Annotated in this window: 53 protein-coding genes (1 of these 53 running past the window's edge); 35 read left to right on the forward strand and 18 right to left on the reverse strand. The window is 34.5% G+C overall.

All coding sequences use genetic code 11. From position 1 onward, the window contains the following. The 14 genes from N3C60_09675 to nifJ form a co-directional block, all read left to right on the forward strand. Window positions 1-927: nucleoside recognition family protein (locus N3C60_09675; GenBank protein MCX8085176.1), on the forward strand; the 927-nt coding region annotated here is incomplete at its 5' end. Continuing rightward, window positions 920-1,429, forward strand: coding sequence for a hypothetical protein (locus N3C60_09680; GenBank protein MCX8085177.1), 510 nt, complete (start codon window positions 920-922; stop codon window positions 1,427-1,429). The genes N3C60_09675 and N3C60_09680, both read left to right, overlap by 8 nt. A 79-nt stretch (window positions 1,430-1,508) precedes the next feature. Next, a complete protein-coding gene (locus N3C60_09685; protein MCX8085178.1) occupies window positions 1,509-2,813 on the forward strand; it encodes a phenylacetate--CoA ligase in 1,305 nt (434 codons plus the stop codon). Window positions 2,814-2,821: 8 nt separating this feature from the next. Then, window positions 2,822-3,253: an ACT domain-containing protein gene (locus N3C60_09690; GenBank protein MCX8085179.1), complete on the forward strand. Its 432-nt coding sequence runs from the start codon at window positions 2,822-2,824 to the stop codon at window positions 3,251-3,253. Between the two features lie 9 nt (window positions 3,254-3,262). After that, complete coding sequence (locus tag N3C60_09695; GenBank protein MCX8085180.1) at window positions 3,263-4,378, forward strand: ABC transporter substrate-binding protein; 1,116 nt, start codon at window positions 3,263-3,265, stop codon at window positions 4,376-4,378. 19 nt (window positions 4,379-4,397) lie between these two features. Next, the gene (locus tag N3C60_09700) at window positions 4,398-5,522 is read left to right on the forward strand and encodes an ABC transporter substrate-binding protein (protein ID MCX8085181.1); all 1,125 of its coding nucleotides are present in this window, start codon (window positions 4,398-4,400) and stop codon (window positions 5,520-5,522) included. Continuing rightward, a complete protein-coding gene (locus N3C60_09705) occupies window positions 5,522-6,385 on the forward strand; it encodes a branched-chain amino acid ABC transporter permease (protein ID MCX8085182.1) in 864 nt (287 codons plus the stop codon). Before N3C60_09700 ends, N3C60_09705 begins: the two co-directional genes overlap by 1 nt. Then, window positions 6,382-7,326 carry a branched-chain amino acid ABC transporter permease gene (locus N3C60_09710; protein ID MCX8085183.1) on the forward strand — a complete coding sequence of 315 codons (945 nt, stop codon included), beginning with the start codon at window positions 6,382-6,384 and terminating at the stop codon, window positions 7,324-7,326. The genes N3C60_09705 and N3C60_09710 overlap by 4 nt, the downstream gene beginning before the upstream one ends. Continuing rightward, window positions 7,310-8,059, forward strand: coding sequence for an ABC transporter ATP-binding protein (locus N3C60_09715; protein MCX8085184.1), 750 nt, complete (start codon window positions 7,310-7,312; stop codon window positions 8,057-8,059). Before N3C60_09710 ends, N3C60_09715 begins: the two co-directional genes overlap by 17 nt. Next, the gene (locus N3C60_09720) at window positions 8,052-8,774 is read left to right on the forward strand and encodes an ABC transporter ATP-binding protein (protein MCX8085185.1); all 723 of its coding nucleotides are present in this window, start codon (window positions 8,052-8,054) and stop codon (window positions 8,772-8,774) included. The genes N3C60_09715 and N3C60_09720 overlap by 8 nt, the downstream gene beginning before the upstream one ends. A 1-nt stretch (window position 8,775) precedes the next feature. After that, window positions 8,776-10,077: a phenylacetate--CoA ligase gene (locus N3C60_09725; protein ID MCX8085186.1), complete on the forward strand. Its 1,302-nt coding sequence runs from the start codon at window positions 8,776-8,778 to the stop codon at window positions 10,075-10,077. Beyond that, window positions 10,070-10,651: an HD domain-containing protein gene (locus N3C60_09730; protein MCX8085187.1), complete on the forward strand. Its 582-nt coding sequence runs from the start codon at window positions 10,070-10,072 to the stop codon at window positions 10,649-10,651. The genes N3C60_09725 and N3C60_09730 overlap by 8 nt, the downstream gene beginning before the upstream one ends. Continuing rightward, window positions 10,620-11,147, forward strand: a complete 528-nt coding sequence (locus tag N3C60_09735) for a hypothetical protein (GenBank protein MCX8085188.1) — start codon at window positions 10,620-10,622, stop codon at window positions 11,145-11,147. Before N3C60_09730 ends, N3C60_09735 begins: the two co-directional genes overlap by 32 nt. A 112-nt stretch (window positions 11,148-11,259) precedes the next feature. Next, window positions 11,260-14,817, forward strand: a complete 3,558-nt coding sequence (nifJ, locus tag N3C60_09740; GenBank protein ID MCX8085189.1) for a pyruvate:ferredoxin (flavodoxin) oxidoreductase — start codon at window positions 11,260-11,262, stop codon at window positions 14,815-14,817. A gap of 25 nt (window positions 14,818-14,842) precedes the next feature. On the opposite strand, the gene N3C60_09745 is transcribed toward nifJ, so the two are convergent. From N3C60_09745 to N3C60_09765, 5 genes are all read right to left on the reverse strand, one after another. Beyond that, entirely contained in the window at window positions 14,843-16,561 is a 1,719-nt protein-coding gene (locus N3C60_09745; GenBank protein MCX8085190.1) for a proline--tRNA ligase, read from the reverse strand. A gap of 83 nt (window positions 16,562-16,644) precedes the next feature. Continuing rightward, window positions 16,645-19,017 carry a DUF4388 domain-containing protein gene (locus N3C60_09750; GenBank protein MCX8085191.1) on the reverse strand — a complete coding sequence of 791 codons (2,373 nt, stop codon included), beginning with the start codon at window positions 19,015-19,017 and terminating at the stop codon, window positions 16,645-16,647. Further along, complete coding sequence (locus N3C60_09755; protein MCX8085192.1) at window positions 19,007-19,774, reverse strand: inositol monophosphatase; 768 nt, start codon at window positions 19,772-19,774, stop codon at window positions 19,007-19,009. The genes N3C60_09750 and N3C60_09755 overlap by 11 nt, the downstream gene beginning before the upstream one ends. Window positions 19,775-19,815: 41 nt before the next feature. Continuing rightward, on the reverse strand, window positions 19,816-20,856 hold the full coding sequence (gene zapE / locus N3C60_09760) for a cell division protein ZapE (GenBank protein MCX8085193.1): 1,041 nt from the start codon (window positions 20,854-20,856) through the stop codon (window positions 19,816-19,818). 103 nt (window positions 20,857-20,959) lie between these two features. Then, window positions 20,960-22,285, reverse strand: coding sequence for a citrate (Si)-synthase (locus tag N3C60_09765; GenBank protein ID MCX8085194.1), 1,326 nt, complete (start codon window positions 22,283-22,285; stop codon window positions 20,960-20,962). 276 nt (window positions 22,286-22,561) lie between these two features. On the opposite strand from N3C60_09765, the gene N3C60_09770 reads away from it, so the two are divergent. The 21 genes from N3C60_09770 to N3C60_09870 all read left to right on the forward strand — a co-directional run bounded on the left by N3C60_09770 (window position 22,562) and on the right by N3C60_09870 (window position 46,307). Further along, entirely contained in the window at window positions 22,562-23,401 is an 840-nt protein-coding gene (locus N3C60_09770) for a DMT family transporter (GenBank protein MCX8085195.1), read from the forward strand. 150 nt (window positions 23,402-23,551) lie between these two features. Next, window positions 23,552-24,199 carry an enoyl-CoA hydratase/isomerase family protein gene (locus N3C60_09775; protein ID MCX8085196.1) on the forward strand — a complete coding sequence of 216 codons (648 nt, stop codon included), beginning with the start codon at window positions 23,552-23,554 and terminating at the stop codon, window positions 24,197-24,199. Then, window positions 24,193-26,565, forward strand: coding sequence for a DNA polymerase (locus N3C60_09780; protein ID MCX8085197.1), 2,373 nt, complete (start codon window positions 24,193-24,195; stop codon window positions 26,563-26,565). The genes N3C60_09775 and N3C60_09780 overlap by 7 nt, the downstream gene beginning before the upstream one ends. Window positions 26,566-26,568: 3 nt before the next feature. Continuing rightward, window positions 26,569-27,606, forward strand: a complete 1,038-nt coding sequence (locus N3C60_09785; GenBank protein ID MCX8085198.1) for a sensor domain-containing diguanylate cyclase — start codon at window positions 26,569-26,571, stop codon at window positions 27,604-27,606. After that, a complete protein-coding gene (hisD, locus tag N3C60_09790) occupies window positions 27,603-28,868 on the forward strand; it encodes a histidinol dehydrogenase (protein MCX8085199.1) in 1,266 nt (421 codons plus the stop codon). Before N3C60_09785 ends, hisD begins: the two co-directional genes overlap by 4 nt. Continuing rightward, window positions 28,865-29,506 carry a ribulose-phosphate 3-epimerase gene (gene rpe, locus N3C60_09795; GenBank protein MCX8085200.1) on the forward strand — a complete coding sequence of 214 codons (642 nt, stop codon included), beginning with the start codon at window positions 28,865-28,867 and terminating at the stop codon, window positions 29,504-29,506. Before hisD ends, rpe begins: the two co-directional genes overlap by 4 nt. A gap of 8 nt (window positions 29,507-29,514) precedes the next feature. Then, on the forward strand, window positions 29,515-30,855 hold the full coding sequence (locus N3C60_09800) for a hypothetical protein (GenBank protein MCX8085201.1): 1,341 nt from the start codon (window positions 29,515-29,517) through the stop codon (window positions 30,853-30,855). Continuing rightward, window positions 30,840-32,126, forward strand: a complete 1,287-nt coding sequence (locus N3C60_09805) for a diguanylate cyclase (protein ID MCX8085202.1) — start codon at window positions 30,840-30,842, stop codon at window positions 32,124-32,126. The genes N3C60_09800 and N3C60_09805 overlap by 16 nt, the downstream gene beginning before the upstream one ends. After that, window positions 32,119-33,519: a L,D-transpeptidase family protein gene (locus tag N3C60_09810; protein ID MCX8085203.1), complete on the forward strand. Its 1,401-nt coding sequence runs from the start codon at window positions 32,119-32,121 to the stop codon at window positions 33,517-33,519. Before N3C60_09805 ends, N3C60_09810 begins: the two co-directional genes overlap by 8 nt. Next, complete coding sequence (locus N3C60_09815; protein ID MCX8085204.1) at window positions 33,516-34,934, forward strand: M14/M99 family metallopeptidase; 1,419 nt, start codon at window positions 33,516-33,518, stop codon at window positions 34,932-34,934. The genes N3C60_09810 and N3C60_09815 overlap by 4 nt, the downstream gene beginning before the upstream one ends. 32 nt (window positions 34,935-34,966) lie before the next feature. Beyond that, window positions 34,967-36,025 carry a BMP family ABC transporter substrate-binding protein gene (locus N3C60_09820; protein MCX8085205.1) on the forward strand — a complete coding sequence of 353 codons (1,059 nt, stop codon included), beginning with the start codon at window positions 34,967-34,969 and terminating at the stop codon, window positions 36,023-36,025. A 32-nt stretch (window positions 36,026-36,057) separates the two neighbouring features. Continuing rightward, window positions 36,058-37,569, forward strand: a complete 1,512-nt coding sequence (locus tag N3C60_09825; protein MCX8085206.1) for an ABC transporter ATP-binding protein — start codon at window positions 36,058-36,060, stop codon at window positions 37,567-37,569. Further along, entirely contained in the window at window positions 37,562-38,626 is a 1,065-nt protein-coding gene (locus N3C60_09830) for an ABC transporter permease (GenBank protein ID MCX8085207.1), read from the forward strand. Before N3C60_09825 ends, N3C60_09830 begins: the two co-directional genes overlap by 8 nt. Then, entirely contained in the window at window positions 38,619-39,536 is a 918-nt protein-coding gene (locus N3C60_09835) for an ABC transporter permease (protein MCX8085208.1), read from the forward strand. The genes N3C60_09830 and N3C60_09835 overlap by 8 nt, the downstream gene beginning before the upstream one ends. Next, the gene (locus N3C60_09840) at window positions 39,533-40,084 is read left to right on the forward strand and encodes a phosphoribosyltransferase family protein (GenBank protein MCX8085209.1); all 552 of its coding nucleotides are present in this window, start codon (window positions 39,533-39,535) and stop codon (window positions 40,082-40,084) included. The genes N3C60_09835 and N3C60_09840 overlap by 4 nt, the downstream gene beginning before the upstream one ends. Further along, complete coding sequence (locus N3C60_09845; GenBank protein ID MCX8085210.1) at window positions 40,065-41,567, forward strand: HAMP domain-containing histidine kinase; 1,503 nt, start codon at window positions 40,065-40,067, stop codon at window positions 41,565-41,567. The genes N3C60_09840 and N3C60_09845 overlap by 20 nt, the downstream gene beginning before the upstream one ends. Then, window positions 41,554-42,282 carry a glycosyltransferase family 2 protein gene (locus tag N3C60_09850; GenBank protein ID MCX8085211.1) on the forward strand — a complete coding sequence of 243 codons (729 nt, stop codon included), beginning with the start codon at window positions 41,554-41,556 and terminating at the stop codon, window positions 42,280-42,282. Before N3C60_09845 ends, N3C60_09850 begins: the two co-directional genes overlap by 14 nt. After that, window positions 42,272-42,553, forward strand: a complete 282-nt coding sequence (locus N3C60_09855) for a lipid-A-disaccharide synthase N-terminal domain-containing protein (GenBank protein ID MCX8085212.1) — start codon at window positions 42,272-42,274, stop codon at window positions 42,551-42,553. Before N3C60_09850 ends, N3C60_09855 begins: the two co-directional genes overlap by 11 nt. Before the next feature lie 19 nt (window positions 42,554-42,572). After that, window positions 42,573-44,129 carry a glycosyltransferase family 39 protein gene (locus N3C60_09860; GenBank protein ID MCX8085213.1) on the forward strand — a complete coding sequence of 519 codons (1,557 nt, stop codon included), beginning with the start codon at window positions 42,573-42,575 and terminating at the stop codon, window positions 44,127-44,129. Window positions 44,130-44,137: 8 nt separating this feature from the next. Continuing rightward, entirely contained in the window at window positions 44,138-44,722 is a 585-nt protein-coding gene (locus N3C60_09865) for a phosphatase PAP2 family protein (GenBank protein MCX8085214.1), read from the forward strand. Then, a complete protein-coding gene (locus N3C60_09870) occupies window positions 44,712-46,307 on the forward strand; it encodes a glycosyltransferase family 39 protein (protein ID MCX8085215.1) in 1,596 nt (531 codons plus the stop codon). Before N3C60_09865 ends, N3C60_09870 begins: the two co-directional genes overlap by 11 nt. 2 nt (window positions 46,308-46,309) lie before the next feature. Here N3C60_09870 and N3C60_09875 read toward each other — a convergent pair whose 3' ends face one another. The 13 genes from N3C60_09875 to acnB form a co-directional block, all read right to left on the reverse strand. Continuing rightward, window positions 46,310-47,365: a LysM peptidoglycan-binding domain-containing protein gene (locus N3C60_09875; protein ID MCX8085216.1), complete on the reverse strand. Its 1,056-nt coding sequence runs from the start codon at window positions 47,363-47,365 to the stop codon at window positions 46,310-46,312. Continuing rightward, complete coding sequence (ybgF, locus tag N3C60_09880; GenBank protein ID MCX8085217.1) at window positions 47,358-48,122, reverse strand: tol-pal system protein YbgF; 765 nt, start codon at window positions 48,120-48,122, stop codon at window positions 47,358-47,360. The genes N3C60_09875 and ybgF overlap by 8 nt, the downstream gene beginning before the upstream one ends. A gap of 11 nt (window positions 48,123-48,133) precedes the next feature. Then, window positions 48,134-49,021 carry a chemotaxis protein gene (locus N3C60_09885; protein MCX8085218.1) on the reverse strand — a complete coding sequence of 296 codons (888 nt, stop codon included), beginning with the start codon at window positions 49,019-49,021 and terminating at the stop codon, window positions 48,134-48,136. Between the two features lie 52 nt (window positions 49,022-49,073). Beyond that, window positions 49,074-49,877 carry an MBL fold metallo-hydrolase gene (locus tag N3C60_09890; protein MCX8085219.1) on the reverse strand — a complete coding sequence of 268 codons (804 nt, stop codon included), beginning with the start codon at window positions 49,875-49,877 and terminating at the stop codon, window positions 49,074-49,076. A 1-nt stretch (window position 49,878) separates the two neighbouring features. Then, window positions 49,879-50,826, reverse strand: a complete 948-nt coding sequence (locus tag N3C60_09895; protein ID MCX8085220.1) for an AEC family transporter — start codon at window positions 50,824-50,826, stop codon at window positions 49,879-49,881. Beyond that, the gene (locus tag N3C60_09900; protein ID MCX8085221.1) at window positions 50,823-52,094 is read right to left on the reverse strand and encodes an amidohydrolase family protein; all 1,272 of its coding nucleotides are present in this window, start codon (window positions 52,092-52,094) and stop codon (window positions 50,823-50,825) included. Before N3C60_09900 ends, N3C60_09895 begins: the two co-directional genes overlap by 4 nt. A gap of 5 nt (window positions 52,095-52,099) precedes the next feature. Further along, window positions 52,100-52,738 carry an HAD-IA family hydrolase gene (locus tag N3C60_09905; protein MCX8085222.1) on the reverse strand — a complete coding sequence of 213 codons (639 nt, stop codon included), beginning with the start codon at window positions 52,736-52,738 and terminating at the stop codon, window positions 52,100-52,102. Beyond that, on the reverse strand, window positions 52,711-53,127 hold the full coding sequence (locus N3C60_09910) for a transcriptional repressor (protein MCX8085223.1): 417 nt from the start codon (window positions 53,125-53,127) through the stop codon (window positions 52,711-52,713). The genes N3C60_09905 and N3C60_09910 overlap by 28 nt, the downstream gene beginning before the upstream one ends. After that, window positions 53,105-53,920, reverse strand: coding sequence for a metal ABC transporter permease (locus N3C60_09915; GenBank protein ID MCX8085224.1), 816 nt, complete (start codon window positions 53,918-53,920; stop codon window positions 53,105-53,107). Before N3C60_09915 ends, N3C60_09910 begins: the two co-directional genes overlap by 23 nt. Continuing rightward, complete coding sequence (locus N3C60_09920) at window positions 53,910-54,647, reverse strand: metal ABC transporter ATP-binding protein (protein ID MCX8085225.1); 738 nt, start codon at window positions 54,645-54,647, stop codon at window positions 53,910-53,912. Before N3C60_09920 ends, N3C60_09915 begins: the two co-directional genes overlap by 11 nt. Before the next feature lies 1 nt (window position 54,648). Further along, window positions 54,649-55,500: a zinc ABC transporter substrate-binding protein gene (locus N3C60_09925; GenBank protein ID MCX8085226.1), complete on the reverse strand. Its 852-nt coding sequence runs from the start codon at window positions 55,498-55,500 to the stop codon at window positions 54,649-54,651. Window positions 55,501-55,589: 89 nt separating this feature from the next. Beyond that, on the reverse strand, window positions 55,590-56,438 hold the full coding sequence (locus tag N3C60_09930; GenBank protein ID MCX8085227.1) for a class I SAM-dependent methyltransferase: 849 nt from the start codon (window positions 56,436-56,438) through the stop codon (window positions 55,590-55,592). Beyond that, window positions 56,428-57,671, reverse strand: the end of a protein-coding gene (acnB, locus tag N3C60_09935; protein ID MCX8085228.1) for a bifunctional aconitate hydratase 2/2-methylisocitrate dehydratase. The gene runs 1,309 nt beyond the window's last position; 1,244 of the gene's 2,553 nt are visible here — the last part of the coding sequence; its start codon lies off the right edge, out of view — the gene reads right to left on this strand; its stop codon occupies window positions 56,428-56,430. The genes N3C60_09930 and acnB overlap by 11 nt, the downstream gene beginning before the upstream one ends.

Genomic DNA, 57,671 nt, shown 5'->3' on the forward strand with positions numbered 1-57,671 from the left:
CTTATTTTAAAATCTGGTAAGACTGCTGTGGATCTATGTCTTTATGTATTGTTACCTATTATGGTTATAATGATGGCTGTTATGAGGTTATTGGAGGAGAAAAGGGTTTTGGGGTTTGTTTCAGGATTGTTTTATCCAGTACTTAGGATTTTTGGTTTGCCTGGGCTTGGTATTTTTGCTGCGTTGCAGATACTTTTGGTGAGCTTTGCTGCGCCTATTGCTACCCTTACGATAATGGAAAAAGAGAGAATCTCTGAAAGGGAGATGGCTGCGTCCCTTGCGATGATTTTTTCTATGTCGCAGGCCAATGCTGTGTTTCCTTTGATTGTATATGGTTTGGATTTTAAGGTTATACTTTTTACATCTATTGTAGGCGGTGTTTTATCGGCATGTTTTACCTTTTATATTTTCGGTAGAAAACTTGAGTATAGCAATTCTGTTTACGATAGCATTACAAAGCTTAGTTCTGGTAGATCTATCTTGACTATTATGCTTGATGGTGGGTATGAGGCTGTGAATCTTATCTTAAAATCTATTCCACTTATAATGATTGCTATATTTGCGGTAAATATTTTAAAAGCTTATAATATTGTTAATCTTATAGAAACATTGTTTAAACCTATAGTTGGTTTTTTTGGTGTTAATCCGTCTGTTACCCTTCCTGTGGTGACAAAGTTTCTTGCTGGTGGGACTGCAATGATGGCTGTTTCTGTTGATCTTATAAAGTCTGGTATTATGACAGCCAAAGATTTGAATTTGATTGCAGGGTTTGTGATAAACCCTTTTGATATTGTGGGAGTCATGGTGTTATGTTCTGCTGGTGAGACAACAAGAAAAGTATTAAAACCAGCTGCTTTGGGAACTTGCATTGGGCTTTTGATTAAAGGGGTGTTGCATTATATCCTTATAAGGGTGTTTTATGGATGAAATAATCGAATTTTATCTGGACGCTGCAAATAGAATCATAAATGCTAAAAATGTAGATTTATCTAATATCAAAGGTAAAGGGTATTTCGAGTTTTCCAATGATGAGATGCTTAAAAAACTTTTAAGTAAAATATTTCAGATTGTTAGAACAAAAAAGATAACTTTTACGACGACATATAGATGTGATGATGACAAGTACAACAGGATCTTTAAGCTTGAAATAGAGCCTCTTATAGATGGGATGCTAAGATTAAGGCATGTTTTGGTATCCAAGACACCAAGACCTACTTTACTGGATTTTTCCAGAAGATCAGATTTGGTCTATAGAATGTGTGCTTGGTGCGATAAAATCTTTTATGTAGATAGATATATTGAGTTAGATGAAGCTGTGAATAATTTAAAGTTATTCGAACATAATTATCTTCCTATGTTTACCCATGGTATTTGCTCCGATTGTCATAAAAAACTCATGGACGAAATAGAAGAGTTGGCTAATAGTTAAGTGATTAGGTTAAATTATATTTGACTTTTTCCCGATTTTTCGTTAAGAATTATTAAATTTTTTTTAGTGGGGTTGCAATATGATATGGAATGAAGAGTTTGAAACATTGCCAAGGGAAGCCCTTGAGGCATTGCAGCTTAAAAGACTCAAAGCAACTCTTGAAAAAGTGTATGCCACTGTACCTTTTTATAGAAAAAAGTTTGATGAGGCTGGTTTTCATCCGGACAAGCTTAAGACATTGGAAGATATAAAATATATTCCCTTTACATACAAACAGGATCTTAGAGACAACTACCCTTTTGGGCTATTTGCAGTACCAAGAGAACAGGTAGTTAGAATCCATGCTTCAAGTGGGACAACAGGCAAGCCTACTGTGGTTGGTTATACAAAAAGGGATATATCCATGTGGGCTGAACTGATGGCACGGACATTTACCGCTGCTGGTGTCAAAAAAGGTGATATTCTTCAAAACGCCTATGGGTATGGACTTTTTACTGGTGGGCTTGGAGCCCATTATGGTGCTGAGCTTATTGGTGCGTCTGTTATCCCTATTTCTGGTGGTAACTCTAAGAGACAGGTGATGATAATGAAGGATTTTGGTGCCAATGCTATCTCCTGTACGCCATCTTATGCCCTTAATCTCTATGAGACTGCCATTGAGGAGGGGATAGATATAAAGGAGTTACCTCTAAGGGTGGGTATCTTTGGGGCAGAACCGTGGACTAATGAGATGAGAAAAGAGATAGAGGAGAAGTGGGGGATAGATGCTATTGATATATATGGTTTGAGTGAGGTCATAGGTCCGGGTGTTTCCTTTGAATGTATCGAGGCCAAAAACGGTATGCATATTAATGAAGATCATTTTTTGGTGGAGGTAATAGATCCTGATACTGAAAAGTCATTGCCTTACGGAGAGGTTGGAGAACTTGTTTTTACAAGTCTTACCAAAGAGGCTTTACCAATAATCAGATACAGGACAAGGGATATATCAAGGCTTATAAAAGAGCCATGTATTTGTGGTAGAACTTTTGTCAGAATGGAAAAAGTAACAGGTAGAACGGATGATATGCTTATTATTAGAGGTGTAAACTTATTCCCATCACAGATTGAGTCCATCCTCATAGAAACAAAAGGTGTATTGCCCCATTACCAGATTATTGTTGATAGGGTAAACAATCTTGATCAGCTTGAAGTGCTGGTAGAGGTGAGTGAGGAATTTTTCTCTGATGAGATCAAAGTATTACAGGGGTTGGGTGAAAGTATAGAGAAGAATATAAAGGATATCATCGGTATTACTTGTAAGGTTCGTTTGGTAGAACCGAAGACGCTGGAAAGAAGTGAGGGAAAAGCAAAGAGAGTTATAGATAAAAGAAAACTCAAATAGGGGGTTTTATGAAAATTACTCAGATTTCAGTATTCATAGAAAATAAGTCTGGTAGATTATATGAGATTTGTGATCTTTTAGGTAAAAACGATTTAAACATAAGGGCCCTTTCCCTTGCGGATACTTCTGACTTTGGTATTTTGAGGTTAATTATAAATGATCCTGAAAAGGCTTATACCCTTTTAAAGCAAAACGGTTTTACAGTTGGTAAAACTGAGGTGATTGCTGTTGAAGTGCCTGATGTGCCTGGTGGTCTTGCTTCCGTTCTTAAGATATTAAAGGATAATGATGTAAATGTGGAGTATATGTATGCTTTTGTTGAGAAGAGCACCGATTTTGCTGTTATGATTTTTAGGTTTGATGAGGTGGAGAAGGCTTTGGAAACATTAGAAAGCGCAGGTATAAAAACCTTAGAAGGCAACAAAATATATGGTATATAGGGGTATGATATGAAGAGACTTTTTGTGTTTTTGTTGTTACTTTTGTCGGTTTCTGCTTATGCTGAGTTGAAAATAGGGGCACTTTTGGCCCTTACTGGACCTGCTTCTATTCTGGGTTTGCCAGAAAAGCAGACTATTGAAATGCTTGTTCAGGAGATTAACAAAAAGGGTGGTATAGGTGGACAGAAGATTTCGATGGTGATTTACGATACACAGAGTATTGATGATGAAGCAAGAAAGAAGTTTCTAAGACTTGTTCAAAAGGATGAAGTGTCTGTTATTTTGGGGCCTACCACATCTGGGGAAACACTTGCCATCAAAGACTTAGCATCCCAATACAAAGTCCCAGTTATTAGTATGGCTTCCAGTGACAGGATTGTTGATCCTCTTAACAGATATGTTTTTAAAGTGGCGCCGTCTGATGATCATGCTGTCCAGAAAATTTATGAATATCTATCTGCAAATAAGAAAAATAAGGTGGCACTTTTAACTGTTCAAAATGGCTACGGTGATTCTGGTAGGGCTGCTCTACTTAAGGAAGCAAAAAATTTTGGCATTGAGGTTGTGGCTGATGAAAAGTATTCCGATAGCGATAAGGATATGACTTCTCAGCTATCCAAGATCGCTGCTAAAAAGCCGGATGCTGTTATCTGCTGGGGTGTGGGACCTGCTCCTGCTATTATAGCTAAAAATTTCAAACAGTTAAACATCAATGCCCAGCTTGTGATGAGTCATGGTGTGGCATCTGCTAAATTTATAGAGCTGGCTCAGGATGCAGCAAATGGTATAATACTGCCTGCTGGTAGGATGATCATAGCGGAGCAGTTGCCTGATAATGATAAATATAAATCACTACTTTTATCTTATATTAAAGATTTTGAAAGCGAATTCAAAACGCCGGTATCTACATTCGGTGGTCATGCCTATGATGCTATAAATATCATCTCTATGGCTCTTAGAAATTTTAAAAACACTGAAGATATAGTTAACAATATAGAGAATATAAAGGGATATGTTGGTACTTATGGAACATTCAATTTTTCCAATACCGACCACAACGGTCTATCAAGGGATGCTTTTGTTATGGTCAGGATTGAGAATAAGAAGTGGAAATTGATAAAATAAATATTTGTTGGGGTCTAGAATGAGAAGGTTAATATTAGTAGCTATTGTATTAGCTATTTTAAATACTGTAGTGTATGCTGAGATCAAGTTGGGGGCAATCTTTTCGATTACTGGTCCTGCATCATATTTAGGGTTACCTGAAAAACAAACACTTGAGATGCTGGTGGAAGATGTAAACAAAAAAGGTGGTATAAAGGGTGAAAAGATTGAGGTTATTATCTACGATGATAAAGGTGAGGACGCTGAAGCTAGGAAAAAATTTTTAAGACTTGTCCAAAATGATGGGGTGGTGGCAGTTATTGGACCAACAAGAACAGGGCCATCCCTTGCTATAAAAGATTTAGCCCAGAGCATGAAAATCCCTCTTATATCTGTAGCAGCAAGCAAGATGATTGTTTATCCCGTTCAGAAATATATTTTCAAAACTCCCCAATCCGATGAACATGCTGTAGAAAAAATATACGACTATCTTAAAAAACAGAATAAAAAGAAGGTTGCTATATTGACATCTCAGGATGGTTTTGGTGATACAGGAAGGACAGCTCTGTTGTCTGAAGCTAAAGCTTATGGCTTGGAAGTGGTTGCTGATGAGAGATTTAAAGATACTGACAAAGACATGACTTCTCAGCTTTCGAAGATAGCTTCTAAAAATCCTGATGCTATTATTTGCTGGGGTGTGGGGCCAGCTCCTGCGATAGTAGCTAAAAACTACAAGCAGCTCAATATTAGTGCACCACTTTTTATGTCTCACGGGGTTGCTTCTAAAAAGTTCATTGAATTAGCAGGTGCTGCAGCCGATGGTATTTACTTACCAGCTGGTAGATTAATTGTTGTTGACAAACTGCCAAATAATGATAAATTTAAACCTTTACTGATGGAGTATAAAAAGGAATTTGAGGCGAAATTTAACTCTCCAGTTTCCTCTTTTGGAGGGTATGCTTATGATGCTTTTATGATGTTTAAAATGGCTGTCGAAAAAGCTGGTAAGGATAAGGATAAAATAGCAGAAGCTCTTGAGAATATAAAGGGTTTTATGGGGACCACTGGTGTGTTCAATATGTCTAAGGATGATCATAACGGCTTAAATAAGGATTCTTTTCTGATGATAAAAATAGTAAATGGTGATTGGGAGATTGTGGAGTAATGCAGTTTTTATATTCAGGGTTGACCAGTGGAAGTATTTACGCTCTTGTTGCAATAGGTTTTAATATAATTTACAATACAACAGGGCTTATAAACTTTGCCCAAGGTGAATTTGTGGTATTGGGTGGTATGCTTATGTATACCACCCTTTCCCTTATTGGTTTACATCCTGTATATGCCTTTGTAATCACTTTTGTATCTATGTTTGTTTTGGGTTTGGTTTTTGAAAGGTTTTTTTTAAGGTATGTCAGACTTAAAACTGAGACCAATCTTATCACTGTGACGATAGCTTTATCCATTATTTTACGTGGTTTTGCTATGATTATTTGGGGAAGGGATTCTCTGGCAGTTCCATCCTATGTTGAGGAGAAAACGATCCCAATGTTGGGAGGTAGTATTACTTCCCAAAGTATTTTGGTGATAATGGTATGTTTTGCTGCTGCTATTTTATTATCTAGTTTTTTTAAGTACACCAAATATGGTAAAGCGTTTAGGGCCTGTTATGATGACCAGATGGCTGCAACGATATGTGGTATAAATGTGAATATGATTAGGATGCTTTCTTTTGCTATAGCTGGTTTTTTGGGTGCTTTGGCTGGTGCTATTATAGCTCCGATTACATTTGTTACATACACTGATGGTGTTATGGCTGGTTTAAAGGGGTTTGCTGCTGCTATCATTGGTGGACTTGGTAGTTTTTGGGGTGGACTTTTTGGAGGTTTTGTTCTTGGTATTATAGAAGCATTTTTTGCGTTTACATTACCATCAGGTTTTAAAGATGCTTTTGCTTTTATTATACTGCTTTTGATACTTTTTGTTAAACCATCAGGATTTTTTGGTAAGAAAAAGGCTGTGAGAATATGAAAAAAATAAATTTTTATTATCTAATATTTATAGTGGTATTTTTGTCTATATTTTACTTTAGTGTAGAAAATCAGTTTTACAAAAGCATACTTATATACATAATGATCAATGCTATAAATGCTTCATTACTAAATATACTCTTTGGTTACACCGGTGTTATCTCTTTGGGACAGGCTGCTTTTTTTGGTATCGGTGCTTATACTTCAGGTATTTTGACTGTACATTACGGATTTGATCCCATGTTGACGATCCTATTGGGTATTGTTTTTTCTGTAATTGTGGCGTTCTTGGTGGGGTATCCTACATTGAAGCTACATGGACACTATTTGGCGATGGCAACATTGGGCTTTGGGATGATCTTTTATATACTTTTTAATGAGTTTACAAATCTGACTGGAGGTCCTTCTGGGCTTGTAGGGATACCGAAACTGAGTTTGTTTGGAGTTGTTTTGGATAATGAAAGTAAGTTTTTTGTGTTTATGGCGATCTATTTTGTGATTTTTTCTATTTTGTTAGAATTGTTTGATAAATCTTATTATTCATATAAGCTTAAGTTCATAAAGGAATCTGAGTTTGCCTCAAAGTCGTTTGGGATAAATGTGGCAAAGACAAAGATATCTGTATTTGTATTTGTGGCTGGATTAACCTCTATTACCGGGAGTCTTTTTGCATTCTACTCAGGTTTTATAAGCCCAGTATCTTTTAACCTTAAGTATTCCATCGATATATTTGTTATGGCTACTGTGGGTGGTTTGGGTAGTATTGTTGGTGGTACTTTGGGGGCTTCTTTATTAACACTTTTTCCTGAGTTGATTTCGACTTTTGAAGATTATGAGATGGTGGTTTATGGAACATTGCTTTTAATCGTAGTGATGTTTTTCCCGCAGGGGTTAGCTGGAATATTTAAAAAGGTGTTTGGTAACTATGTTAAAAGTAGATAATATATCAATAAGTTTTGGAGGGTTAAAGGCTTTAAGTAATGTTTCTTTCTCTATTTCTAATGGGATAAATGCTTTAATTGGACCAAACGGGGCTGGAAAGACCACACTTTTTAATGTTGTATCTGGATTTCTTGTACCTACCGAGGGTAAAATTTTTTTTAAAGGTGAAGATATCACAGGACAACCACCATATAAAATATTTTCATTAGGTATATCAAGAACCTTTCAGAATTTAAACCTCATCAAAGAGGCAACATTGAGGGAAAACCTCTATCTCGGTATTCTTGAGAAGGAAAAGCCATCACTTTTAAAAGATATGATGAGGTTGAACAAATCTTTTTGGAAAAGAATAGATGAAAAGATCGATGAAGTAATGGAACTCACTGGTGTAAAATCCTGGCAGCATCTTAAGCCTGAATCAGCTCCTTATGGGGTTTTGAAAAATTTTGAGTTGGCAAGAGCCCTTGTCTCTAATCCCATATTGTTATTGCTTGATGAGCCTGCTGCTGGTCTTAATAATACTGAAAAGGAGAGTCTGGGAGTTTTACTCGAAAAGATAGCCCAAACAGGTATCGATATCCTGATGGTGGAGCACGATATGACTTTTGTTTCGAGTCTTGCTAAGTATGTTGTTTGTCTAAATTTTGGTAAAGTGATTGCAATGGGTAGTTACCTTGAGATAAGGCAAAACGATGAGGTAATTAGGGCTTATTTGGGGGATCTGGATGCTTAAGGTTACATCTTTGACGGTTAATTATGGGTCTATTAATGCCTTAAGAAATGTGTCTGTTCATATAAGAAAGGGTGAGTTTGTTGCTTTGATAGGTTCTAATGGTGCTGGTAAGACTACTTTGTTAAACTCCATATTTGGTCTCATACCATCGGAAGGGGAGATTGTTTTCAAAGATAAAAATCTGAAAGATATCCCAGCAAATAGAAGGAACTCTTTGGGATTGGCTCTTGTGCCAGAAGGTAGAAGGATCTTTCCTAATATGACTGTTCTTGAGAATCTTGAGTTGGGTGGATATAATTTAAAGAAAAGAGATATATCTAAAAAAATAGAAGAGCTTGTGGTGCTTTTTCCTGTGCTCAAGGAGAGGTTTAGGCAGCTTGCGGGAATGTTGTCAGGTGGAGAACAGCAGATGTTAGCTATTTCGAGGGCGCTCATGTCAAATCCTGAGCTTTTGTTGATGGATGAACCTTCTATGGGGCTTGCGCCTTTAGTTGTAAAAGAGGTATATGAAAAGTTGTCTTTGCTCAAAAAGAACGGTCTTACTATTTTCTTAGTGGAGCAAAATGCTGTGGCTGCTTTAAAATATGCTGATAGGGGTTATGTATTAGAAAATGGTAGAATTGTGCTGCAGGGTAAGAGTAGTGAATTAGTATCTGACAATGAAATAAAAAGAGCATACTTGGGCAAAGAGTACAGAGAGAAATGGGAGAGATAAAATGAATTTTTGGCAGAAAGAGGAAGAAACCTTAGAATTGTCAGAAATGAGGCAATTACAGCTTGAGAGGCTACAGGCTGTCCTTAACAGGGCCTATGAGAATGTTTCTTTTTACAAAAGGAAGTTTAAAGAGTGTGGAGTGGACCCTGATAGTTTGAAAAGGCTTGAAGATATTGCTAAATTCCCATTTACCTATAAAGATGACCTTAGGGACAATTACCCATATGGGATGTTTGCAGTACCTCTTAGGGATATAGTAAGGATCCATTCCTCAAGTGGTACTACTGGTAAACCGACAGTTGTGGGTTATACCAGAAATGATTTGGAAAACTGGAAAGATTTAGTTGCAAGGATTATGGTGGCTGGTGGAGTTACCGCTAATGATATAGTTCATATCGCTTTTACCTATGGCTTATTTACTGGTGGTTTTGGACTTCATTATGCTGCTGAGCATATAGGTGCCAGTGTTATTCCTGTTTCCAGTGGTAATACCAAACGACAGATATTGATTATGCAGGACTATAGAAGCTCTGTATTGGTTTGTACTCCATCGTACGCCCTTCATATAGCTGAAACACTTGAAAAGTTGAACCTTACTAAAAACGATATTCATCTAAAGTTTGCTCTACTTGGTAGTGAACCGTGGGGTGAAAAGGTTAGGGAAGAGGTGGAGAGGCGATTAGGAGTGATAGCTACTGACAATTATGGTTTATCTGAAGTTATGGGGCCTGGTGTATCTGGAGAGTGTTTGTACAAGAATGGGTTACATATTAATGAGGATCATTTTTTTGTTGAGGTGATTGATCCTGACACAGGTGAGTCTTTGCCTGAAGGTGAAAAAGGTGAGCTTGTGATCACTACGTTAACGAGGGAGGCTATGCCTCTGATCAGGTATCGAACAAGGGATATAACCCGGTTATACAGAGATAATTGCCCCTGTGGTAGGACTTTGATAAAAATGGAGAAGCCGTCAGGTAGAACGGATGACATGGTTATTGTAAATGGTGTTAATATCTTCCCATCTCAGGTGGAAGAGGTTTTAAAAGAGTTTGACCAAACAACTCCCCATTATATGATCTTCCTTAAAAAGAAGGGAAGGCTCGATATGATGGAGCTTGATATAGAGATGACCGAAACGCTATTTTTTGATGAGATGAAAAAACAAAAAGAGATTTTGGAGCAGCTCACCGAAAGGATGTTTAACGTGTTGGGTATAAAGCCAAAGATAAAGTTTGTGGAACCAAAGAGTATTGAACGTTTTGAAGGTAAAGCAAAAAGGGTGATAGATTTAAGAAATGAGTGATATAGATAGAGTAGTGAATTTCTTTTTTGAGGTGGGTATTCTTCAGCATGTCAGAAGAAGTGGCAACGTCTTTTTGGGATCTGGTGAGCAAACGGTAGCTTCCCATATCTTCAGAACTGTTTTGATAGGTTATACGATGGCAAAGATGGCCTCTGCTGATCCCTTGAAGGTTATACTTATGACTTTATTTCATGACGTTGAAGAAACCAGAACAGGGGATCTCAATTATCTTCAACAGATGTATGTTAAGTCAGATGATGAGCGAGCATTAAAAGATCTCTTGGATGGTTTGCCTATGAGTGATGAGGTTTACAGTATTATTAAGGAGTACTCGGCTGCTGAGACGTTGGAGGCAAAACTTGCAAAGGATGCGGATACGCTGGAGCTTATTCTGTTTTTAAAGGAGCAGATGGATAAAGGAAACAAACAAGCGGAAAACTGGATAAGTGCTGCTAAAAAAAGGCTTATAACTACTTTGGCAAAAGAGCTTGCTATTTCAATAGAAAAAACAAACTACTATGATTGGTGGTATGGAATAAGAAATGACTGGGAAAATGGCACTAAAAAGTGGTGATCAAAAATATCCCGGTCTGATAGAAACTTTCTTTTGTTGTTTGAGTCTTATATTTTTTTCTGAAAAAGCTTTATTTAGAATATATGTGGATGATAGGCTTAAATTTAATCTTGTGACCATTTTTCTTTTTACCCTTCTTATACCTTATAAATCATTGGACTCTGAGCTATTGTATGACTTTGATAAGATTGTGTACGGTGTATTTTTGACACTCTTTTACCTCTTATTCCTTTATATACTGATGCCCAGAAGGAGTATCCCATTTTTAAAATTTTTAAAGCTTTTTGTAGCAATAGAGGTGATGAATATCTTTGCTCCTATAAGTTTTTTGTTTGACAAAGATACCGTTTTATATTTTGGAGCTATTATGGTATCTTGGTATTTAGCTGTTTCAGTATTCATTTACAGCAAGATCAGCGGTTTGAAGTATTTTTGGAGTTGTTTGGTGGTTTTGTCTTCTTTTCTGATATCTAATTTTCTGATGAATATTACGTAATTTTTTTTAAAATATATTTTGGTTGACTTGTTTAAGTTAATCATATAAAATTTGTACTGTATATTCAAAATAAAGAAAATAAAGTGTGGCTTAACATAAAGAAGGAGGCAACATGAAAAGAAAGTTTGTTCAGATCGATGGCAACACCGCAGCTGCATATGTGGCTCATGCAACAAATGAGGTTATAGCAATCTATCCAATTACCCCTTCATCAGTAATGGGAGAACTTGCTGATGAGAAATCAGCAAAAGGTGAAACAAATATATGGGGTACGGTTCCTAAGGTAGTGGAAATGCAATCTGAAGGTGGTGCTGCGGGTGCTGTTCATGGTGCACTTGCATCTGGTGCTTTGACGACGACTTTTACTGCTTCTCAAGGGCTTTTGTTGATGATCCCTAATATGTTTAAAATAGCTGGTGAGCTTACTCCTACAGTTTTTCATGTTAGTGCTAGGGCTGTAGCTACCCATGCTCTTTCTATATTTGGAGATCATTCTGATGTTATGGCTTGTAGACAGACAGGCTGGGCTATGATTTGTTCTAATAATCCTCAAGAGGTTATGGATTTTGCCCTCATTGCTCAGGCTGCTACCCTTGAATCAAGAGTTCCTTTTTTACATTTCTTTGATGGTTTCAGAACATCCCATGAAATAAGAACTACTGAGGAACTTACTTTCGATGATATGAGAGCAATGCTGAGTGATGAGCTCATTTCTGCCCATAGAAGGAGGGCATTAACCCCTGATAACCCAACTATTAAAGGTACTGCTCAAAACCCTGATGTGTTTTTCCAAAGTAAAGAGGCCTCAAATAAGTATTATGAAAAAGTTCCTGCCATTACCAAAAAATATATGGATAAATTTTTTGAGATTACTGGTAGGAGATACGATTTAGTGGAATATTTCGGAGATCCTAATGCTGAAAAAGTGATTGTTCTTATGGGTTCTGGTTCTGATGTGGCAAGAGAAACAGTAGAATATCTGAACAGTCTTGGTGAGAAAGTAGGGGTTGTAGTAGTAAGACTTTATAGGCCTTTCCCCCTTGAATCATTTATAAATGCGTTACCTAAAACTGCTCTCAAGATAGCAGTACTTGATAGGACAAAGGAGCCTGGTGCTCTTGGAGAACCGTTGTATCTTGATGTAAGGACAGCTATTGGCGAGGCTATGCAGAGGAAGATGGTAACGTTTACTAAGTATCCATTAATCATCGGTGGTAGATATGGTCTCGGTTCTAAGGACTTCACCCCTGCTATGGTAAAGGCTGTGTTTGATAATCTAGATGCTAATGAGCCTATCAATGGTTTTACTGTAGGTATAGAAGACGATGTTACATTCAAGAGCTTAAAGTATGATAAGAATTGGGTAGTACCTCAGGATGATGTTTTCAATGGGATGTTTTATGGTCTTGGTGCTGATGGTACTGTTGGAGCTAATAAAAACTCTGCAAAGATCATCGGTGATCTTACTGATAATAATGTTCAGGCTTACTTTGTCTATGACTCAAAAAAGTCTGGTTCTATGACCATATCCCATGTTCGTTTTGGTAAGAGAGAGATAAGAAGCTCTTATCTTATCCAGAAAGCTGATTTTATAGGTTGCCACAAGTTTTCATTCTTGGAGCTTTATGACATCCTTAAGCCTTTGAAAAAAGGTGGGGTATTTCTGTTGAATGCGCCATTCTCTAAGGATGAGGTTTGGGATAAGCTACCTGTAGAGGTTCAGCAGGAGATCATAGATAAAGAGGTTAAATTTTATGTAATTAATGCTGATAAGATAGCTGAAGAGATTGGGTTGGGTGGTAGAACCAACACAATTCTACAAACTGCTTTCTTTAAGATCTCAAATATTATCCCATTTGACAAGGCTGTGGAAGCTATAAAAGATGCAATTAAGAAGACCTATGGCAGATATGGTGATAAAGTGGTAAATATGAATATAGCTGCTGTTGATGCAGGTATTAACGAACTTTACGAGGTTAACTATCCAAAGACTGCAACCAGCTCTGTCAAGATGCATAAGTACATCACTGATCCTACAGCACCAGAGATAGTTAGAAAGGCAATAAGTAAAATGGTTGCCTTTGAGGGGGATGATGTGCCTGTATCCTGGTTACCTGATGATGGTGTTTATCCAACAGGTACAAGCAAATATGAGAAAAGAAATATTGCTTTATCTGTTCCTGAGTGGGATCCGGAGATCTGTATCCAGTGTGGGATATGTTCTTTTGTATGTCCCCATGCAACCATAAGAATGAAGATCTATGACCCATCAGTTTTAAAGGATGCACCAGCTACTTTTAAGTCTGCTGATGCAAGGGGTAAAGAATTTGCAGGTATGAAGTGTACAATTCAGGTGGCCGTGGAGGATTGTACCGGTTGTGCTGCATGCGTTTATAATTGTCCTGCTAAAAGTAAAGCTGATCCAACAAGAAAAGCCATCAATATGGTACCTCAATTTCCATTAAGGGAGCAGGAGAGAAAGAATTTTGACTTTTTCTTGTCAATACCAGAATTGGATATCAAAAAATACGATAAGGCCAACTTAAAGGGTAGTCAGCTTGCTCCCCATATGTTTGAGTTTTCTGGTGCATGTGCAGGGTGTGGCGAGACACCATACATTAAGTTATTATGTCAACTTTTTGGTGATAGACTTTATATAGCTAATGCAACAGGTTGTTCGTCAATTTATGGTGGTAACTTGCCTACAACACCTTATACACCAAGATACGATGGTAGAGGTCCAACATGGGCTAATTCTCTGTTTGAAGATAATGCAGAGTTTGGTTATGGTATGAGACTTGCTGTCGATAAATTTAATGAGATAGCTAAAGAATACCTTGTGGCACTGAAAGATAAAATTGGTGCTTCGTTGGTAGATGAGATTTTGAGTGCTCCCCAGACAAATCAGGTTGAAATAGAGGAGCAAAGGGAAAGAGTTGCCAAACTTAGAGATATTTTAAAGGGTATAAACACAGCGGAAGCCAGGAGACTTGAAGATGTAGCTGATTATCTTGTTAAGAAATCTGTGTGGATAGTTGGTGGTGATGGTTGGGCGTATGATATCGGTTATGGTGGGTTAGATCATGTTATTGCTCAGTCTCAAAATGTAAACCTTCTGGTGCTTGATACCGAGGTTTACTCTAATACAGGTGGACAGGCATCCAAAGCTACTACTACTGGATCATTTGCTAAGTTTGCCTTCGCTGGTAAGGAAGGTGAGAAAAAAGATCTTGGCATGATTGCAATGACTTATGGCAATGTATATGTTGCTAAAGTAGCTCTTTCTAATCCAACCCAGTGTATTAAAGCCTTTTTAGAGGCTGAGGCTTATGATGGTCCGTCAATAATCATTGCGTACTCCCATTGTATAGCACATGGTATCGATATGTCAAAAGGTGTGGATCATCAGAAGATGGCTGTACAGTCAGGATATTGGCATCTGTATAGGTTTAATCCTGCTTTGGCTGCTGAAGGTAAAAATCCGCTCATAATAGACAGCAAAGAACCTACTATGAGTGTCGAAGAGTATATGAAAACTGAAACAAGATTTAAAACGATCATGCAAAACTTTCCTGAAAGGGCGAAAGAGCTTACTGACTTTGCAAACAAAGCAGCTAAAAGAAGATATAGTATCTACAAACAGTTATCAGAGATAAAGTGTAATGAATAATAAAAAGGGGCTTACGCCCCTTTTTTTATATCTTGTTATTATATAGATCTTCTCTAATTCTTAGTATTTCACTTAGGGCATCGTCTTTTTTGCAGATTATCTTCTCTCCGGTCTTTCTTATAACGATCTCCACTTCACCTCTTTCCAAAGTCTTTTTCCCTATGTTTACCCTGATTGGGTAACCTATAAGGTCAGCATCGTTAAATTTTACACCAGCCCTTTCATCTCTATCGTCCAGTAGCACTTCAACATTTTTCTTGTTTAATTTTAGGTATAATGTTTCAGCAAGGTTGATAACATCTTCGTCGTCACTGTTAAGAGGTAGAATAACTACTTCAAAGGGAGCTATTTGTATTGGCCATATAATCCCTTTTTCATCATGGTTTTGTTCTATGGCAGCAGCTGCTGTTCTTCCTACACCTATACCGTAACATCCCATTACCATGTATTGTTGTTTACCTTCTTTATCTAAAAAAATAGCGTTCATACTTTTGGAGTACTTTGTGCCAAGTTTGAAGATGTGGCCAACTTCTATACCCTTCGTTATGATATAAGTCCCTCCACATTTGGGGCATTTATCCCCAGGTTTGGCGTTTATAAAATCTGAATAAGCAAACACTTCAAAATCCCTACCATGGTTTACATTTATTATATGGATATCCTTTTCATTACCACCTACAATATAGTTTTTGAGTTTTTTTACTGCGTTGTCCATTAGTATCTTGATTTTTATACCTAATGGGCCAGAATAGCCTAAAGGACCACCTGTATGTTGGATAATTTCATCCGCAGAAGCAAACTCTACATAGGGAGCGTTGAGGAAATTTTTGACTTTTGCAAGGTTCAGTTCGTGATCACCCCTTATCATTACTGCAACTATCTCATCAGGTGTTCTTAATATCATTGTTTTTACAACCTTTTTGGAGGAAACATTTAAAAATCTAGCTACATCTTCAACTGTTTTCATGTTTTTGGTTTCAACTTTTATTTTTTCTTTTTCACTTTCCATCTCCTGTTGGAAGGTATCAAGAACTGGTGCTTTTTCTACGTTTGCTGCGTAATCGCATGAGTTACAGCTTATAACAAAGTCTTCTCCGGTGTCAGCTGTTACCATAAATTCATGGGAAAAGTTCCCGCCTATTGCCCCAGAATCAGCTTCTACTACTTTATATTTTAGACCACATGATTCAAAGATTTTGCAATAGGCATCATGCATAATTCGATAGCTTTTTTCTGCATCCTCATCGCTAACATCAAAGGAGTAGGCATCCTTCATTATGAATTCTCTACCTCTCATCAAACCAAATCTTGGTCTTATCTCGTCTCTAAATTTTGTTTGGATCTGGTAAAGGTTGACTGGCAGATCTTTGTAAGATTTTATCTCATTTCTCACAATATCGGTAACCACCTCTTCATGGGTGGGCCCCATACAAAAATCCCTATCATGTCTATCTTTAAACCTTAGAAGTTCTTTTCCATATACATTCCATCGTCCACTTTCTTTCCAGAGCTCTGCTGGAAGCACTGCTGGCATAAGGATCTCTATTGCTCCAGCCTCATTCATATGCTTTCTTATTATATTTTCTATCTTTCTTATAACTCTAAGTCCCATGGGTAAGTAATTATAGATACCAGCGGCAACTTTTCTTATCATGCCAGCTCTTAGCATGAGTCTATGGCTTATTACTTCTGCATCAGCTGGGTTTTCTCTAAGTGTTGGGACGAAATAATTTGAAAGCCGCATATTCACCTCTGATTTGTTGTTTTTTTAAGGTTTATAACAAGTAATTGTCAACTTTTCAACTAAAATATCTTAATCATATTTTGTTATTTTAGCTTTTGTTCGAATATCTTAAATCTTTTGTTTTTATCAGGAAATTTTAAAATTGCTCTATCGTAGTACTTTTTGGCTTCATTTTTTCTGTTTAGTTTAAGATATCCTTCTATTATAACGGCATAAAGTTCCGGGTCGTTAAACTTTTCAATACCTACCATTTCCATTATATTAATCCCTTCTTCTATCCTATTTTTTCTGATCAAAGCATAGGCATAATAGATCATAATCTCTTCGTCATTGGAAAATGATTCGTATGCTTTTGTAAAGGATTCTATGGCATCATGTATTCTTCCCATATTAAGATAAACTTTGCCACTTGTGAGCAACTGTTCTGCCAAGAGAATATTTTTGATATCTATTCTTTTGTTGGATTTTGATATATCTTTTTTCTGAATGAGTGTATCGTAGGAGTATTTTATAAGTTCAAATATCTCCCTTGCAATCTGTTTGCCTTGGGGATCATTTATCAAATCTGGGTGATATGTTTTGGACATTTTAAGAAATTTTTGTTTGATTTTATCGACATCGTATTCGTTATTTGATATTTCAAAGATCTCCTCTGGTGTCTGTTTTTTTAGTTCGGCTAAAATATTTTGTAGTTCTGTTATGGAGACCTCTGGAGGTTCCACTTCCCTTAAGTATCCAAGCTTATATAAGATATCTAAACCTGAAAGCTCGATATCTGATAGCTTTACCAATGTATCGGAGGTAATGACGCCATCTTTAAAAAGTTGAAGTAAATTTTTTATAAGACCTATGTTATCGAATTCTTTTTCAAGGATATCTGTCTGCTTTAAAAGCTCATAATCTGTGTTTCTTTTTATTGTTATCTTTATTTTTAGTCTTTTATTTAAGAGTGCCAAAAGTAACATAAAAAGGATGTTGAAATTGGTATTAATGTTTAATGGAAAGGATTTATCGTATATAAATATTGCTGAGAGGATATCATCACTGAGTGTTTCGTAAAATATCATGTTTTGATAAACATCTATTGATGTTTTGAGATCAGAAAGTGATAGGTTATTTTTTTCTAAAAGAGACGTAATAAAGTTTATAAAATCATCATCTTTATCATCATTTGGTGCTATTAGGGTGTTATGCTTTTCTAAAATAAACTTTATTATGGAATAGTCACCAGTCAGTGAATAAAGGAAATAAAGTTTACCTTGTTTAAAATACATTCTTGTGGTGATGTGATTGTTTATTATCTCCAATTCACCTGTGAGTTCCCTTTTGTATATGTCTAATAAAATAGTGACAACATCTGTGGGCATAACCTCTGTTTTTGTTTTTTCTTGGTGTTTCATCAAAAGTAAGCCAAGTTTATGGAGCTTATCTATGATTAGAAAGAGCTCAGCTTTTGTTAAAGTAACAACTTTGGAGAGTTTTGATACCGTTGGGTATTCTTCTATTCGTGACAAGACAAAACCTTCCACGGGAGATATATATATTTTCTCATCCAATAGTTTTAACCTATTTATGGAAAAAACGGTGTTTTCTCCGCCAAACTTATTATTGAAATTTTTTGTGATATAAAGCACCATGTTATCATAGAACTTTTTTATCTGATCATTTTGATAGCCTGAGTTTATTATTGAGATGATGCTTTTTAAAGATTCGTAAGTCTTGTTTTTGTTAAAGAGCTCCAAAGCAACAATGAATTTTACTATTGGATCATCTTCCTCAATGAAGGCACCTTCAGACACAATTTTTATCGATCCATTTATGATTCCAGAGTAGATTTTCTCGTAGGTTTCAAAATAGTCCCCGCCTATCTCCTTAGTGATTTCACCTACTGTTTTTTTACCATCAGCGTATTCCTGGAGAGGGTTTTCTGGGTCTTTTACTTCTATTATCGAATTAAGTGTGAATACCTTAAAAAATCTAGCAAGATCATCTTTTCTTCGCAAACCCTCCAGAATGAGATAATCTACTGGAATTGAGATCATGGAATCTCTGACCTCTTTCTCGTCAAATACAAAGAAACCACTATCCCATGTTATAATATGGTATACTACTTCTGCTACTTGTATTTCTAAAATCTTTTTTACACTTGTTTCATCCAGAAAATTATACTCGATAAGTACTTGACCTAAAGGTATCTTTAACTGTTTCTGTAAAGAAAGACCCTTTACCAAAGCATTTTTAGGTAGCATTTTGTATCTTAACAAAAGCTGGCCAATAAGTAGATGAGGGATGTTAGAGGTCACGTAAACAATTTTTCCATTTTTGAATATTATATTTACTTCATCGTTCTCTTTTTGAAGATGGAGTTCGCCATTTTTATTGGAAAATGCAATCCATTGAAAGACTTCGGTTAATGGCATTGCTTTAAGGTCACCAACTAAACCTTTACTTACCATTTAATAACCTCAATAAATCTTTATGGATATGTTTGTTGGATGCCACTATAAAGTCAGACCAGATATCGTAGATATTTCCATTAAGTCCAGTTACAGTTCCTCCAGCTTCTTCCAGAATTATGGTGCCTGCGGCTACATCCCATGGTTTGAGATCTGACTCGTAATATCCTTGAAATACCCCCTTTGCTACATAGCAAAGATCTAAAGATGCTGAGCCAGCTCGTCTTATCCCCCTAGTATTTTTCAAAACCCTTTCCAGCATCTCTATAAGATGTTTTTTGTTCTCTTTTATGATGGAATAGGGGAATCCTGTAGCAATTAAGCTGTTTATAAGCATCGATTCTTGACTAACAGATATTTTATTGCCGTTTAGATAAGCGCCTTCTGATTTAACTGCATGGAAAAGCTCTCCAATAATAGGATTGTATACAATACCTACTTTGGTTGACTCAGAAAAAAAGCCTATAGATACAGCACAAAAAGGGAACCTGTGGACAAAGTTTGTTGTTCCGTCTATAGGGTCAACATAGAAACAGCAGTTTAAATGATGATGAGATGTTGGCTGTAATTCTTCTGAAATTACTGGGATACCTGGAAAGTGCTTGCTGATTTGATCAATTATGAACTCTTCCGTTTTTTTATCATATTCTGTTACTAGGTCAATTGTGTTTTTAAATTCAACAATGTTAGACCTGTCGTAACCCTCTCTAAGAATTCTTCCTGCATTTATAGTAATTTCTTTCAAGATCTCTAACATACAATATTATAATATTAAAAACTAAAAATATGCAATAAAAACTATTTATCAAAGAATACTGATAGTTCTCCTAATCTTGAAAGACATCTTAATAGTTTTTTCTGAAATGATGATTCCAACATCTCCTTTGAAAAGATATCCTGCATGTGGTAGTCAGTTTTTATAAAGATGTTTGTGTTATAGTAATAACAACTATCTATAAAATGTGAAAATCTCAGTGCATTGTTTAGATGGGGGAAGGGCTTTAATCCATCTATGAATAAAGATTCTATTTTTTCAGGGATTACAAAGTATTTAAAGGGGTGGTTTTCTTCTAATACATACATGAAATCTTTAAAATTTACTAACATCTTAGACTCGGATTTATCGATTTTGAAGAATTCGTAAAAATGATCATCTGTTACTTTCCGCTTGACTTGCTGTTTCTTTTTTCTATAGTCTTCACCTTCTACTATGACAGTTTTAAAGGTATTGGCAATTACCCCAAGTTCTTTTGTAAACTCATCAGCTTGAAATCTGAATTTACCAAGCTCTGATGGTAGAGTGTTGGAAGTTGTTATGATAAGGGTATTTTTGTTTATATTTGCGAAAAATTTTGCTATCATTCGTGTGGTGGCAGGGTCATCAAGCTCAAATTCGTCTATCAATAGTAGATCAAGCTTTGAAAACTCATCAATGCACTTTTCCACACCCCAGTACACAAAAAAATAGTTAAGATCCCCAAAGCTCATAAAAGCTTTTTTTACTTTTGCTGTATTAAAACAGGCGGATATAAGATGGGTTTTACCTACACCGTAGCCACCATCGATATATAGGTTTTTTATGGGGAGTGTTTCTTCAATTTTTTTTTGGGTGAAAAAGCCAAAAAAGCTCTTTTTTGTGGTTTTTGGTGTGTTTTTAAACTCGTTTAGACGATTGATTTTGTCTATTAGGGTTTCTTTTATGTAATGTTGTGATGGAAAGTTATCATCAGGGATATAGTTTTCGAAAGTGCAGTGGGAAAACTTGGGATGAGGTCTCAAATTTTCAAAACACTTGTCAATGGATACTTCGAAAGAGATATCTTTTAGTTCGTAAATCATAACCTGCCTTATATGTTTTTGAGGTTGATACTTAGCAAAATTTATTTTGAAAAGCAAGAAAAAAAGGGGGGTATCCCCCTTTTTTATTGAATAGTTTGAGAAATTATAGTTGGGGAGGATTAGCAGCCCACTTTTCAAGCATGTCTGTGGTGACAGATTTCGGCCTTTCAATAGGATAGCCAAGACCTCTGTCCCAAGTTATATTTGCCATACAACCAAGAGCTCTACCAACACCAAAAAGAACAGTGTAGAAATCCCACTCTCTTACACCATAATACCACTGAATTACACCAGACTGGGCATCAACGTTTGGCCATGGATTTTTAGCTTTTCCGTGTTTCATCAACACATCTGGTGCCACTTCGTAGATCATTGATACAACTTTAAACAATGGGTCATCTCTAAGCCCAGGTGTTTCAAGGCAGAAGTTCCTCTGAGCGGTATATCTTGGGTCAGTCTTACGAAGAACTGCATGTCCATAGCCAGGGATAACTTGTCCAGAGTTTAATGTATCCCAAAGAGCTTGCTCGATAATCTCTTTAGTAGGTTCTGCACCTTTTAGGTATTTTTCCTCAAATTTGATTATCCAATCAAGCACTTCCTGGTTCGCAAGACCATGAAGAGGACCAGCAAGACCGTTTAGACCAGCAGAGTAAGCATAATATGGATCTGAAAGGGCAGAATGAACAAGATGTGTAGTGTGGGCAGAAACGTTTCCAGATTCATGGTCAGAATGGAGGATGAAATACATTCTGGCAACGTCTTGATACTCTTTGCACTGACCGATCATGTGGGCAAAATTTGCACCCATGTCAAGGTTTGGATCGGGTGCAATTTGGTAGTCACTTCTGTACTTTAGATTGTAGATAAAAGCAGCTATTATTGGGATACGTGCCACAAGATCGAACGCATCTTCATATACATACTCCCAAGCAACTTTTTTGTTGAAGTTACCAGAGCTATAGAATTTGGCAAATTTAGAATCTTTCTGCATGCAAAGGATACCTGTAGAAAGCATAACCATAGGATGGCTATCCCTTGGAAGAGCCCTTATTGCATCCCAAACATAGGATGGCACTACCTGACGAACCTTCCATTCCTTTAGTACCTCATCTACTTGCTCCTGAGTGGGAACATCACCTGTTAAGAGAAAATACCAGAAGGCTTCCACTGTAGGATATTTCGAACCAGGTGCTTTGGGAAGAGCAGCAAAGGTCTCATCTATGGTTTTACCACGAAATCTAATACCTTCATGGGGATCAAGATAGGAAATATCTGTGACCAAACACTTGATATCTCTCATACCACCAAGAGCCTGACTGATGGTGACTTTGTCGATAACTACATTTGCAAATTCCTTATTGAGTCTTTGGGTTCTTACGCTGTGCTCAGCGATCTTCTGGGCTAATACTTTTTTAAGTTGAGACATAAATGACCTCCTGATTTGTTGGTAAATTATAAACCACTGTTTATTTTTTAACATTAAATAGGAAAAAAGTCAACAAGTTTCTTGTATACAATATACAGAGAAACCTATAAAACTACATTGTTTTTGATGATATAACATATAGATAATTTTTATAGGTTTTAAAGTAAAAAGTTATTTTAAATTTATGATATATTTTTATGTATTTTATTGGTCTATGGTTTTAACTATGTTCTATTTTTAGTTGATTATATTTTGTAAATCTGTTACTACCTTTTTATGATAGGTGTTTGGCTGGTTATCTTCAGTGCGTTGATGCATGCTTTATGGAATTTTTTTCTCAAAAAATCATCTGATAAGCACAAGTTTAATTATCAGATGCATCTATTAAATTTGTTGTTGTTTACATTAGCATACCCATTGTTTTTTAAAAGGTACCTTTTTTTTGATAGGAGTTCTGTCTTGTATGGATTTGTTGCAGGTATATTTTTTTCTGCATATCATCTTTTTTTAAGTAAAAGCTATAAAACAGAAGATGTATCAAAGGTATATCCAATTACCACCTCTTCACCTATATTTGTGACTGTTCTTGCTATCGTTTTTTTAGGTGAAAGGATCACCATCTTAGGTTTCCTGGGTATTTTTATGGTGGTGACTGGTATTTTGCTGTTAAATATAAACAATATTGGAAGGTTGGTATTTTCAAAAGGGGTTATTTACGCATTTTTTTCTTCGATATTTTATTCTTTTGGAGCTATTGTGGAAAAAGCTGGTGTAGGAAAAGGGAATATATTTCTCTATATATATTCGGTAACTTTTTTTATGACTTTTTTTCTTTTTATCTATTCTAAAAATGAGTCAAAGGGGCACTGGCAGTTTATGAGGGAAAATATTTCCCTGTTGTTGCCTGCAAGTGTGGTGCTTTTTCTTTCTGTGGTGTCTTATAGGTTTGGTCTTGAGAAAATCAATGTATCCTATGCAACATCCATTAGGCAGATAAATGCTCTTTTTGGACTCTTGATAGGCATTTTCCTTTTAAAAGAACCTATTATGTTTAACAGAATTATAGGTGCTTTCGTAATCATAGTGGGAATAATTTGTATTAAATTGACCCTATAATTTTGGCATGCAAAATGCTATGATATTTTCAGAAAGTAGTGGAACAACCACGCTTTTTAGAAGGACCGTCACCTGCCGGCTGGATGCCGGCACTTTTTTCATTGATTTTGATCTGAAAATTTTTTATACTTTCTGCTAATGGAGTGCCCTTTGATAGATTTTAATATTGTTCATGAAACAGCTAATATTACACTGATCCCTGAGGAAAGGTTCAATATCTTAAATCCAGATGTGATAAAGCAACTAATAAATATCTTAGAAATAATAAAAGATTCTGAGGCTAAGACGATAGTTATCTATGGAAGAGGTGGTTCTTTTGCTGTTGGGGCGAATATAAAGCAGATGTATGAGTATGATGGATTTATGGCAAAGGGCTTTTCCATACTTGGTAACAAACTTTTTGGCTTAATGGATTCTATTCCCCAGGTGATAATTGCTCAGATCGATGGTTTTTGCATGGGTGGTGGGATAGATTTTGCTGCTTCATGCACCATAAGACTTGCTACCATTAGCAGTAAGTTTGCACACCCCGGGGCACAACTCGGTGTAATAACAGGCTTTGGTGGTACTCAAAGATTACCAAGAATTATGAAGCCTAATGCCATCAGCGATTTTTTTCTTTTTGGACAGATGTATGATGCCAAATATATGTATGAGGCAAGGTTTTTGGATGCCTTGTTTGATGATTTTGATTCAATGAAAAGTTATACAGATGGGTTAGTCAGAAAAATCAATGAAAAGAATAAGGTTTTCTTAAAAGAGTTGAAAAGTTTTGGTTCAAGAGGTTGTGGATGTTGATCGTAGTTGATGGTCATTCGATAGCTTATAAAATTTTTTATAAAACACCTCCTCTATACAACTCAAAAAAAGTTCCAACATCTCTAATACATTCATTTCTAAATCTAATAATTAGCTTAAAAGAAAGATATTCAGATGCTAAGATTATTGTGGTATTCGATGCTAAAGGGGAGACATTTAGGCATAATATGTTCTCCCAATATAAGGCAAACAGATCTAAATCTCCTGAAGATTTAACAGTCCAGGTGGAATATCTAAAAAAGATAATTCCTGCATTGGGTTTTGAGCTTTATTCAAAAGATGGATTTGAGGCTGATGATATAATTTTTACTCTTGCAGTCAATGCTAAGGAAGATGTTTTTTTGGTAACAAAAGATAAGGATCTTGCACAAATTGTTTCTGAAAAAATTAGGATCCTCGATTATCAAACAGGGGAGATTTTGGATGCAGAAAAGGTAAAGGAAAAATATGGTGTAACTCCAGATCAGATTGTGGATTTTTTGGCGCTGACTGGGGATAGTTCTGACAATATTCCAGGCGTCAAAGGGGTGGGGGAAAAGACTGCTTTATCCCTTATACAGGAGTTTGGCTCTCTTGAAGGTATTTATGATAATCTGGATAAGTTAAAATCCTCTGTTAGATTAAAGTTAGAGGAAGATAAAGCATCGGCATTTTTAAGTAGGGAGCTTGTAAGGTTAAGAGCTATAAATGATATCGATTCAGCAAAGGTATTAAGTGATGTCGATGTAAAAGAGATGTTTGAGGAGCTTGAATTAAGAGCTTTGATGGTAAGACTTTTTGGTAATGTTACAGAAAAAGTATTAAACTATGCTGATGTTACTGAGGGGAAAATACTTTTTTGTATTCAAAAGGATTTGTATCTCTCTGATGGGAAAAATTATAGGAAATTAGGTCCCTTAGAGGATCATAAAGTAGATTATTACTTTAATCTTAAGGATATATTGAAGTTGTTTGATCTTAAGATAGATAAGGGTATTGATCTTGAGATACTAAGTTGGTTGACTGATCCTGATATAGGGGTTCTCAAAATGTCAGAATCAGAAACCATCGCTGATTTTATCCATAAGGTATTTAGCAGGTATAAGAGAATACTACATTTGATGGATGAATTGGGTTTGTGGGAACTCTATTGGGACCTTGAATATAGGGTGATATTTATTTTGGCTGAAATGGAAAAGGTAGGGATTAAGCTTGATCATAATAGATTGATGGAGATAGATGCTAAGATAAAAACATTGCTGGAAAGTGAAAAAAGACTTTTGAGTCGAATGCTTGGGGAGGAGATAAATTTAAATTCACCAAAGCAGCTGGCGTATGTTTTGTTTGATAAACTTAAAATGGTTCCTTTTAAGAAGAACAAAACAGGTTTTTCTACAGATGAAGATTCTCTAAAAAATATGATTTTGTTAAACCCCAGCTATGAAGAGCTTTTGAAATCGTTGTTGAGGTACAGGGAGTTCAGTAAGCTTGTTTCAACGTATACTTCAAGGCTTTCTGATTATGTAGATCCTAAGACTGGAAGGATACATTCTCAGTTTAAGCAAACTGGGACTGCTACTGGGAGATTATCATCACTAAACCCAAATCTTCAAAATATACCCAAAAAAGGTGAATTAGGTTCTGATATAAGATCCGCTTTTGTAGCTGAAGATGGTTATAGTTTTTTATCTGTGGACTACTCTCAGATTGAGTTGAGAATATTGGCCCATATCACAGAAGATGAGGAATTGGTCAGAGCTTTTTATGAGGACATGGATATTCATAATATAACTGCGGAAAGGATCTTTGGCTTGAAGGATAAAGAGATAGATAGAGATACCAGAAGGATAGCAAAAGCTGTTAATTTTGGTATTGTTTACGGTTTAAGTCCTTATGGGCTCGCAAGGGATGTCGGGATAAGTCAATCGGAAGCTAAAATTTTTATAGATAAATATTTTAAAACGTATCCTAAAGTGAAAAAATATATGGAGGATATAGTAAAAGTTGCCAGAGACAAGGGGTATGTTAAAACTATTTTAAATAGACCTAGATTTATTCCTGATATAAAAAGCAGTAATACAACTGTAAGACAAAGGGCAGAGAGAATTGCTATAAACTCCCCTATACAGGGTTCTGCTGCTGATATTATAAAGCTTGCTATGATTAAAACCTGTGATTATTTAAGAAACCAGAGTATTGATGGTAGGTTGGTATTGCAGGTTCATGATGAGCTTGTTTTTGAAATAAATGATAAATTTATTGACAAAATGTTTAAAGACATTAAACTAATAATGGAAAATGTTTGTGAGCTAAAAGTGCCATTGAAGGTAAATTGCACTGTTGCTAAAAATCTTGGAGATGTATGATAGATGAAAAAAGTAAATGATATACTCAAAGAAAATCAACTGCTCAAGAAAGAATTGGAAGGTATCTTAGAGGTAATCACGGAAAATGAGGTTAAGCTTAGGGGTTTAAAGGTTGTGGAGTTTTCGTTTTTACTTTCGGAGAGTATTGCTGAAATAGATGAAAAGGCTATGAGCTATCTTGAGGAGATTTTTGAGATAGATAAGGCTGTTCTTTTTATCAATAAAGATGAGCTTATAATAGAATTAGATGGTTCTTTAAAACATATACTTATGGCAAATACCAAGACATTTAATTATTTTTTCTTAGAAAAAAGACCTTACCTTGGGGATAGCACGGTGAATCTGATTTCAGAATTCAACGTTTATGATAGTATAGGTTCGTATCTAATTGCTCCTATTATCCTATATGATAGGTTTTTAGGTAGTCTAAACCTATATAGTAGGAATCCTCGAAGGTACACAAGTGATTATAATTCAGATTTTATAAAAGATCTATGTTTTAAGATAGGTGTATCCCTCAGGAATCTCAACACAAGACAGATGCTTGTGAATCAATCGATGATAGATGAATCCTCCAATTGTTATAATAAAAAGGCAATGTATATATTTCTTGCATCTTATATAAACAGGTGTTATCGGTATGGGCAACCATTCTCTTTCATTTTATTAGATATAAACGATTTTAAGAAGATAAATGATAAAAAGGGACATTTAGTAGGCGATAAGGTTTTATCAGAGTTCGGGAAATCTTTACTTAAGTCGTTTCGTAAAAGTGATATTATTGGTAGGTTTGGTGGTGATGAGTTTTATATTATTACACCTGAGACGGAGGAGAATAGGTTAAAGGCGATGATCAAGAAATGTGAGACTTTATTGTCGAATATTTATAAAGATCTCGGTTTGAAAAATAAAGCTGTAGTTGCCTATGGGCTTACTACTGTAAGAACAATTGATAAGGCCAATGAAAACCCAGAGGTGATATTTAAATTATCAGATACCGAACTATATAAAATGAAAAAGGAGAAGCATGTAAGAAGATGATTTACTATAATGTTGAGGACATCTTACCTAAGATCTTAAGTAGAAATGAAAGCCAAGAAGAGGAGTATCTAAAAAGTGTTCTTTCTATAATCAATGATGTTAAGAAAAGGGGCGATGAAGCGTTACTAGAATATTCTAAGCGTTATGATAACAATTGTGATAGTATAATTGAAGTATCAAAAAAGGAGATCATTGCTGCTTATGATAATGTCGATGAACAGTTAAAACTTGATCTCCAACTGGCAAAGAAGAATATTGAAGAGTATCACAAAAACCAGTTGGAAAAATCATGGTTTATCGAGAGGGATGGTTTGATTTTGGGGCAAAAGATAACTCCCCTTGACAGGGTAGGGGTTTATGTACCTGGTGGAAAGGCAACCTACCCTTCATCTGTGTTGATGAATGTAATACCTGCAAAAGTTGCTGGTGTTAAAGAGGTTTTTTTAGCAACCCCAGCAAAGGATGGAGTTATAAACGATGTGGTTTTAGCTGCCTGTTACATCTCTGGTGTGGATAGAGTATTTAAGATCGGTGGGGCCCAAGCAATAGCAGCTTTCGCTTATGGGACTTCCTCTGTACCGAAAGTGGATAAAATAGTTGGGCCCGGTAATATTTATGTTGCGTTGGCCAAAAAGATTGTTTTTGGTAGGGTTGACATAGATATGATAGCTGGGCCGAGTGAAATTTTGGTGATTGCCGATGAATCTGCAAATCCCAAATTTATTGCTGCAGATATGTTATCACAGGCGGAGCATGATGAACTTGCCTCTGCTATAACTATTACAGACAGCGTAAAGATTGCTGAAGAGACTCAAAAATATTTACTCAGTTTCCTTGAAAAATTACCCAAAAAAGATATTGCTGAAATGTCACTAAAAAACTATGGTGGAATTGTAGTGGTAAAGAATCTTGATGAAGCTGTTGAAATATCAAATAAGATTGCTCCAGAGCATTTAGAGCTTGCAGTGTCAAACCCTTTTGAATTGTTGCCAAAGATAAAGCATGCAGGTGCAATCTTTTTGGGGCATTATACACCGGAAGCAATGGGGGATTATTTTGCAGGACCTAATCATACGTTGCCTACAGGTGGTACAGCACGTTTTTCTTCCCCTCTCGGAACGTATGATTTTTTCAAGCGTTCAAGTATTATAGCTTATCCGAGGGATATGTTTTATAAACATAAGGATAGTGTGATTCGGTTGGCTTATTCTGAAGATCTTGCAGCCCATGCCTTGTCAGTATCTGTTAGGTGGGAAGAATGATAGTTGCCCCTTCTATACTTAGTGCAGATTTTTCCAGGCTTGGGGAGGAGGTAGTAGCTGTAGATAGAGCTGGTGCTGATTGGATACACATTGATGTCATGGATGGATGTTTTGTACCTAACTTAACTGTAGGACCTGTAGTGATAGAGTCTATCAGAAAGTATACTGATAAGCCTTTTGATACACATCTTATGATAGTTAATCCTGAAAAGTATATAGAACAGTTTATAGCTGCTGGTTCTGATATTATTACCATTCATTATGAGGCTTCTGTACATCTTCATCGAACTGTTGAGCTTATAAAGTCTAAAGGCAAAAAAGCTGGTGTTTCGCTAAACCCTTCAACACCTATCAGCAGTTTGGAGGAGATATTACCTTATGTGGATCTTGTTCTTGTGATGAGTGTTAATCCAGGTTTTGGTGGTCAAAAGTTTATAGAAAGTTCTTTGCTGAAGGTGAGTAAGTTGAAAAAAACGATTGATGAGCTTGGGTTATCCCCCATAATTCAGGTGGATGGTGGTGTTTCAGATAAAAATATATTTTTGCTTAGGGATGCAGGTTGTAATGCTGTGGTTGCAGGTAATTATATTTTCAAATCCTTAGATTATTTCAAAGCAATAAGTTCATTGAAAGTATAGTGTTTTTTATGAATCCGTTGTTTATTTCGAAATATAGGGGTCTATTGGGAGATGAGGCCGATGAGTTTTTTGAATCATTGGTTAGGAAGAAAAAAAGGTATTTTAGGATAAATAGAGCTAGAGGGGTTGATTATTTAGAAGAGTTGAAAGATTATGTAGTATCCTCATCGACGATGGATGCGGTGTATTCTTATGAAGAGCCTAACGAAGTTATTACAAATACTATTTCGTTTCTTACGGGTGGTATATATATACAAAACCCATCATCTATCATACCTGCAAGATTGCTTGTTGAATTGCTTAACGGTGATGGAGTGGTACTAGATGTATCAGCAGCACCTGGTGGCAAAACGACTGCAATGAGTGAGTATTCTAAACGTACATTAAATATTGTAGCTAACGAACCATCGAAAAGTAGGTTAAAATCATTACATTTTAATCTTGAAAAATATGGTGCCTGGAATGTCAAAACAGTATCTTTTGATGGTAGGCTGTTGCATAAAAAGTTACCACCAGTTTTTGATGGTATACTTTTAGATGCTCCCTGTAGTAATGAAAATAAGATAGGTTATAGCGATGAGGTTAGCAAACATTGGTCCCAGGATTTGGTGGATAAGATGCAAAAGCTTCAGATGGAGATACTTTTTTCTATCTCTTATCTATTGAAGCCGGGTGGGGTTTTATTGTATTCTACTTGTACATTTTCTGTTGAAGAAAATGAAGGAAATGTTATCAAGTTCTTAGAACTTTTTCCAGATTTTGAGCTTATCGATATTAACAGAGGTTCTTTTTGTTACGGCTTATCTGGGGAGAACAGGATTGATGAAAAGGTGATTAGGGTATTTCCCCATAAAAGTGATTTCGATGGTTTTTTTGTTGCAGCTTTAAGAAAAAAAGGGGAGTTGAAAAAAGGTTCTATAAAAATACCTGACAATACTACGACGTTAAAGGATTTTTTCCCTGAGGGTGTATTTTCTGGGATTTTCAAAAAAATAGATGATCTCCTTTTCTATGAGCTCCTTCCAACACCAGACTTTAAAAATATAAAATTCTTAAAAAGTGGTATCAAAGCAGGAAAAACAATCAATGGCTCTGTGGAGATATCTTCCCAATTTTTATGGGAGTTTGGGAGGTATATGTTTGATAGATACAAAATCAAGGTTGATAAAAAAAATGCTATTGAATTTTTATCTGGTTTTGATATAAACCTTAAGTTTGAAAAGGAAAAATTTGCTCTTTTTTATAATGGGATACCTGTGGGTGTTGTTAAAAACTTGGATGGCTATCTAAAAAATAAGCTTGATAGGTATTTTTTGTTCGGTAGAGGTACATTATGCCAGAAGCACTAATTGTTGAAGATAGTAAGTTTTTTCAAAAGATTATAGAAAATGAGTTAAGGGAATTGGACTATAATACAGTTTGTGTTTCAAATCTAAGTGAAGCCAGGGAGCAGCTGCGGAGTAATAAAAGATTTCATATAGTTACGATAGATATAGAATTACCTGATGGTTCAGGTTATGATTTATGCAGAGAGATCAAAGAAGATCCCAAATTTAGCTACTTGCAGCCCATAATAATTACATCAACTACAGAGAAAGATAGCCGTAAAAAAGCTTTTGATTCTGGGGCTATTGCTTATATTGAAAAAGATGCGGTTCAAAGATTATTGAAAAACTACATAAAGAATATCCTATCCATAATAAACAATATATCGTACTCAAATAACTGGGTAATTCTACTGGAAGACAGTGATTTTCAAAGAAAATATATGAAAAGTATCCTTGAGTTTGCTGGTTTGAAAGTAATAGATTTTAAGGACAATAAATCTCTACTAACTTTTCTGGAGGATGAGCGTCCTGTTGTGGATCTGGCTTTGCTTGATTATTTTTTGGAGTCTGGGACATCATTGGAGACAATATCTTATCTTAGAAGCTCAAAGATGTATGAACAGGTGCCTGTGATAACATTAACGGTATCCAATGAATTATCTCATAAATACGAAATATTTATGATGGGTGCCAACGATTTTATTTTAAAGCCTTTCGATACAGGTGATTTTTATTTAAGAATAAGGAATCAGTTAAGAACTAAGTATCTACTTGATATGTTGGATGCCAAAAATAAGCTTTTAATGATATCGTCCATCACTGATGAGCTTACCAAGTTGTACAATAGAAGATTTTTTTGGGAAAACCTTGAGAAAGAAGCTAAGAGACACAACAGAACTAATTCAGAATATTCTATTATCATGTTAGATATCGATCATTTCAAAATGATAAATGATAAATATGGCCACTCTACGGGGGATTTAGTATTAAGCGATGTGGCTTTTACAATTAAAAACGCGATTAGGAACACTGACGTTGTTGCAAGATATGGTGGAGAAGAGTTTATAGTTTTACTGCCTGATACAAAAAAGGAAAATGCTCTAAAGGTAGGGGAAAAGATATTAAATGCTATTAGGGATATCCCCGTGAATTTTAGAAAAGCGCCAATTACAACAAGTGCTGGGTTAGCGAGTTCTTCTGAAAGGGATCATTATGAAAAGGTAATAGCTCTTGCAGATGAAAGGTTATACAAAGCAAAAAACAATGGGAGAAATAGGATTGAGTATGATTAAAGTAAAAATGCTGAAATACTTACTTTTCTTTTTGCTTTTTCTTGCTACAGATTTGTATGCTGCAAACAAGATATTAGCAGATGTTATGGCAAAGGGTGTAAGCTATCAAAAGGTTTTTCTTGTTGATAAAAGTGCTAAGAAATCATTTCTGATTGAGATTAAAAACGATTCTATTAGCATCTTAAAGGAATTTGATGGATTGATTATAGGTGAAGGTAACGGTGATAAAAGAAAAGAGGGTGACAAAAAAACACCTACGGGAGTTTATTATGTTACAGGTTTTATCCCCCAATCAAAGCTTGATAAAATCTATGGTACCGGTGCTTTCCCATTAAATTATCCAAATTTTGTTGATAAGCTATATGGTAAAACTGGTCATGGCATATGGATTCATGGTAGAGATCCTAAGGAGCATAAGCAGGCCTCAAAAGGGTGTGTAGTGTTAAAAAATGAAGATATTGATTATCTCAGATCGATCGACTTTTTAGGGACTCCTGTGGTTATTGCAGAACATCTTACATATACCGATGAAATAAATTATAATTCGGAAAAATCTTTTTGGCTGAACTTCTTAAATGAGTTTTATGAAAGCTGGAAAAATAATGACATAAATAGACTTAGTAAATTGATACATGTTCGTTTTAAAGATAGTAAGCATAGCAGTTATGCTGAATATATTCAACGCAAAAAAGCTCTTATGGAGATGTATCCTGATAAGAAGATAGTTTTTGAAAATATAAAGATATATAAAGAGAATGATAGCGAAGTTGTTTTCGATTTTGATCAATATTATTCGGCACCAAACATCACAACCTATGGTACAAAAAGGCTATATCTCATTAAAGAGGCAAACGATTTTAAGATCATAGCTGAGGAATACATTCAAAAGCCTATTCCTGATAGATTTAAAAATGTGGTATTAGAAAAGTCTGAAAAACCTAAAGTTGAAGTCAAGGAGCAGACCAAAGTTGTAGTATCTGATAACAAGCAGGAGAAGAAGCTACCTGATAATAAAACGACAAAAGAGGAAAAACTTAAAGGTAAAGATTTTGACGGCATGGTGAAGGATTTTGTAAAAGAATGGAAAGAAAGTTGGGAGTCAAAGGATATTGACAGGTATATAGCCTTTTATGGTGAAGATTTTAGGTCAGGTAAATTGGACTACAAGGGTTGGAAAGAAGATAAAAAAGCTAAGTTTGAGCGGATTAAGTCGATCAAAGTTGATATAACTGATCTTAAAATTAAAAGGTTGAGTGATTCAAGGTATGAGGTGACATTTAAACAGATCTATAAAACAGAATCGATGAACAACAAGGGGATCAAAAAACTTACAATATCTAAAGAGGGTAGCAGTTTTAAGATTGTTGGAGAAAGCTGGAGCCCCAGTAGATGATATTTAGGGTATTATGGTTTCTTGTAATATTTTTGATACCTTTATGGGGTAGTCCCCTTGATAGGCCTTCGGTGAAGCATGAGGTCTATCTTGAGGGTACAGATTATGAATTACATATTTATAGGATCTACGGTAAAGAGCCAGGGAAAAAGGGGCTTATTGTTGGTGGTATTCAAGGTGATGAGCCTGGTGGGTATCTATCCGCAGACTTATATGTAGATTCTTGGCTTGAAAGGGGTGATCTGATTATTGTACCCAGAGCCAATTTTAAATCGATAATACTTTTTAATCGTGGCACAGATGGTGATATGAACAGAAGATTCATCGATGCTAAAAAAAAGCATGAAATGGATCAAGTGATAGATATTATAAAAGGGTTGATGGCTGAATCAGATTTTTTTCTACACCTACATGATGGTTCAGGTTTTTATTCCCCTGTTTATGTGAACCCATTAAGAAATCCAAACAGATGGGGTCAATCTGTTATTGTAGATGCAGAGGTCTATAGCTGTGGTGACAAGGTGTTAGACCTGGGTAAAATGGCTAAAAGGGTTGTGGCAGAAACAAATAAGAAGATTCAAAATAAGAAATATCATTTTGAGTATTTCAATACTGATACTGATAACCCGGAAACAAAGTACAAAGAGATGAAAAAGACAGCTACTTATTACGCTCTGAAAAATTATTGTATACCATCCTTTGGGCTTGAAACATCTAAAAACTTACCAGATGATAAAACAAAAATACTTCATAAGACCTATCTAATAAATGAATTTTTTAAAATATTCGATTTAAAACCTGAAATCCCTGAGATTGTTTTACCAAAACCTTTTTTGAAACATATTGTAATTAAGCATGATGATAATTTTTTAGAGTTGAAAAATGGTTCTGTGGTAACGTTCCCATTAGGGACAAAACTTATGGTTTATGATATTGTATCTAACTATAAAAGAGGGCTTTCTTGTGATATCTTGGGCTTTAATGGGCTAAATGATTCGAAAATACCTTTTGTCATTGAAAAAGATACAGATATTATCTGTAGAAAAGATCATCATGTTATAGGGAAGATCACTTTGAAAATACAACGGGATAACGTTAGTGAAAAGTATTTTGAAGTTGAAGTTAATGGGGTTGTTAAAAAAATAAAAGATGGGCAAAAGTTATTCTTAAGTAATGGTGATCAGTTTGTTTTAAAGGATTTCGATAATGATCCTACGATACCTGTGAATCTTAGAGGGTTTGTCCCTAAAAATGTCAAGGTAAATGATGGGGATGATAGAAATATTTTGATTCCAGTTGATAAGGCTCTTTTTATGAAAAGGTTTTCCAGTGATAATGGTACAACCTATGAAGTAATAGCTGGTTCTTTGAATCAGGTAAAAGGGAAGTTTTTTATTGCAATTGACAGTAAGTAATTTTTAAAGTAAAATAAATTTTTGGAGGTTTTATGCTTAAAAACATCTTTTTAGCTCTAATTATGTTTGTTATTGCTTTACCTGTCTATGCTAAAGATCTTAATGTGGGGTTTGTTTATGTAGGTCCAGTTGGTGATGGTGGCTGGACTTATGCCCATGATATGGGTAGAAAAGAGTTGGAAAAGTTGCCTTTTGTTAAAAAAACCCAGATAATAGAATCTGTCCCAGAAGGTGCTGATGCAACAAGGGTTATAACAAATCTTGCTAAAAAAGGATACAACCTCATTTTTACAACAAGTTTTGGATATATGGATCCAACTATAGAGGTTGCAAAAAAGTTTAAAGATGTAGTCTTTATGCATTGTTCAGGTTATAAAACTGCTGAAAATGTAGGAACATATTTTGGCCGTATGTATCAGGCAAGATATCTCAGCGGTATCATTGCCGGAGCGATGACAAAAAGTAATATCATCGGTTATGTTGCTGCCCATCCGATACCAGAGGTTATTAGGGGGATAAATGCTTTTACATTAGGTGTAAGGAGTATGAATCCTAATGCTGTAGTTAAAGTTGTTTGGACTAATACATGGTTTGATCCTGCAACGGAGAGGAATGCGGCAGATAGTCTGCTTGATGTTGGGGCTGATGTGTTAACTATGCATCAGGATACGCCTGCCACGCTTCAGGCTGCAGAAAAGAGGGGCAAGTATGTCATTGGTTATAATTCTGATATGAGGAAATATGCCCCAAATGGTTTTTTAACTGCACCTGTCTGGAATTGGGGTGTGTTATATAAGGAGATTGCTACAAGGGTACATAAGGGGACATGGAAGCCTGAAGCTATTTGGTGGGGTATGGATACCAAAATAGTTGATCTTGCTCCAATTAGTCCAAAAGTACCTGCCAATGTAGTGGATAGGGTAAATAAAGAGAAGGCAGATATTATTGCAGGAAAAAACAAGATTTTTGTTGGACCAATAAAGGATAATCAAGGCAATCTTGTAGTGCCAGCTGGTAAAGTGATGACGGATCAGGAACTGTTGAGTTTTAACTTTTTTGTAGAGGGTGTTCAGGGAACAATAAAGAAATAATATAGGCGGCACAAGCCGCCTTGTTTGTTCATATGAGGGATACTATACTATCACTTAAGAATATATCAAAGAGTTTTGGGGATTTTCAAGCCAATAAGTGTATATCCTTTGATTTAAAAAAAGGTGAAATATTAACGATTTTAGGTGAAAATGGTGCTGGTAAAAGCACATTGATGAATATTATTACCGGTTTTTATAACCATGATGAGGGGGATATTTTTTTTGAGGGTAAAAGGGTGTTTCTCAAAAGCCCCCGTGATGCAATCAAGCTTGGAATAGGTATGGTTCACCAGCATTTTATGCTGGTAAAAAACAATACGGTTTTCGAAAATCTACTTGTTTCATTGAAAAATAAATCTTTTTTTATTAATAAATCAGACTATAGGAAAAGGTTTCGAGAAATATTTGATAGATTTCGATTAGATATAGATTTGGATATACCTCTATGGAAATTGTCTATAGGGGAACAACAATGGATCGAAATTATAAAACTTCTTGTAAATGAATGTCAAATATTGATTCTTGATGAACCAACCACAATGCTTACTCCACAGGAAACAGATTTTCTCTTCGATTTTTTGATTAATTTAAAAAAAGAGGGTAAGTCTATAATTTTTATTTCCCACAAAATCAGGGAAGTTATGGAACTATCAGATAGAATCGTCATTTTAAAAAAAGGGGAATTGGTTGGTGAGCTTAAAAGGGAAGAGTTTGATGAAAATAAGATCTCCCAAATGATGGTTGGAGCTTTGTTAAAAGATGTTTATCAAAAGGATATTAGGCCTGAAGATGAAATATTACTAATTATGTCCAATATCTATGCAAAAAATGATAAAGGGTTATCAGATCTGCTGGGATTCAATTTAGAATTACGAAAACGGGAGATTCTTGGTGTGGCAGGTATTTCTGGAAATGGTCAAAAAGCTCTTGCAGAAGTGTTAACAGGTCTAAAGGATCCCTATGAGGGTAAGATCCTTTTAAACGGTATGGATATAACTTATGGTACTTCAAAACAGAAATATATACATGGCATTGCTCACATACCAGAGGATAGAAAGGCTATGGGAATTGCTCCAGATCTAACAATAGAGGAAAATCTGATTTTGAAGAATTTTAGAAAAAAGGAGTTTTCAGGGTTTTTATTGAATAAAAAAATGATACAAAGGTTTTCCCAGGATTTAATCGATAGATTTAATATACAGTTTGGGCTTAAGAATGCTCCAGTGAGGTTATTATCTGGAGGCAACATTCAAAAGGTAATAATAGCAAGGGAGTTAAGTGAAAATCCCACTGTACTCGTTGCCCTTTATCCTACGAGAGGGCTTGATGTGGGATCCCAAGAATTTGTGCATCAGACAGTATTGGAACACCAGAAAAAGGGTATGAGTACCATTTATATCTCAGAAGATATTGATGAATTGATTAAGATTTGCGATAGAATCTGTGTAATTTTTAGGGGTAAAAATATGGGTTATTTAGATCCAAGAACTGCTGATAAAAAGATAATTGGTAAGATGATGGGAGGAATTCCTAAAAATGATTAAGATTGAAAAGAGGGTTTCGATACATCCTTTAATGAAAAGTTTTTCTAAGGTTTTGTCATTTTTACTTGGGATAGTGATAAGTTCGTTTTTTCTTAAGATAGTTGATGTGGATATTGTTGATCTTTTACAGAATATATATCTTGATGCTTTTGGTTCTATGTATTCCTTTACAGAACTGTTGGTTAAAACAATACCTTTATTGATTTGCAGTATTGGTGTTTCGGTGGCTTTTAAAATGAAATTGTGGAATATAGGTTCAGAAGGTCAACTATATATGGGTGCTTTGGGTGCTACATTAGTTGCACTATTTTTCCCTATTAAATCTCATTTTTTAATGATAAGTACCATGTTTGTTGCTTCTTTCATACTTGGTGGTTTATGGAGTGGTATAGCTGGGTTTCTTAAGATGAAGCTAAATATAAATGAAATTATAGTAACACTTCTGTTGAACTATATAGCAATTCTTTTTATCAACTTTCTTGTTTATGGACCTCTTAAGGATCCTCAAGGCTTTAATTTTCCTTATACAAAAAAGTTTCAAGAAATTGCAAAGCTTGCTGTGATAAGTGATACAAGACTTCATACAGGGATCTTCATAGCTCTGATACTTTTATTCTTTTACTATATTTTGATGGAAAAATCTGTATGGGGTTATGAGATAAGAGTCATTGGAAGTAATCCAAATGCAGCAAGATACGCTGGTATAGATATAAATAAAAATATTCTGTTGATCATGTTTTTAAGTGGTGGAATAAGTGCATTGGCTGGTTTTTGTGAAGTTTCTGGAGTTATCCATAGGTTGCAGCATACAATATCACCTGGATACGGTTATACTGCTATTATCATTGCGTGGCTCTCCAATCAGAATAGCTTGGGGATTCTATTTTCTTCTATATTTATGGCAGTAATTTTTTTAGCTGGAGATACTCTTCAATTAAGTTATCAATTGCCTGTTTCCCTTGTTAATGCTTTTCAAGGTATGATCTTGTTTTCTCTTTTAGTGTCTGATTTTTTTATACATCATAAAATAGTGCTTAAATGGAGAAAAGATGTTTGATATAATATTGGACACAACGATAAGATCTGGTACACCTATACTTTATGCTACAATTGGTGCTATCATTATAGAAAAAAGTGGTGTAATAAATCTTGGAATTGAAGGTTTAATGCTTATTGGAGCACTTTCTGGATTTTATTTTACTTTTTCATCAGGAAATCTTTTTTATGGTTTTCTTGCTGCTTTTGTATTTGCTGCTTTAGCTGGAGGGGTTCATGGGGTTATTGTTACCTATTTTAAAGGTAACCAGATTGTAAGTGGGCTTGCTCTTACCATGTTTGGTACCGGGGTAACTGCAATGTTAGGTAAACCGATGGTGGGGGAAAGTATTAAGGGGTTAAGTAGGTTAGAGGTACCCTTTATAAAGGATATAGCTGTTATTAATGTGTTGATGAATCAGGATCTTATGGTATATGTAAGCATTTTATTGGTAATAGTAGTTCATCTGTTACTACACAAAACTATACTTGGGCTTAATCTTAGAACAGTCGGAGAGAATCCTTATGCGGCTGATAACGCTGGTATTAATGTAAACCTCTATAGATTGACTGCTGTAATTGTAGGCTCAGGTCTTGCCGGATTGGGTGGGGCTTATCTATCTTTGGTATATACCCCTTTATGGATAGAAAATATGAGTGCAGGTAGAGGTTGGATTGCAGTGGCCCTTGTTATTTTTTCATCATGGGATGTTAGAAAAGCTATAATAGGTGCATATCTCTTTGGGGGTATTGCCGCTAATCAACTCAGATTGCAGGCAATAGGCACAAATATACCTGTGCAGATTCTTCAATCTTTACCATATATTTTTACCATATTAGTGTTGATTTTGGCATCTTTAAGAAAAGAAAAGACCAGTCAGATACAACCGGAAGCATTAGGTAATCCTTATGACAGAGAAGATAGGATATGATGAAAAGTAAAAGGTTGTTGTATGATATGATTGTTAGATTTGGTAGTATTAGGGGTGATGTGGTTGATGTTGGAGCCTTTTTAAATCACCTTGTGTTACCAGAGGTGTTAAATTCTATCACCGATGATTTTATAGATGTTTTAAAAGGAGTTAGTTTTGATAAAATACTTACTGTAGAATCAAGTGGAATACCTTTAGCTACTGCTTTATCCCTTAGGGTTAATAAACCGTTTGTTTTCATAAAGAAAAACCGACCTATTACTATGTTTGATTTTATAGAGGTATGTTCGTTTTCTTTTACAAAAAAAAATGATATAAAGCTATTTCTTTCAAAAGATGCTTTAAAAGCAGGTGAAAAAGTAGTGTTTGTTGATGATTTTTATGCTAAGGGTTCTATATATGGAGCAGTAAATGTGTTGGCTGATAAAGTGGGTTTTGAAATCGTGAGGTATTTGGTTGTGATCAATAAAGCTGATAATCAAAAGGTATTTTCTATCCTTGATAATTTAGATCTAAGAATGATTAATGATGAAAAGAAGTATACCTAAAAAGAACCTTCAAATAAAAATAACACTCTTGATATTTTTGATGTTGTTGTCTATTACAGTGATTGTCTCTGCATATCTAGCAATTACTGCTGAAAAAAAAGCTATGGAGATAGCTATTAATTATGCCCATGGTATCTCAAAAATCATAGATTCTTCCCTTGCATATTATATGCAGAAAGGCCATAAAAAAGAGATAAGTGAGCTTATTGAAGAACTCAACAAAAGTGAACATATTCAGGGGATTCATATATTTGACAATACCAAGGAGATTGCATGTATTAATCCAAGAAGCTTTAGTAAACTTTTTGATTCCGAATATATAGACGAAGTCTTAAAGAATGTTGAGTATAGACCTACAATTAAGGTTATAAAAACAAAGACTTACCATTTTTTAGCTTACTATTCACCTTATGTCAACACAGGAAGTTGTAAAAGGTGTCATATCGAAGAAGATAAAATAGGAACTTTAAATGTTAATATTAAATTAGGAGGTATATACGAAACAATATTAAAACAGGCTAAAAGAACCTTCATGGTACTTTTTATATCCAGTATTCTTATAGCAATGCTTCTTTCTTTGCTTATCAATATGTTGATTATAAAACCCATCAAGAAAATAGAGAAAGGGATGGAGGAACTAATGAATGGGAATTATGATGTGAAAGTGGAGATAAAATCTGGAGATGAACTTGAGCTTTTATCAAATAATTTTAACAATATGGTAGATGCATTGAATAATGCTAATAAAACGATCGATAGTATGCATAAGAATATGATCCATACAGATAGACTTATGACAATAGGTACTCTAACAGCCTCAATAAGTCATGAAATTAAAAATCCATTAAATTCTATAATGATTTCAACAGATATTCTATTGGATCATTGTAAGAAAAATGTTCATGACCAGAGACTTAAAAGTTTTCTTGAGGCAATAATAAATGATGCCCAGAGAATAAAAGATATCATAGATCAAACTCTAAATTTTTCAAGATACGAGACATCTTTTCAAGAAAATATAGATCTGAAGAACCTGATCAAAAGTATCGAAATATACTCAAAGAGAATACTTTTTCACAGAGAAGATATCAGGTTTAGGTTAGAGGATAATACAAATGAGCATGTTTTTATATATGGCAACAAAACTAATATTGAACAGATGCTTATAAATCTTTTGAAAAATGCTGTAGAAAGCGTTCCTAGCGAGAGGAAGGGGGATATACTATTAAAGATCGATCGGGATGATAAATTTATAGAGTTTACAATTCAGGACAATGGAGTAGGGATCCCTAAGGATAAATTGGATTTAATTTTTAAAGAGTTTTATTCTACTAAGACCAACGGTACTGGACTGGGTTTATCGATTGTAAAAGAGATTGTGGAAAATCATAACGGTGAATTGCATATAGAGTCAGAGGTTGACAGGGGAACAAAAATAGTTGTAAAAATACCTTATACAAGGGATAGATATGCCAGAGATTAAGAAGATATCTTTTGTTTTACCTGTTTATAATGAAGAGGGAAATATTCAGAATCTTTATAGTGAGATTAAAGAGGTTGTTTTGACCTTGAACTACGAATATGAGATTTTGTTTGTTGATGATTGTAGTAAAGATAATAGTTTGGAGATAATAAAAGGTATTTGTAGGGTTGATGAAAGGGTTAGATATATATCATTTGAAAAGAATTCTGGCCAGTCTGCAGCATTGTATGTTGGATTTCAACATGCTACTGGGGATACAATAATAACATTGGATGCTGATTTGCAGAATGATCCAAAAGATATCCCAATGATGCTTGAGTATTACAAAGAATATGATATGGTTAACGGTTGGCGTAAAAAAAGGCAGGATACTTTTTCAAAAAGAATAGGTAGTAAGATAGGTAATGCCGTGAGGAACTGGTTTACTAATGAGACGATACATGACACCGGATGTGCCCTTAAGGTTATGAGGGCTGATATGTTGAAAAGAATTAGAGGATTTAAAGGGTTTCATAGGTTTATACCCACCTTAATGAGACTTGAGGGGGCTAAGGTTATAGAAGTTGAGGTTAATCATCGCAATAGATACTCAGGGATCTCAAAGTATAACAACACAAAAAGAGCAATAAATGGTCTGTATGATCTTATTGGCGTTAGATGGCTCATATCAAGACACATAAAACCTATTATTAAGGAGAAAAATTTTGAAAACTGAATGGTGGTTATTAGCAATAGGATTTCTTGGACAGGGACTGTTTTTTATGAGATTTTTTGTGCAGTGGATCTATTCTGAAAAACAGAAAAAAAGTATTATCCCTGTGTCGTTTTGGTATTTTAGTATAGGTGGTAGTATATGTCTATTGATATATGCAATTTTGAGAAAGGATATAGTTTTTACTGTGGGACAAACTACAGGCTTTATTATTTATATAAGAAACTTATATTTTATTAGTAAAGAAAAAAGGAAAAAAATTGCAGCAAGTTAGATTTAATTATATATTTTTCTTGATCTTTTATTTAATCATTTCACTTTATACTTCTGCATTTACTCCATTGTTTGAATCCACTGAGGTTAGGTATGCAGAGATAGCAAGGGAGATGTTGGAAAGGGGTGATTTTATAGAACCCCATTTTAACGGTATAAAACATTTTCATAAGCCACCTTTTGCCTATTGGATGATTGCTCTTGGGATGAAATTGTTTGGTATAAATAATTTTGGTGCAAGATTTTTTGGCATATTGGCTTCTTTATTCGTTTTGTTTTTTACTTTTAAATTATCTAAATTTTTTGTTCACGATGATAATGAAAAGTTTGTACCTGGTTATATCTTAGGTTCATCAATCCTTTTTTTAAGCGTGTCCAGGATTGTTGCTACTGATATCTATCTATCGTTATTTGTTGTTATAACTTTATACTACTATTTTAAACAGATATATGAAGATAAAAATATAAAAAATGCCATATTTATTGGATTTTCTCTCGGTTTGGGCTTTTTAACAAAGGGGCCAGTAGTTTTTATATTTACTTTATTGCCTTATTTTGTTTTGAAGATATTTAACAGAGATTTTAGAAAGGTATTCGATGTCAAATCTGTTGTTATTTCTATAGCCGTTTTTTTGATGGTAGTAACGCCTTGGTTTTTGATAGTTATCTGGAAAAATACAGAACTTTCTGAGTACTTTTTAAAAGTTCAGACAGTAGATAGGGTGGTTACAAATAGATTTAATAGGAATCAACCGTTTTATTTCTTTTTTATTACAGTATTTTGGGCTGTTTTTCCATTTATTGTTTTATTGTTGTTTACTTTTAAAAAGATATTAGTTGAAATAAAACGATTCCAAGTTCTTATAGTATTTATTATAGTACCTTTTGTAATTTTTTCATTAGCAAAAAGTAAATTGCATTCTTATTTAACACCAATGGTGCCCTTATTATGTATATTTGTTTATCTGCTTTATAAAGATATTTCAGAAAAGTGGTTTGAAAAATTTTTATTGTTTTTATCTGTAGTGTTATCAATTGTGTTTTTAGGATCATGTTTATACTTTAAAGTACCTATAGATACTATGTTGATAACACTATTTATTGGTGTAGTATTGATTATTTTTTATATGATCAGAAGCTTCTCCTCTCATAATTTTATTTTTTTATATGGATTACTTGTAATTACGCTTTTTAGTGCAGCTTATTATCTTGCTGGTTTTTTTCAGGAAAAACTTATGGGATTTGAGAATATGGTAAGGGCTACGAAAATGATTGATCCGTACAATAAACTCGAAGTCTTATGTTATAAAAGGGATTTGACTTCATTTTCCTTTTATAGAAATAAGATAGCTGTTATGGCTATGGGTAATCCAAGAGAGACTCAGTTTCAAAGGGATTTAGATTATAAAAAGGTATATTTACAAAGTGAGTTAGAAATATTTGATTTTATTAAAAAAAATAATAGCTTTTTTTTGTTTACAAGGGGTAATTATGATGAGTTTAGGGATAAATTCTCTGTTCAATGTAATTTAATTTTCAAACAAAGGGATTATCATCTATATATATGCAAAGGTTGATTTTTTATATGAGTATTGTTATATTTTTTATGATAATCTTATCTTATTATTATTTTGATATTCCTGTAGTAGAGTTTTTTTATGGTTTTAAAGGCACAATGATGTATGAATGGTTTAAAAAAATTACTGATATTGGAAAAGCTGAATATCAACTGATTCCTGCATTTGTTTTTTATCTCTATTTCCGAAAAAAAAATAGTTATTATGCCAAAGTAGCTCTTATCGTATTTTTATCGGTTGCTGTTGCTGGATTAAGCACTGATCTAATTAAACTTATTTTAGGTAGGTATAGACCTATTGAATACTTTGAGTATGGTAATTATGGGTTTCAGTTTTTTCAAATAAAAGGTAGATACACTTCTATGCCTTCTGGGCATACAACTACAGTATTTGCTGCTGCATTCTCTTTATCGATGGTGTTTAAAAGATATTCATGGATTTTCATTTTTTTTGCTTTTTTTATTGCTTTTAGTCGGATCGTTACACTAAACCATTACCCTAGTGATGTTTTGGGTGGTATTTTAGTAGCTTATTTGGTAACTTGTTTTATATTTAAAATATTTAAGAAAAAAGGGTTGATTGATGGAATTTAGTTTTAGAAGAAGAAAAGAGTATTATCATATAATTGTTTTGATTGGATATATTATATCTATTTCCACCTTTGTCTTTTTACCAAGGGATCTTTTTTTTGGCGATGAGGTTAGATATGCAGATGTATATACACATTTAAAGGATGGTAACTTTATAGCATTAACATTAAATGGGCAACCATACCCAGATAAGCCACCAATTTTTTTTATATTTATTTATCTGGTCCAATTAATTACAGGTTTTTCGTCAACTCGACTATTTTTTCTTGCAACTTCAATGTCTGCTGTTATGTTTATTATTGCTAGTTACTTTTTTTTAAGGCTTTTGTTGGAAAATGCAGATGAAGCCTTTTATTCCAATCTTTTAATTTGTTGTAATTTATATTTTGTTGCTTTGGTTAACTTTGTTAAAATGGATTTATTGTTTTCTTTTTTTATAATAATTTCCTTAAGTTTTTTTTATAAATTTTATTTATCTTACAATAAACGCTATCTTTATACAGCTTTTCTTTCTGCAGGTATTGCTGTTATGGTTAAGGGACTTTTGGGAATTATTTTTCCTTTGTTTTCTTTTGTTATTTTTGTGATTCTAAAAAGAAGATATAAGGTTATCACAAATCTTCATTTTATTTTAGGTATATTCTTGTCTTTACTGCCGACTTTGGTATGGATCATATCTTTGATAAAAATATATGGTTTTACTTATGTTTATGATTCAATATTCTATCAGCAGACTATAAGAAGAGCCATAGATGCGTTTCATAGCAAAAAGCCATTTTATTTTTATACTTATGTTTTGCCTTTAATTTGGCTTCCTTTTACTCTAGGCTTCATAATACATTTAAAAAAACTTAATCATATCTTTGGGGATTTCTTTTCAAGATTAGAAGATGGAAAATTGTTTTTAACAGTTGTTTTTTTTGTAGTTTTCTTGGTATTGTCGATCATCAGTAGCAAATTTGCTAATTATCTTTTACCACTGTTTCCGTCTTTCTCTGTTTTTATCTACTATATTTTGCTAAAAGGTAATAAAGCTAATCTTATTTGGACTTCATCTAGTGTGATATTTTTATTGATTTGTATTACTTTGATTTATGTATATTTCAAGTTGGATCAATTTGGCTTTTTGTTTAAACATGAGTATTTTTTAATTATTCCATTTGTTTTGTTTTTAATGTTTTTTATAACATATTTTATGAAAGGATATGACCTAAAAAAAAGTATTTCGATTTATGCCATATCTATTTTGATATTTACAAATGTATTAAATCTTTTTTTTATTTCAAAATCGGGGATATTTTTTTCACCAAGGCAATTAGCTGAAGAACTCAGTAAATATTCATCTTTAGGTTATGTGGCTATCTCTTTTGATACTTATTCTGGTACATATTCTTATTATGCTGGTAGATCTGTGTTTGAAACAAGGGATAAAGAGCTTGTTTTTAAGAAAATTGATATGGGAGAGAAATTAGTAATAGCGTTGCCAGAAAAAACCTGGAACAAATGGGAAATAAAACCCAAAAATACCAAAATAATACAAAAGTACTGGATGATGAATAAATACTATCTTGTAATTCTTGCTAATTAATTTTATTGAGCTGCCACCATCGTCAGCTTTACTTTATCGCCTTTTATAATCTCCTGGGAGTTTTTCATTATATATATGTTTGCATATCTATCCTGAACAAAAACTACGATACCTTCTCCTAAAGTAACTCTATTTGAAAAGCCATTTTCTTCTACATATCTGAAGATCTCAAAAATATCTCCTGGTTTTATGCCGTTATTCTTACCGATGTCTACAATCAGTTTGTAACCCTCTCCTGAGACAGTCATATTATTGGTGGAACCAAGCACCACCCCTTCCAGATTAATATCTGTTTTTAATACCCTATTGGGTATTGGGAAGTCATTTTGAATGTACTTTACCACATGTAAACCCTGTCTGATGGCATCATAAACTTTTGTAACTTTTGCCTGATAGTTATTCCCAATTTTTTTGGTGATTATACCTTCACCAGAGTTTGTGTAAATGGTGAATTTTTTTTCTTGTTGTACCTGTTCTAAGAAAAGGATCTTTTCGCCTAATTTAAGTTGTTGGGAGGACCTAAAATATACAATATCATCGTTAGCAGCATTAAATTTACCATTGGATATGGAGATGATCTCTGAATCTATTGGTGATTCAAATACAAGATCATAATGGGCATCTTTATAAAACTTTAAAGCCCTTTTAATATCTTCTAATTTTTGATCTCTTTTGGGAGTTTCGAGCTTGATCTCTTCAAGACCTAACGATTTTAATGATTCTTGATTTTCTTTTAAAGCTATCACATCGGTATCATCAAAAAAGAGACTTTTATCTCCAATTTTTTCAAAAGCTTCTAAATTGAGCTCAAAAGCCAATGGTTCGTCTTTTTTCGATGTAGATAAAGTAGGTATTAAAACAAATTTTTTAGGGTAGATGAGATCTGGATTTAAGATATATGTGTTGTATTTCCAGATAACAGGCCATTTAAAAGGGTTTTTGTAAAACCTTTTAGAGATACCCCAGAGAGTATCACCTTTTTTTATTTCGTATTTTATGTCAGCGTATAAAAAAAAGGGTAATAATAAAAGAGGTAATATTATAAGTTTTTTATTCATCTTTTACACCCCACTCTTTGAGTTTACTTCTGGCAGTGTTAGCAGCATCTGCAAATTTGAAATTGAGAATTAGCTTCTTTAGTATGTCGATAGCCTGCTCTTTTTTCCCTGAACGCTCAAGAGCTATACCTAATTTTAACATTGCGTCTGGAACCTTATTTTCCTGGGGATAGTTTTCTATAACTGCTTGATAAGCTTCTATTGCTTTTTCCAGATTACCTAAATTAAGGTAGCTTTCTCCCATCCAGAATAATGCGTTATCTGCTAAAGAATCATTAGGGAATCTAACCGAGAACGATCTGAATTTATTTATACTTTCTTCGTATCTACCGCTTCTATAAAGCTCCAAAGCTAAATTATAAAGGGTGGTTTTGTCTGTTATGTCGTCCTGAATATAGACTTTATTAGTCTCGATTTGCCCTGATTGGATCTTTTGTTGTATAGATTCTGTTTTTGTGGTTTTAGTTTGCTGGGGTGTACTTTCTATAGTTTTTAGTTTTTCATTTACCTTTGATTCTAAAATCTTTAGATCGGATCTTAAAACTATAAGTGCTTCTGAATTTAGTTTGGTATCCTCATTTAATGTTTTGATCTTTTTATCCTGTTCGGAAAGGTTTTGTTTTAGGTCTGATATCTCTTTTTTTAACTCGATATTTTGGTTGTTTAGTTCGCTGACACTTTTTTTAAGCAGGGCAATATCATCAGTGGCGCAACCTGAAATAGAAACTATAGCAAACAGTAATAAAATTTTTTTCATTATCTATCCTCCTAAAGGATCAATTTATCCAGGGTGCTTATCATTACACTCATATCAGGCTTACCTATGAATGCGTTTGCTCCAATACCTAAAACCTTTTTTTCATTTTCCTCACTTGCTAAGGATGAGAAAACAACAATCGGTATGTTTTTGAATTTTTCCGATTCCTTAAGCTTTTTTATCAAAAAGGTGCCATCTGCAACTGGCATCTCAAGATCTGTAACTATGATGTTGGGTATCCTTTGATGTACAGCTTCTAAAAGTTTTTTCCCATTTTCGAAGGTTTGTACCTTATAGCCAGCGCTTTCAAGGTTTCTTAGAAGTAGCTTTCTTATAACATCTGAATCCTCAGCTAAGTAGACCAGCTTCTTAGATCGTTTATCGGATAGGGAATAATCTATCTCCACATTAGTCATTTTAGTATTAGGATTGATTTCAGAAACAATCTTTTCGAAATCAAGCAATTGAACCAGTCTTCCATTGATATTCACGACTCCTAAAACAGAGTTTGCCAGATGGAAGTCTGAAATGGAGGAATAATCTTTTATATCTGCCCAGGTCACTCTATGTATTCTTGTGATATCATCGACGACAAAACCGTTATACTGGAGGTTGAAATATGTGATTATAACTTTTGCTGTGGAGGGGTCGTAGTCGTATTTTATGTTTAGCCAATAGGCAAGATTAATGATAGGTATTATTTTGTTTCTCACATTAGCTGTCCCGATTATAGAGGGATGGGCATCTGGTACTCTTATAATTTCTGGAAATTTAATTATTTCTCTGACTTTGGCTACGTTTATACCATAGTAGTTTTCTTTGGTACCTCTTATAATGAATTCTACAACTTCAAACTCGTTGGTACCAACTTCCAGTAATATATTATGATCTAACGCCATAACACCCCCTTTTTATATTTATACCATAGTATTTGATGAATTGCAAGAAAAGTTAAATTATTAATGTATTGCCAGTTTTGATTGGGATAACCCTATCCTTTAACTCATTTTTGAAATGAAAGATAGCATCCAAACCAGTACAATGACCGGTGATTATATATTTTATATCAATACTTTTTATGAAATCTGTTACCATTATTAGCTCTTCTTGGTTACTTTTAAAGAGATGAAATCCACCGATAAGACTTTTTATTTTTTGATTGCCAAATTTTGATAGAAAATCTTTGATAATATTTATAATACCTGCATGGGAACACCCAGTAATGATATTATATCCATCAGGTTCTTGTATTATTAGGTATTGTTCATCAGGAAAAGTATCTTTTACAAAACTACTGTGTGAATAGGTAAAAAGGTTTGTATCAGAGTTAAAAAGTTGAAATCTGAAAATATCTCCTGATAGAAAGATATTGTTAGATAATTGAGTTTTTTCGGTGTTGAAAACAAATCTGGACAGGTTAGACTTATAAAAATCTTTGTCTATACCTATATAAACATAACTAACGTTATCTAATTTCAAATGATCCACAGATATCTTTTCATGACAACATATTTTTTTGTCGATATTAAGATACTTTAAACCACCGGTATGATCGTAATGTCCGTGGCTTAACACGATAAAATCTATTTCTTTAAAATCCAGATTTAGCTTATTAGCATTTTTTATAATAATATCTGTTTGGCCTGTATCAAAAAGTATGACTTTATCAAAAACCTCTAAAACGCAAGCAAAACCATGTTCTGCATAAAAGCCTGCTTTATCCAGATAGTTATCCACAAGGAAGGATATTTTCACGTCATCTCCAGAGGTAACTATTTATAATACTTACTAATGGTATGGTAAATAGACAAGCTATGGTAGTAAAGAAAATTGTTTCCGTGGCTAACTTATCATCTGATCTATATGTTTTTGCCAACATGACTACAGTGGTCATTGTGGGTAGACCAGCAACTATGCTCAGAATACCTCTCTGCACTTCTGGTAAGATATTTTTAAAAAGACCAAAGAGTAACACAGGCAAGATTATCATTTTTGTTAGAACTAATAGATATGAGTGAATATGAGTAAAAACCCCTTTAGGGTTTATGAAACTAAGAGTGGCACCAAGATAGATCATAGTTAAATATTTGCTGGTTCCACCAATACCATAGACAGTATCTGATAAAACTTTTGGTATTTTTATGTTTAACAAAAGCACTACTAAAGCTAGAAACAGAGATATAGTTGTAGGGTTTATCATATTTTTTATGGAGTCCTTTATTGAGTTGGATCCTTGATGTCTACTACACATATACACACCAAAAGTCCACAAAAGCGTCATATCGATTAATGTATAGATAGTTATGGATATCCCTGTAAGGGGGTCTTTGTAAACTTCGTTTATCAATGGAATACCAATGAAACCCATATTACCAAAAGTGATAAGTGGTATGAAGACATTGAAGCTTGTATCCTTTAGGTTAGTTATTTTTGCGATAACAAAACCTATCAAAGGTAATGAAATAAACATAATAGTTACTGCAAGAGCAAATCTAAATGATTTTATCATATCGTTTTTAGATACACCGCTACCAGCTACAACTGAGAATATAAGACATGGTAGAATAATCTTTACTATAAACCTCGCCAGATGTCCCAAACCATCTTCTGTAATTACTTTTGTTTTAGCGGCTATAAAACCTATCAACATTAAAAGTGCAAATAGTATAACCTGGTTTATGATTATAGGTAGGTATTGACTCATCTGATTTTATTACCCCACCATCTAGCTTTTTCAAGAACCTCCTCTTCATCAAAGCTAACTATTTTGCTATCAGACATGATCTCCTTACCACAAACGTATAAGTCGGTTACATTTTCTGTTTTAGCAGAATATATCAAGTGGGAGATGGGGTTGTAAAGGGGGGTTGTAAAACAGTTGTTAAAGGTGATTATTGCAAAGTCTGCATCATAACCCTCTTTTAATTCGCCACAATTTGGTAAATAAAGCCCTTTTGCAGCATTTTTTGTGGCCAAATTTAGTACTTCCTCTGCCTTAAGTACCGTTGGATCGAGGTTTAGGCCTTTATGAAATTTTGCTACAGTGGACATTTCGGATAACAAATCCAGATCATTGTTGCTGGCAGCTCCATCTGTGCCCAATGAAACATTTGCTCCTGCATCGATATACTTTTTAATGTTTGCGAAGCCACTCCCTAATTTTAGATTGCTTTCGAGACAGTGGGAGATGTTTACGTTCTTTTTACCTATTATTTCTATATCTACATCATATAAGTGTACCATATGGGCAACGATAGTCTTTGTATCAAATAAACCTATGTCATTCATCAGTTGGACGGGTGTTTTACCATAATTATTTAGAATATTCTCTACTTCACCAACTGTTTCTGCAAGATGGGTATGTATCAACATATCATATCTTTCAGCATAAGATATACATTTTTTATAATTTTCAGGGGAAACAGTATAAGGGGCATGGGGGGAAAGGGCTATTTTTATTTTAGGATCGTCTTCAAACATCTCTTTTAGCTTTATGGCGTTTGAAAGGTAGTCGTCTATGTTTTTACCAAACTTTGTTGGGAAATCCAAAATACCTGCTCCCAAAACAGCTTTTAAGCCAGATCTTTGAATAGCTTGCCCAATGCTATTGGAATAAAAATACATATCATTAGCGCAGGTTGTGCCAGACCGAATCATCTCTATTGCTGCTAACATCGTGGCATCAAAAACGAATTCTTCGGTCAAATGCTTTGTTTCAGCTGGCCATATATGCTTTTGAAGCCATTCCATGAGGGGGATATCATCTGCAAGCCCACGAAAAAAACTCATTGGTAAATGGGTGTGGGTATTTATAAGACCTGGAATAATTAAAGAGTTTGCCTTGTGGATGATTTTTTCCGCATTTTGTGGTGTTTCTGAGATGGCGATGACTTTGTCAGAAAAAATGAGGTATTTATCTTTTTCTAACCGCCCATTGTAGTATATATAGTTTGCTTTGATAGCTTTTATCATAATATTTACCCCAATATGTCAATTAGTTCCGATGGTTTTTTTATGGTATAGTTGGGTGGAATATGGCTTAATTTGCCGTAACCATAGGTGCAGTAAATAGAATTAATCCCAGCATTAAAGCCGCATTCCACATCCGTGTAGTTGTCCCCGATGATATAGATATTGTCATCATTAAAATTAAACATACTACAAATCTCTTTAACAGGAGTAGGGGAGGGTTTTTTTTCTATGAATGAGTCGCCACCAAACCATTTATCAAATATTAGGTTGAGATTGAAATGATATATTAGATGATTAGTCATTTCGTAGGATTTATTAGATAATATAACCAAATGGTATCTAAGCTTGAGATCTTTTAAAATATCTATGATGTTTGGAAACGGTTGGGTGTGTTCTGTGATTTTTTCTCTATAGATATTACGGAAGAAGGATTCATGTTCTGGTAAAAAGTTTTTTTCTCCAAAAGCACGTTCTACAAGCTTTCTAATGCCATCTCCCACATAAGACTTTGTGATATTGATATCAAAGCTTGGAAAACCAAAGTACTCAAGGGTGATCATCAGGGCGTTGTGAATATCTTTTATTGTATCTAAAACTGTTCCATCAAGGTCAAATATTAAAAGCCCTTTGGTTGAGTTAAGCAATTTTTACATACCCCTGTAATTTTTATTTCCATAGTATCTATAAAACCAGCTTCTACTATATTTAATTTCAACTGATTGTCAATCTCTTTACAATAAGTTTTTGTACAGATTTTACAGGAGAAATGAATGTGATGGTTTTTGTAGCTTTTATTTATACAGTAATGGGTTATGCCTTTGGGGTCTATATCTTTTAATAGCAGCTTTTTATCCTCAAAAAGATGTAAAATTCTGTAAATAGTCGTTTTATCAATATGTTTTAACTTCGAGATTATATCAATGGTAGATGTTGTGTACACATTTTCCAGTATGATTTTAAGAATTTCTGCTCTATTTTTGTTATATTTTATGCCAAATTGTTTTAAAAGTTCATGGACTGTTTCTTCTAACATAGCTAATAGCCACATCCAACATGTAGATTATCGTGGAAAACATTATGATAGTTGCTCCTGTGGATAGGTTTAGTTTGTAAGCTATAAAAAAACCGATAAGGGAGAAACATAAGGAAAGTATGAATGAATATATTATCATGGATATTAGACTCCTACATCTTTTTATGGCTATGTTTTGAGGAATGGTCAACATTGCCATCACCAAAATGATACCTGTCATCTTTATGAGAACAATGATAGCGATCGATATGAATACAAAAATGATAAGGTTTAACATCTTTACATTTATACCTATAACCCGAGCATAATCTCTGTCAAAGGATATTAATACGATTTTGTCATAGAATAGAATAAGGGATATTATAGATACTGTGTTCATAATGGAGGTTATAATGAGATCTTGAGTAGTAATGGTAAGAATGTTACCAAATAGATAGGTCATTAGATCTGCATTATAGCCTGGTGTTAAATCTGTGAGTATTATTCCTAAAGCCATACCAAAAGCCCAAATGATGCTTATCAAAGAGTCTGAAAGAGATTCTTCCCTCTCTGATAACAAACCGATAATCAAGCCAGCAATGGATGAAAAGAGCATAGTGGTCAGTTGAACAGGTAGCCCAAAGTAAAAGGAGAGACCTACTCCTCCGTAGGCTGCATGGGAGATACTGCCTGCTAAGGAAACGATTCTGTTTACCACTATGATACTTCCTATAATTCCACAGAGGGCACTTATTAATACTATTCCCATTAAAGCATTTTTTATAAAGATATAATCAAAAAAATCAAAAGACATTATTAGTACCCCTATTGGTGATATGGGAGATCTCTTCGTTTAAGTATCTGTTAAGATTACAGAGATGGGAATCATGTATCCCATACATAAGGTTTATCATATCATTATTTATATTTGGAGAGTTTAGATAAATGAGCTTTTTGTTTACACATGCTACTGATTTGGCACCAGATGTAACTAATCCCAGGTTGTGGGTTACTAAGATGATAGTCATCTTTTTATTGAGTTGTTCCAGATAAGAAAAAAAACAGAATGTTCCGTAGGGGTCAACATTAGATGTGGGTTCGTCAAGAATTAATAGATCAGGCTCTGATATCAGTGCTCGAGCAAGTAGCACTCTTTGTAGCTGTCCACCAGAAAGTTCAGATATCTTTTTATCTAATATGTCTTGTATATTTAGTTCTAAAACTATCTGTTCTAAATTCGATAAATTGGAGCAGTTTTTAACACCTAAGGTTATAGTCTTTTTGACCGTAATAGGGAAGCTTTTCTTGGTACTTATCTGTTGGGGAACATAACCTATCTTGAATAAACTTCTGTTAAAATGAATATAACCTTTGTTTGGTTTTAATATTCCTAAAATCAGCTTTAAAAGGGTTGTCTTCCCACCTCCATTTGGACCAATGATTATAAGATAATCCTTTTCTCTTACTTCAATGGATACATCCTCAAGTGTCCATTGATTTTCACCTGGGTATTTGAAGTATAAGTTTTCTATTTTTATCATCTTATTGTATATTCTCTGCTATTTTTTTAGCTACTTTTTTTAGATTGTCTAAGACATTATATTCTAATGGGTTTATTTGAATTACATTTGCTTTTAACTCTTTTGATAATAACTCAACTGTGGAGCTCGAGATTTGTGGTTGGATAAAAATTGCTTTTATGTTATTGTCCTTAGCAAGCTTTATGATATCTTTTAATCGTTTTGGTGAAGGTTCTTTCCCTTCGTATTCTATTACTATCTGTTTTAATGAGAACTCCTTTGCAAAGTAACCCCATGCTGGATGGAAAACCAATATGTTTCTACTTTTTTTATCTTTAAGGATTTCTGTTAAATCGATTTTGGTTTGGTCTATCTCTTTTATCAAACTTTTGTAATTGAATTCATAGATTTTCTTGTTATCTGGATCTATTTCTGAAATCGCGTTGTAAGTATTTTCGGCTATAACCTTAAGGTTATCAAACGATAACCAGATATGGGGATCATGGAACAATTTCTTACCATGTTGATGATCGTGATCCCGCATTTCAAGTTTTGTTATATTTTTGTCCATCCTGTAAATCTTAAGATTTGGGTTGTTTTTAAGGATTTTTTTAAGCCAGAGTTCATCAAGACTTGTTTCAAGGCTAAAATAGTATCTTGTGGATGCCAATTCTTTTATGATAGCTGGTTTTGGTTCGTATACATGTGGGTTTGCACCTTGGGGGATAATGGATAGCACTTTCCAATAAGCTCCAGCTATTCTTTCTGTGATGTATTGTTGAGGAAGTATCGTAACTGCTAATGTTTTTGAAGAGGCGTGTATATTCACTGTGCCAATAATTATCATTAAAGAAGCTAAGATAATTCGAAACATTATAGCCTCCTTACTAACTTTTTTTAAAATATGCAACTCAGTTGCAAAAAATGTCAAGATAATATTTATATTTTATTGTAAAATATATTTTAAACTTGTGACCATCTAAAAGAGATGCCAAGATTTAGGTTTGCTCCTTCTTCGGTTGATATAATGAGATCGAAGATTTCATATTTGTTATCAATAAATTTTATTTTTTTCATCATTGATACAAGTTCTTTTTTATTAAGCCATTGGGAGTGGGTTGTAAAAATGAGAAATATGGGGTTATATGCCAATGAGTTAATAGCGTCTATTAACTTTGGAAGATCTTTTTTAAGTGACCATTCCCCTTTAGGACCTCTTCCAAACTCTGGTGGGTCGAAGATGAATGCATTATATTTTTTACCCCTGCGGATTTCTTTTGAAAGGAAAGTCAGCATATCTTCATTTATAAACTTTGCCCCTGAGCTGTTGTAATTGATTTTGAAATTTTCTTTAGCCCAATTTATAGCAGATGAAGAGCCATCAACATGAACTGTTTCATTTATACCGTTTATTGTAAAGAGTGTGGATATGCCTGTGTAAGCAAAGCCGTTTAAAATGGTGATTTTTTCTGAGATATTGTCCGAGATCTTCCTTAAAAATATCCAGTTAGGGTATTGTTCTGGAAATATACCCAGTTGACCAGATGGAGAAAACTTTAGTTTTACAGAGATATCCAAAACATTTATTATCCATTCTTTGTAAATACCTTCGGCAAATTGCCACCCTTTTTCTGCATCAAAATATGCAACTTTTTCATCCCATAACTCAGGATGGTAAGGTTTGTTCGTGGCTATCTGGGATGGCCTATCTACGATATAGGAGCCAAATTGTTCCAATTTTCTCCCATTACCAAAGTCCAACAGTTTGTAATTAAAATTATGGGGGCTTTCGCCCCCTATATTAGTCCACATAATTTAGTCTAAATTTCCCCATTTTGTCGAATTCTAAATATTTATAAATTTCTGTTTTTTTAGGTTCTACTCTTTCATTAAAATATTTAAAATATTCTTCAGGAGTAGGTAATTTACCCAAAATAGCAGCTACAGCTGTAAGCTCAGCAGAACCTAAATACACTCTTGCGCCGTCACCCATCCTATCATCAAAGTTTCTTGTAGAGGTTGAGATAACTGTGCTATTCGACCTTACTCTTGCTTGGTTACCCATGCAAAGGGAACAACCAGGCATTTCTGTCCTTGCACCGATATTTGAATATATGGAGTAGTAACCTTCCCTCATCAATTGAGCAGCATCCATCTTTGTAGGGGGTGTGAGCCAAATCCTCGTGGGGGCTTCCTTTTCCTTTTCCCAAATTTTACCTGCGGCTCTAAAGTGGCCTATGTTGGTCATACAAGAACCTATAAACACTTCATCTATCTTATCTCCGGCAACTTCAGATAGCAGTTTTACATCGTCTGGATCGTTTGGACAAGCCAAGATAGGTTCTTTTATTTCAGAAAGATCTATCTCTATGATAGCTGCATATTCGGCATTTTCGTCTCTGCTAAGTAATTCTGGTTTGGCAAGCCATGCTTCGCAGGCAGCTATTCTCTTTTTAAGTGTCTCAGCATCTTGATAGCCTTCTTCTATCATCTGTTTCATCAGGGCTATGTTACTTTTAAGGAAGTCAGCTACAGACTTTTCAGATAGTTTAATTGTGGCTGCTGCTGCAGATCTCTCAGCGGCTGCATCTGTAAGCTCAAATGCCTGTTCCACTGTCAAATCTGGTAAGCCTTCCATTTCGAGGATTCTACCATTGAAAACATTCTTTTTACCTTTTTTAGCTACTGTTAATAGCCCTTGTTTGATGGCTACATAAGGTATGGCATTTACCACATCCCTAAGGGTAATACCTGGATTTAGCTGACCTTTAAACTTTACTAAGACCGATTCTGGCATGTCAAGGGGCATGAATCCCAATGCACCAGCAAATGCCACCAAACCAGAACCTGCAGGGAAGGAGATGCCTATAGGGAATCTTGTATGGGAATCACCACCTGTACCAACAGTATCGGGTAATAAAAGTCTGTTGAGCCATGAGTGAATTACACCGTCTCCTGGCTTTAACGATACACCGCCTCTTGCGATGATAAATCCTGGCAGTGTCTTGTGCATCTTCACATCAGCTGGTTTTGGATATGCAGCAG

The organism is Calditerrivibrio sp., from assembly GCA_026415135.1.
Lineage (GTDB): Bacteria > Chrysiogenota > Deferribacteres > Deferribacterales > Calditerrivibrionaceae > Calditerrivibrio.

Excerpts from the sequence above, each read along its gene's own strand:
- N3C60_09920 (MCX8085225.1), bottom strand. The coding sequence starts at position 54,647 with ATGATAAAAATAGAAAACTTATACTTCAAATACCCAGGTGAAAATCAA.
- N3C60_09900 (MCX8085221.1), bottom strand. The coding sequence starts at position 52,094 with ATGATAAAAGCTATCAAAGCAAACTATATATACTACAATGGGCGGTTA.
- N3C60_09750 (MCX8085191.1), bottom strand. The coding sequence starts at position 19,017 with ATGGTAAGTAAAGGTTTAGTTGGTGACCTTAAAGCAATGCCATTAACC.
- N3C60_09850 (MCX8085211.1), top strand. The coding sequence starts at position 41,554 with ATGCCAGAGATTAAGAAGATATCTTTTGTTTTACCTGTTTATAATGAA.
- N3C60_09720 (MCX8085185.1), top strand. The coding sequence starts at position 8,052 with ATGCTTAAGGTTACATCTTTGACGGTTAATTATGGGTCTATTAATGCC.
- hisD (MCX8085199.1), top strand. The coding sequence starts at position 27,603 with ATGATTTACTATAATGTTGAGGACATCTTACCTAAGATCTTAAGTAGA.
- N3C60_09915 (MCX8085224.1), bottom strand. The coding sequence starts at position 53,920 with ATGTCTTTTGATTTTTTTGATTATATCTTTATAAAAAATGCTTTAATG.
- N3C60_09725 (MCX8085186.1), top strand. The coding sequence starts at position 8,776 with ATGAATTTTTGGCAGAAAGAGGAAGAAACCTTAGAATTGTCAGAAATG.
- N3C60_09840 (MCX8085209.1), top strand. The coding sequence starts at position 39,533 with ATGATGAAAAGTAAAAGGTTGTTGTATGATATGATTGTTAGATTTGGT.
- N3C60_09925 (MCX8085226.1), bottom strand. The coding sequence starts at position 55,500 with ATGTTTCGAATTATCTTAGCTTCTTTAATGATAATTATTGGCACAGTG.
- N3C60_09870 (MCX8085215.1), top strand. The coding sequence starts at position 44,712 with ATGGAATTTAGTTTTAGAAGAAGAAAAGAGTATTATCATATAATTGTT.
- N3C60_09780 (MCX8085197.1), top strand. The coding sequence starts at position 24,193 with ATGTTGATCGTAGTTGATGGTCATTCGATAGCTTATAAAATTTTTTAT.
- N3C60_09680 (MCX8085177.1), top strand. The coding sequence starts at position 920 with ATGGATGAAATAATCGAATTTTATCTGGACGCTGCAAATAGAATCATA.
- N3C60_09835 (MCX8085208.1), top strand. The coding sequence starts at position 38,619 with ATGTTTGATATAATATTGGACACAACGATAAGATCTGGTACACCTATA.
- N3C60_09830 (MCX8085207.1), top strand. The coding sequence starts at position 37,562 with ATGATTAAGATTGAAAAGAGGGTTTCGATACATCCTTTAATGAAAAGT.
- N3C60_09765 (MCX8085194.1), bottom strand. The coding sequence starts at position 22,285 with ATGTCTCAACTTAAAAAAGTATTAGCCCAGAAGATCGCTGAGCACAGC.
- N3C60_09895 (MCX8085220.1), bottom strand. The coding sequence starts at position 50,826 with ATGAGTCAATACCTACCTATAATCATAAACCAGGTTATACTATTTGCA.
- N3C60_09770 (MCX8085195.1), top strand. The coding sequence starts at position 22,562 with ATGATAGGTGTTTGGCTGGTTATCTTCAGTGCGTTGATGCATGCTTTA.
- N3C60_09930 (MCX8085227.1), bottom strand. The coding sequence starts at position 56,438 with ATGTGGACTAATATAGGGGGCGAAAGCCCCCATAATTTTAATTACAAA.
- N3C60_09705 (MCX8085182.1), top strand. The coding sequence starts at position 5,522 with ATGCAGTTTTTATATTCAGGGTTGACCAGTGGAAGTATTTACGCTCTT.
- N3C60_09815 (MCX8085204.1), top strand. The coding sequence starts at position 33,516 with ATGATATTTAGGGTATTATGGTTTCTTGTAATATTTTTGATACCTTTA.
- N3C60_09875 (MCX8085216.1), bottom strand. The coding sequence starts at position 47,365 with ATGAATAAAAAACTTATAATATTACCTCTTTTATTATTACCCTTTTTT.
- N3C60_09810 (MCX8085203.1), top strand. The coding sequence starts at position 32,119 with ATGATTAAAGTAAAAATGCTGAAATACTTACTTTTCTTTTTGCTTTTT.
- N3C60_09710 (MCX8085183.1), top strand. The coding sequence starts at position 6,382 with ATGAAAAAAATAAATTTTTATTATCTAATATTTATAGTGGTATTTTTG.
- N3C60_09700 (MCX8085181.1), top strand. The coding sequence starts at position 4,398 with ATGAGAAGGTTAATATTAGTAGCTATTGTATTAGCTATTTTAAATACT.
- N3C60_09785 (MCX8085198.1), top strand. The coding sequence starts at position 26,569 with ATGAAAAAAGTAAATGATATACTCAAAGAAAATCAACTGCTCAAGAAA.
- N3C60_09800 (MCX8085201.1), top strand. The coding sequence starts at position 29,515 with ATGAATCCGTTGTTTATTTCGAAATATAGGGGTCTATTGGGAGATGAG.
- zapE (MCX8085193.1), bottom strand. The coding sequence starts at position 20,856 with ATGATTTACGAACTAAAAGATATCTCTTTCGAAGTATCCATTGACAAG.
- N3C60_09690 (MCX8085179.1), top strand. The coding sequence starts at position 2,822 with ATGAAAATTACTCAGATTTCAGTATTCATAGAAAATAAGTCTGGTAGA.
- rpe (MCX8085200.1), top strand. The coding sequence starts at position 28,865 with ATGATAGTTGCCCCTTCTATACTTAGTGCAGATTTTTCCAGGCTTGGG.
- N3C60_09695 (MCX8085180.1), top strand. The coding sequence starts at position 3,263 with ATGAAGAGACTTTTTGTGTTTTTGTTGTTACTTTTGTCGGTTTCTGCT.
- N3C60_09865 (MCX8085214.1), top strand. The coding sequence starts at position 44,138 with ATGAGTATTGTTATATTTTTTATGATAATCTTATCTTATTATTATTTT.
- N3C60_09755 (MCX8085192.1), bottom strand. The coding sequence starts at position 19,774 with ATGTTAGAGATCTTGAAAGAAATTACTATAAATGCAGGAAGAATTCTT.
- N3C60_09820 (MCX8085205.1), top strand. The coding sequence starts at position 34,967 with ATGCTTAAAAACATCTTTTTAGCTCTAATTATGTTTGTTATTGCTTTA.
- N3C60_09685 (MCX8085178.1), top strand. The coding sequence starts at position 1,509 with ATGATATGGAATGAAGAGTTTGAAACATTGCCAAGGGAAGCCCTTGAG.
- N3C60_09735 (MCX8085188.1), top strand. The coding sequence starts at position 10,620 with ATGACTGGGAAAATGGCACTAAAAAGTGGTGATCAAAAATATCCCGGT.
- N3C60_09805 (MCX8085202.1), top strand. The coding sequence starts at position 30,840 with ATGCCAGAAGCACTAATTGTTGAAGATAGTAAGTTTTTTCAAAAGATT.
- N3C60_09825 (MCX8085206.1), top strand. The coding sequence starts at position 36,058 with ATGAGGGATACTATACTATCACTTAAGAATATATCAAAGAGTTTTGGG.
- ybgF (MCX8085217.1), bottom strand. The coding sequence starts at position 48,122 with ATGAAAAAAATTTTATTACTGTTTGCTATAGTTTCTATTTCAGGTTGC.
- N3C60_09885 (MCX8085218.1), bottom strand. The coding sequence starts at position 49,021 with ATGGCGTTAGATCATAATATATTACTGGAAGTTGGTACCAACGAGTTT.
- N3C60_09730 (MCX8085187.1), top strand. The coding sequence starts at position 10,070 with ATGAGTGATATAGATAGAGTAGTGAATTTCTTTTTTGAGGTGGGTATT.
- N3C60_09715 (MCX8085184.1), top strand. The coding sequence starts at position 7,310 with ATGTTAAAAGTAGATAATATATCAATAAGTTTTGGAGGGTTAAAGGCT.
- N3C60_09745 (MCX8085190.1), bottom strand. The coding sequence starts at position 16,561 with ATGCGGCTTTCAAATTATTTCGTCCCAACACTTAGAGAAAACCCAGCT.
- N3C60_09845 (MCX8085210.1), top strand. The coding sequence starts at position 40,065 with ATGAAAAGAAGTATACCTAAAAAGAACCTTCAAATAAAAATAACACTC.
- nifJ (MCX8085189.1), top strand. The coding sequence starts at position 11,260 with ATGAAAAGAAAGTTTGTTCAGATCGATGGCAACACCGCAGCTGCATAT.
- N3C60_09910 (MCX8085223.1), bottom strand. The coding sequence starts at position 53,127 with ATGTTAGAAGAAACAGTCCATGAACTTTTAAAACAATTTGGCATAAAA.